The sequence below is a fragment of the Collinsella sp. AF23-4AC genome, from assembly GCF_003462685.1.
Taxonomy (GTDB): domain Bacteria; phylum Actinomycetota; class Coriobacteriia; order Coriobacteriales; family Coriobacteriaceae; genus Collinsella.
In genome coordinates this window covers 7,213-63,834 of the sequence record NZ_QRVE01000006.1, presented here as the reverse complement: position 1 = coordinate 63,834, position 56,622 = coordinate 7,213, and the positions used below count along the sequence as shown (strand labels likewise).

Genomic DNA, 56,622 nt, shown 5'->3' with positions numbered 1-56,622 from the left:
CTAACAGGTTGATTATGATCTGTCGGATATGGGTGGGACTGCCGATCATGTATGGCCCCGTGGCGTACGGCAGACTATTGTCCTGCATTGTGATGCCGTTATCGGATGCGCGGAGCTTGCACAGCACCAGCGTATCGTCACAGAGCTCTTTGAGGTTAAAAGGCGCATGTTCCAGAGTTAGCTTGCGGTCTTCGATTTTGCCCATCTCGAGGATGTCGTTGATCAGCGAGAGTAGGTGATTGGCGGCAACACGCGCCTTGGCGCGGCTTTCGCGGGCGGCCTGCATGTCGCCGTCTTTCAATTCCTCAATTTCGATAAGACCCAGGATGCCGTTGAGTGGCGTACGGATGTCGTGGCTCATGCGCGTGAGGAATGCCGTCTTAGCGGCGTTGGCGGCATCGGCTTTTTTGCGCTCGGTTCGAGCGCGCACGAGCGCCCAGATGAGCAGGACGATGCCGACCGACAACATACCGATGAGGGTAGCTGCAATGGCGGTGCGGTTGCGATAAAGGAATTGAAGCGTGTTGGATTCCTGGGCCGTGTACGACGTGGAGGAGAAATTGCTTGCGGAGAGCGATTCTCCGGCATTGATGATGCCCTTGTTGATGATTCCCAGCAGCTCGGGCTTTCCGCGCGAAATCCAGCACGAGAGCTCACAGGTGTCAGGGAGCTCGACCGTCTCGCAGTCCTCGAGATCGTAACGGTCACCGATGGTTTTTACGCGTGAACTGGGAGCGACGATGCAGTGCGCCGTTCCCTTCCTGAGGGCGTCGAACGCTTCATCGTCGGATTGGTATTCGGTTACGGTCGCTGTGGGGAACAGGCTTTCAGGTGCATTTTTGTTGACAAACGATGATTTGGTACAGGCGATGTTCTGAAGGTCTTTGTTCAGGTTGCTGCCGGTGTAGATGGCGGTGAGGGATATGGTCCCCAACGATATCGACTGCACAACGCCTGTTTGCTCGGCAAACCAGTAATCTCGGTATACCGGCAGCGCAACGTCTATGCTTCCCTTTGACAGGGCCTTTGACGTCATCTTGTAGCTATCAAAGGCGACGGTTTTGACCGTAATGCCAAATTTATCGTGCAACGTTGTCGCAAGCGATGCGAGCGAGCCTTCCATTTTGCCGTCTTCGTCTTCGTTGCAGTAGGGGAGTTTGCCCGTAATGTAGCCGAGTGTGATGGTGTTGTCATTTGCTTTGAGCCAGGAACGTTCGGGGCCGTTGAGCGATGATGAACCGCTGTTTTGGGTCGAGTAGTTAGATTTGGCTTCGTCGTTATAGCGTGGGTTGACGCGGGCGATTGCCGTCATGGCAGCATTGATGTCGTTCATCAGGTCGGGGCGGCTTTTGGGAACGGCAAAATAGTAGTCGCTCGAGCCGATGTAGAACATGGGGGAGGCACTGGGCGACGAGGTCGTGTCGTTCATGATGACGGCATCGACTTCGTCGTTTGCGAGCGCGTCAAAGAGATCGGATCCTCCGTCATACTCCCTGTATGTGCAGGTGATTCCTTCGTTGGCGAGCCACTGCTGGCCAACGAAGGTTTGCATAACACCGGAGTTGCAACCGATGGTAAGGCCCTGGAGCGCTTGGGGGTCACCCTTGGCCAGGTCGTCGCGATCGGGCTTGGCGTAGATGTAGTAGCGCTCGGTGCCCTCGGGGTTCGAGGAAAAGAGCAGCTTTTGGGTGCGTTCCTCGGAGTAGGAGATGTTGGGCATGAGGTCGATTTCGCCTGCCTCGAGCATGTCCATAAGCTCGGTGAAGGTGCCGGAGACGTATTCGTACCGCCAGCCGGGCGTGTAGTACGACAGGGTCTGGAGGTACTCGTAACCCCATCCCGATAGACGCTCGCCGGGGGTGCCGTCCTGGAAGCCCTCGTTGTTGACGAGCCAACCAACGCGGACCGTTTTGACCTGTTGATCGGAGCCGGCGGCAAAGGCGGGGGCGGGCATGATGGTGCTCAGTACGGCGAGCGCGGCAAGCGCGACGGCCAGGGTGCGATATATAACTGAACGAAGGACAGCGGAAGCTCTCACATGCAATCCTAACGAATCGAGACGTTACCGCACAAGGATACCAGCTCAGCCTGCCTAACCGGCAGTTGCGCCGCTAAACGGTTCCTCCCAGCACTTGGGGACAGTCCCTTTCTGCCGGCACAAAAGGAACGTCCTCAAGTGCCGGATGTGGGACAATACCGAGCGAATGTGATTGGGCATCTGAGAAAAGGGGTCGCGATGAACAAGTTGAGGACGCTTGCCGACGTGTTGCGCCAGGCTGGCTTTGCGCGCATCACGGGCCTGTTTCTTATCTTCTATCTGCTGTGCTCGACGGCTGTCTGGCTGTCCGAGCCCACGACCCTCACGTTTGGCGATGGTCTCTGGTTTAGCTTTGAGACGGTCTCGACCATCGGCTTTGGCGATATCCCGGCCGAAACGCCGGTCGCTCGCGCTATTACCGTCGTCCTGAGCGTTATCAGCATCTTCTACATCGCCATGCTCACGGGTGTGGCGGTGAACTACTGCAATATGCTCATCAAGCTGCGCCAAAAGGACACCATGGCGCGCTTTATGGACGATCTGGAGCATTTGGAAGAGCTCGATCGTGACGAGCTCGCCGACCTGTCGCGCCGTGTGCGCGAATATCGCCGACGCCAACGCTAGAACGGGCGCCGCGCGTCACGACGAGGGGGACTGAATATGAATATCACGGTATACCTGGGCGCCAGCGTCGGCAATGACCCGGCGTTTCTGCCTGCGGTGCAAGAGCTGGGCAACTGGATTGGCTCCAACGGGCACGCGCTGGTATACGGCGGGTCCAAATCGGGCCTGATGGGCGCGCTCGCCGATAGCGTACTCGAGGCAGGTGGACACGTGACGGGCGTTGAGCCGAGCTTTTTTATCGAGGCGGAGTTCCAGCACGAGGGCATCGACGACCTTATCGTTACAAGTGACATGGCCGAGCGCAAAGCCAAGATGATCGAGCTCGGTGATGCGTTCATCGCCTTTCCCGGTGGGACGGGCACGCTCGAGGAGATTGCCGAGGTTATGTCCGCGGTATCGTTGGGGCACCTGAGTGCTCCGTGCATTCTGTACAACCTGGGTGGGTACTACAACGACCTCAAAGCCCTGCTCGGGCACATGATCGAAAAGGCATTGTCGAGTCCGCAGCGCCAACAAGGCATCTACTTTGCCGACGATTTGCGCGAGATTGCCTCGATTATTAACGGACAAGTCTTGAGCCTGTTCCGCTATGACTCCCAATGGTGCCGTTTGCAGCGCGGATGGTTGGCTTGTCTGGGCAACGCTCGCTCTACAATAAAACGTATCTATGTCGACTTTGACCGCGGGAGGACCCGATGGATAGCCTTGCCAAACCCAAAAACCGCGCGCTGTTTTTAATGAGCGTTGCCGTGACCGGTGCGTTCGCAGGTGCCGCGGTCTGGCTGTTCTTTTTTGCGATGGAGCACGGTATCGACTATCTGTGGACCGAGATCCCCCACATGCTGGGCGCGGCGTCGCCCGAACTCGCCAGCGGCCCGTTCGGTTTTCTGCCGTATCCGTTTTTCGTCTGCCTGCTGGGCGGCCTGCTGATCGGCCTGTACGAAAAGCTTACGGGCACCAAGACCGACGACCTCAACCAGGTGATGGCTAAGGTTAAGCAAGACGGGCGCTACCCGTACGACAACCTGGGCAAGCTTTCGCTCGCGGCATTGCTGCCGCTGCTGTTTGGCGGAAGTATTGGACCGGAGGCCGGCCTGACCGGCGTTATCGCGGGTCTGTGCAGCTGGGTCGGCGACCGCATGCGCCGCTTTGGCGCCGAGTTCAGGGAGCTCACGCTGTTGGGCACCCAGGCCGCGCTGACGGCGCTCTTTACCGCGCCCGTCTTTGGCTTTGTGGCGCCGCTCGCCGGTAGCGCCGACGGCCAGGGCGAAGACGCCGGCGATGGGTCCGCGTCCGGCGAGATCACCATCAAACTGCCCAAGGCACAGAAGACTGTGGTCTACGGTATTGCGATTGCCGGCGGCCTGGGCACCTATCTGCTGCTCGGCCAGGTTATGGGCGGCGGCATGGGCATGCCCAGGTTCGAGGCCGCCGAGGTGGGCAACCTGGAGCTTGCCTGGCTCATCCCGCTGGCGTTGGTTGGCACCGTTTGCGGCTGGCTGTACTTTGTCTCGGAGCACGCGAGCGAGGCGCTGTCCCATGCAATAGGGGAGCGTCCTGTCGTCAGGGCCATGCTGGCCGGTCTGGCGCTCGCCATCTGCGGCACGGTCTTGCCCTACACCATGTTTGCCGGCGAGACCCAGGCCGATGTACTTATGGAGACCTACCTCACCATTCCCGCCGGCGTGCTTATCGCGACCGGTCTTGTTAAGGCCATGCTGACGCCCGCCCTCATCAACCTTGGTTGGCGCGGCGGCCACTTCTTCCCCGTTATCTTCTCGGGCGTAAGCCTGGGCTATGGCCTTGCCATCCTCACCGGCGCAGATCCGGTCTTTTGCGTCGCCGTCTGCACGGCATCGACGATGGGTGCGGTCATGCGCCAGCCTGTCATGGTTGTGGGCCTGCTGCTTATGTGCTTCCCGCTCAAGGGCATCGTCTGCATGATCATCGCCGCCGTTATCGCCGCTGGCATTCCGCTGCCCAAGCCGCTGCGTAAGTAGCACGGTGACGCACGCCGGGGACATGCCGTTTGTCACGGATTTGCGGATGGGCGATTGCGACCGATAGTGGCCTGCATAGGTCGAGTTTCGCGTGCCTACAGATCGCGTACTTGATAAACCTTGGTGCTGACGGTACAGCTGACTGCACATAGCGCGAGGGCCAGTACGGCAATTCCTGCGCACAGGCAGCCAAGAACGGCAGGATCGGGATTCGCTCCGGCAATCGACATGAGCCAGTTGCTGATGGGGTTGGAGGAGCTCAGCGTGGCCATGGTGCCGCAACCAAGCAGGGCAAACAGGCCAACGGATAGGCGCAGCGCCTCCATGTGACCAAATCGAAAGAACAGCGGCTGCGCCAAAAACACCATCATGAGGGAGATGAGCATCGATGCTGCCGAGGCGATTGCGATTTCAAAGACCGTCTGTCCCGTCGAAGGAATGCCCGCGCTGTTGAAGAGCGGGATGGAGGCGATGCTCAAAAGCGTAGCTGCACATGCCATGACGGCGGAGAAGACAATAACGCTCAGGTAGCGTGCGCGGATGATGTCTTTGCGCGAGAAGGGCAGCGTTGCCCGGTAGCGCTCCCAACCGTTTTGATTGTCGAAACCGGCCAGTGAGTTCATGACTATGATGGGCGACATGGCACTGACGGCGCAGGCGCCGGCGCTCATACCGGAATCGCCATCCGACGCGTTGACGAGCGTCAGCACAACGAAGATGAACAAGCCGACGCCCGCAATGCTCGGGATGAGCGTGCGAACGATGGCGAGTTCGGACATAAAGGCGCGTTTCATTTCGAAGCCCCTTTCAGTATGAGGCGCAGATAGTCATCAATGGTTGCCCGATCGCAGGGAATCTCGGGAAAGGCCTCGAGCGTTTCGCGACGGTTGGGTACGAGTACGTCCACGCTGTAGGCGTGACGGGCGGCACGGGCGCCTTCGACGCAAGCCATAAGCTCGGCAGCCTGCGATTGGGTGCAGTGGGCGATGCCGGCGCGGTCGGTAATGTCCTCGCGCGGCAGGTCAAAAATAATCGAGCCATTATCGATGCAGATGACGCGATCAGCGGTGCGATCGAGGTCGGACGTAATGTGGCTCGAGAGCAGCACACTGTGCTGGCCGTCGGCGACAAAGGCAAGCAGCTCATCAAGCAGTTCCTCGCGTGCCATGGGATCGAGGCCCGCGGTGGCTTCGTCCAAAACGAGCAGCTTGGCCTTGTGACTGAGCGCACAGGCAAGCTGCAGTTTCATGCCCATGCCGCGGGAGAGGTCCTTGACCTTTGTCTTGGGATCGAGGCCAAATCGGTTGATGAATCCGGCGAACGTTTCGCGGTCCCACGTGGGGTACGCTGGGCCTACGAGCGACTCGATCTGGCCCACCTTGAGCGTGGAGGGGAAGGGGCACGTGTCCAGGACAAGACCGACGCGGGAGCGTAGATGGCGTTGCGACTCATCGGGCGCGTCGGCGCCACAGCGCTGCCCAAACAGGTGCACTTCGCCGGCATCGAGCTTTATAAGCCCGAGAGCAGCTCGAATCGTCGTTGTTTTGCCAGCACCGTTGGCACCAACAAAGCCGATGATCTGGCCAGGCTCCACGGCAAGCGTGACGTCGCGCAGCGAAAAGCGGTCGCTTACAGCGTGTGAGATGCCTTTGAGTTCAAGCAAGTTTTGCATGGTATAGCCTTTCTTGCAGATGGCTACTGCATGGTTTCGGGGGCTACCAGGTCGAGCATCTCGTGCAGTTTGTCGCGCGTGACGCCCAGGGTTTCGGCTTGGCTCGCCGCTTTCGCAAGTAGCTCTTCGATATGGCAGAGCTGGTTTTCGCGCAAAAGCTCCTGGTTGCCCTCGGCGACAAAACAGCCCTTGCCCTGCACGGTGCAGATAAAGCCAAGCTGCTCCAAGTCGGCGTAGGCACGCTTGGTGGTGATTACGCTCACGCCCAGGTCGCTCGCGAGTGCACGGATGCTGGGGAGTTTGGCTCCCGCAGCGAGCGTGCCCGATAAGATCTGAGCTTTGACCTGCGAGGTTATCTGCTCGTAGATGGGCTTATCGCTCGAATTGGATAGGATGATGTCCACAGCGGCTCCTTAGCTGTTGGGCTACACGTGTATATAACCGGTAAGCACAGTATATATACACTATGCACAGTTATGCAAGAGCTAAATGTGGAATAGACCATCGGCGCCGCGCTTGCTCCAAAACAATCTCAATCTGTAACATCTGGGTCCGTTTTTGGTCGCCAGCTGTTACAGATTGAGATGTTATTTTCCCGCCTGCCTATTTGTCTCAATCTGTAACAGTAAGAGTCGATTTGCGCGGCTAGATGTTACAGAACGAGACATTGGCTGCCTGCCTTTCCGTTTATCTCGATTTGTAACAGCTAGACCCAATTTGGGCGGCCAGGTGTTACAGATTGAGATTGTGCCGGCGGACAAGTTCGTTTGTCTCAATCTGTAACAGATAGGGGGGGGCAAATAAGCTCTGCTGTTACAGATTGAGACAGTCTGCTGCAGAATACTTTCGATAACTAGCCGTTCACGTTCTGACTGATGAATTTGTCCTGATAGGCGCCCTAGAGCGAGATTTCGCGGCTACAATAATACGGTTACAACGACGTAATGCACTCAATGCAAGAAAGGATCCGCATGGCAAGCCTGTCGGATGAAATCTCGTCGCGCCGCACATTCGCGATCATCAGCCACCCGGACGCCGGTAAGACCACGCTTACCGAGAAGCTGCTGCTCTATACCGGCAGCATCCAGACCGCCGGCTCGGTCAAGGGCAAGAGCTCGGCCAAGCATGCCGTTTCGGACTGGATGGACATCGAGAAGGAGCGCGGCATTTCCGTTACCTCCTCGGTGCTGCAGTTCACCTACAACGGCGCCTGCGTCAACATCCTCGATACCCCCGGCCACCAGGACTTCTCGGAGGATACCTACCGTACCCTTATGGCCGCCGACGCCGCAGTCATGGTCATCGACGGCGCCAAGGGCGTCGAGGCCCAGACCAAAAAGCTCTTTAAGGTCTGTACGCTGCGCCACATTCCCATCTTCACCTTTGTGAACAAGCTCGACCACGAGGCTCGCGATCCGTTTGAGCTCATGGAAGAGATCGAGAACGTCCTGGGTATCAATACGTATCCCATGAACTGGCCGATCGGCAGCGGCCGCAACTTCCGCGGTGTGTTCGATCGTCAGACCCGTCGCGTCATTGCCTTTGAGGGCGACGGTCACGCCAACGCCACCAAGAAGGTCGCCGAGGTCGAGGCCGAGCTGGGCGATCCTTCCATGGACGAGCTTATCGGCGAGGAGAACCATAAGAACCTGATGGACGACATCGAGCTGCTCGATGGTGCCGGCGACGAGCTCGACTTGGACGCCGTGGCCTGCGGCAAGCTGAGCCCGGCGTTCTTTGGCTCGGCGCTTACCAACTTTGGCGTGGAGCCCTTCCTCAAGGAGTTCCTGCGTCTGGCCCCGACGCCGCGCGCCTATACCGATACGCTCACCAGCGAACCGGTCGATCCCTGCCGCGACGACTTTAGCGGCTTTGTGTTTAAGATCCAGGCCAACATGGACAAGAACCACCGCGACCGCATCGCCTTTGTGCGCATTTGCTCGGGCAAGTTCGAGCGCGGCATGGATGCCTTCCACGTGCAGGGCAACCGCAAGCTCAAGCTTGCCACGGGCACGTCGATGATGGCCGATGACCGCGCCATCGTGGACGAGGCGTACGCGGGCGATATCGTGGGCCTGTTCGATCCGGGCATCTTTAGCATCGGCGACACCGTGTGCTCTGGCAAGCGCCACGTGCAGTATCCGCAGATCCCGACGTTTGCCCCCGAGATGTTCGCTCGTATTACGCAGGTCGACACGCTCAAGCGCAAGCAGTTCGTCAAGGGCATGGAGGAGCTTGCCCAGGAGGGCGCCATCCAGATCTTCCGCGAGTTGGGTGCCGGCATGGAGAGCGTCATCGTGGGCGTGGTCGGTGTGCTGCAGTTTGAGGTGCTCGAGCGCCGCCTCAAGGCCGAGTACCGTGTTGAGGTTCGTCGCCAGCCGCTGCCCTATACGGACATCCGCTGGATCCAGAACGACCCCGATACCATCGATATCCCGGCCCTTTCGCTCACGCGCGACACGCTTCGTGTCGAGGATATGCGCGGCGGTAAGCTGCTGCTGTTCACGAGCCCGTGGAACGTGGACTGGGCAACCGACCACAACCCCGACCTTATCCTGTCGGAGTTTGGCAACGTAGCGTTTTAACGCATCGGCGCGGTGGCCCTGCGGGGCTGCCGCGCCGTTTGCTTGCCTGATGCCGTGTGAGCGGCTATCATACCACCGTCGTCTCAAGACCGGGGCGTCCGAGCAGTTCGGGTCCGATATCCTGCTCGTTAAACCTAAAACCAAAGGAGTACATAATGATCAAGAAGGTCATGGAGGACTACAAGGTCCTGTTGCGGAGCATTCCCGCGGCAACGGTTTCGCTGTTTTTCGTGAGTGTCATCATGATGAACCTGCTGGCCAACAAAGAGCTCATCAGCCTGCCGTATCTGGCACTCGATTGCGGCTTTGTGGTGAGCTGGGTTTCGTTTTTGTGCCAGGACATGATCTGCAAACGCTTTGGCGCCAAGGCATCCATCAAAATCTCTATCCTCGCGCTGCTGGTCAACCTGGCCGTGAGCCTGTGCTTTTGGGCATGCTCGCTCACGCCCGGTATGTGGGGCGCCTACTACGACACGGGCATGATCGAGGTTAACACTGCCCTTAACGCTACCATCGGTGGCACCTGGTACGTGGTGCTGGGCTCTTCGCTGGCAATGCTCGTCTCTGCCGTGGTTAACTCCACGCTCAACCAGTCGCTCGGCCGCATGCTCAAAAAGAATAATTTTGCGAGCTTCGCCTTCCGCTCCTATGTGTCCACGGGTGTTGGCCAGTTTATCGACAACCTGGTCTTTGCCATTGTGGTGAGCCACACGTTCTTTGGTTGGACCTGGGTGCAGGTCCTTATGTGCTCACTGACCGGCGCTGTCGCCGAGCTGCTGTGCGAGGTCTTCCTGAGCCCCGTGGGCTACAAGGTCGTGCGCGGCTGGGAGCGCGAGAATGTGGGTTCCGAGTACCTCGAGCGCCACGCAACCGCCTAAGGAGCAAGTATGCGGGTTTTGATCACGGGCGCTTCGGGCGGTATCGGAGCCGCGTGCGTGCAGCGCTTTTTGGACGAGGGCCACGAGGTCGTGGGCTTTGATCTGCTGCCGGCGGCGATCGAACACGAGCGCTACCGCCATCTGATCGTTGATGTACGCGAGCCGGACTCGTTTCCAGGCGACCTTGAACCCCAGGTAATCGTGAACGTTGCCGGTACGCAGGATTCGGCCGACGATATCGCTGCCAACCTGCGTGGCACCATCAACGTGACCGAGCACTACGCCTTTGTGGGGGAGGGGCTTGCCGCCAAGCCTGCGCCGGCTATCAAATCCGTGGTCAATGTGGGGTCGGCGAGCGGGCATACGGGATCGGAGTTTCCCGCCTATGCCGCCAGCAAGGGTGGCGTTATCGCCTACACCAAGAACCTTGCAAACCGTCTGGCGCCGCAGGCCATCGCCAACAGTGTGGACCCGGGTGGCGTTATCACGCCGCTCAACCGTTGTGTGATGGAAGACGAGCACCTGTGGAACCAGATTATGGAGCTCACGCCGCTTAAGCGCTGGGCCACTGCCCAAGAGATCGCCGAGTGGATCTACTTTGTGGGCGTGACCAACCGGTTTATGACCGGGCAGAGCCTGCTGATCGATGGCGGCGAGGCCGGCCGCACACAATTTATTTGGCCTGAATAGGAAACGCGCCCGATGGAAAGCCGTCGGGCGCGTTTTTGATGTATCGATTTTTAGCCGAGGCAAGTCCAGTTGACGGGGGTCGAGCCGTGCTGCTCGAGTAGCCGATTGGCTGCCGAGAAGGGGCGCGATCCCATAAAAGCGGGGAGTTCTGCCGTGGCACGGTTGGCCGAAAGCGGCGAGGGGTGCGTGGAGGCCAGGCAGAACTTGCCGGTTGCCTTGCCCGCGCCGGTCGCGGCGAGCTTGCCTTCGACCATCTGCTGGGCAAAGCGGCCCCATGCCAAAAAGACGACCGGCTGGGGCAGCTGGCAGCAGCGTTCGATAACGTAGTCGGTGAGCGCGCTCCAGCCCAGCTTGGCGTGCGAGTTCGCGGCATGCTCGCGCACGGTGAGCGTAGTGTTGAGGAGCAGGACGCCCTGCAGTGCCCATGGCGTTAGATCTCCCGTGGCGGGGATGGGGCAGCCCAGATCGGCTTTGAGCTCCTTATAGATGTTGCGCAGGCTCGGCGGCAACTTGGTTTGCGTCGCCGGGACCGAGAACGACAGTCCCATGGCCTGGTTGGGTCCGTGATAGGGGTCTTGACCCAAGATGACAACCTTGACCTGGTCGGCCGGCGTGTAGGCGAGGGCATTGAGGATGTCGTCTTGTGCCGGGTAGATGGTTTGCTCGGCACGCAAAAGGGCGATGCGCTCGAGCAGCTGGTTCGTAGTGTCACGTACCGGCTGCGGCGCATCGCCCAACCAAGTTGCTATGTTGCGGTCGCGGGTCGCGGCGTCCATGGGGCTCCTTTACGTCAGATGCTCTGTTGACATCTATTGTAAAGGCGCACCGGTTGCCTTTATGCCACGGCTGTATGAGGAGTGGGGTCTACGAGACGTGCTCGGGCGCTCCTGCCACGCGAGCCTGTCCATGTGCGCGAAGGTGCGGAAGTTCGACGGTTGCCACCATGACGCCGGTGAGGATGAGGGCGGCGCCAAAGAAGGCGATGGGGCTGAGGACCTCGCCGACCAGGAAGAACGAGAAGACGGCGGAGCATACCGGCTCGAGCGAGAAGGCGAAGCCGGTGGTCTCGGCAGGCACGTGGGGCTGCACGAGCGTTTGGGTGATAAAGCCATAGGCAGAGCAGATGAGTGCGAGCGCGACGACAACGACAATCTCGCTAGGCGTGCCGGGAAGCGTGAAACCGCCAAAGGTGAATGCGGCGATACCCGAGAATAAGCCGCCGAAGCCCAGCTGCCAAACGCCCAGAGCAAGCGGATCGACTTCCTCGACAAAGCGCTTGGCCACGATAATGTGGCTGGCATAGATAAAAGCCGAGAGCAGCATGATGATTGCGCCGGGATTCAGGCTGGTAAAGTCGGCGCCCGAGAGCAGCAGCATGCCGCAGGTGACGATGGCGGTGCCGACGAGCACCTTGCGCTCGGGGGCGCGACGCAGCAGGGCTGCGTTGGCAAACGGCACGATTACGACTGTCAGGCTCTGCAAAAAGCCGGCGGTGGAGGCGGAGGTGAGGCTGGAGCCCAGGCACATGCACGTGAGCTCGGATGCCATGATGGCACCGATGATGGCGGCGCGAACCATAAGGTCGCGGTTGATGCGCAACGCGTGCTTGTGGAAGAGCAGCAGACAGGCCGCAAAGGCGATGATGCAGCGCAGCGCAACGATGCTCGTGGCGTTCATGCTGTCCATGCCGATCTTCATGAGGGGATACGAAAAGCCCCATGCGACGGGAACGGAAAATGAGAGCGCGATTGCTTTTTTGCGATCCATGGGACTCCTTTTGTTACAGAACGGTTTCGCACAAAGGATTCTGCTCTCAGATGTGGATGTAGTAAAGCGAATGTATCTTCAGTATGATTAAGAAATGCTAATGTTGGCAGAAAAAGCCCTGGCAAAACGTTTTACGCCTACATCGATGTGGAGGCACGATGGCATCGCGGTATCAGATTGTTTGTATGGTGGTCGATCGCGGAAGTCTTAAGGGCGCGGCCGATGAGCTGGGCTACACACAAAGCGCGGTGAGCCAGGCCGTCAAGGCGCTCGAGCGCGAGCTGGGTACCACGCTTATCGAGCGCGGCAAGCAGGGCGTGTCGCTTACGCGCGACGGCAAGCAGTATCTGCCGTACCTGCGCCAAATCGTAACTGCCGAGGCCGAGCTTGAGGGCAAGCGCCAGGAGCTGCTGGGGCTTTCGTCGACCGATATTCGCATCGCGACGTTTACCAACGTGAGCCGAACCGTGCTGCCGCGTGTGATCCGCGACTTTGGGGCGCTGCACCCGGGCGTACGCTTTACCCTCAAGCAGGGCGATTACACGCGCAACGCTCAATGGGTGCACGATGGCGTGGTTGACTTTTGCTTTACGGCGCGCGGGTTTACCGCAGGCCTCGAGAAGCGCGTGGTCTATCACGACGAGTTGGTGGCGCTGCTGCCGGCTGCGCATCCGCTGGCGGCAAAGGAAAAGGTGATGCTTGCCGACCTAGCGTCCGAGCCCTTTGTGCTGCTGGATGAGGGCGAACAGAGCCTGGTGCTCGATGCATTTGCGACACATGGGCTGTCGCCGCACGTGACGAGTGAGGTGACTGACGACTACACCATCATGGCGATGGTGGAGGAGGGCCTAGGCGTGAGCATGCTCTACCGTCGTACTGTGGAGGGCATGCGAGCCGATATTTGTGTGCGGCCCATCGTGCACGCACCCTCGCGCGACGTAGTGGCAGCCTGGCGCAGCTGGGATACCATGCCTATCGCCACGAGGCGCTTTATCGACTATATGAGCTCGCATATTGTCAATTAATGACTGGCGTGGCGTTGAGTGCGGTGTTTAGCGGGCTGTCGCTTTGGCTTTGGTGGCGCGATAGGTGCGTGCCGGGTGGCAGAGCAATACCGCCACGACCATAAAGAATGCCGTGGTGCCCAGGCTGATGGGGTAGACCATCATGATGTTCGCAAAGGTGCGGAAGTGCGGGAACACGCAGAACACCCAATAGAAGCGGATGCCGCAGACACAGATCATGGTGATAAGGGCGGGCATGAGCGAGATGCCAAAGCCGCGCAGGTAGCCGGACATGTTTTCGTAGAACATACTAAAGGCGTACGCCGGGAAGATCGAGCACACGCGGATATAGCCGATCGAGACGATGTTGGGATCGCTGTTAAAGAGCGACAGGATCTCGCGCCCCAGGCCGACAATAACGATGATCGTGGTGAGCGCAACGATACCGCCTTCGACCAGGCAGACCTTGAGCGTTTTGGTGCAGCGGTCGATCTGGCGGGCACCGTGGTTTTGTCCCACAAAGGTGGTGCAAGCCTGGCTAAAGCTGTTGAGCAGGTTGTAGCATACGTACTCCAGACTCATGGCGGCGCTCGATGCCGCCATGACCTCGGTGCCCAGGCTGTTGATGGCAGACTGGATGATGATGTTGGCGACGGCAAAGACGGCGCTTTGGATGCCGGCAGGCAGGCCGATCTTGACGATGCGCTTGAGGGCGACGGGGTCGATAGCCAGGTCGCGCGGGGTGACGCGGACGACGGAGTCGGTCTTGAGCAGGCGGATAAAGAGCGTAGCGGCGCTGACGGTGTAGGCGATGGCGGTGGCGATGGCGACGCCCGCGACGCCCCAGTGGAGTATGGGGACAAAGATGAGGTCCAGGCCAATGTTGAGGACGGTGGACACGGCAAGCGCCTGCAGCGGCATGCGGGTGATGCCGACGGAGCGGAAGATCGCGGCCTCAAAGTTGTAAAGCAAGATCGAGGGCATGCTGAGCAAAAAGACGCGTAGGTAGAGCGAAGCGAGCGGCATGGTTTCGGCGGGAACGTTGAGCGCGGCGAGCATGGGCTCGGCAAAGATCTCGCCCAGTGCGATGACGACAAAGCCCACAAGTGCCATAAGAATCGAGGTATGGACGGCGCGTTTGACCATGTTCTGATCGTTGCGGCCGATAGCGTTGGCGATGACCACGTTGGAGCCAAGCGACATGCCAATAAACAGGTTGAGCATAAGACTGGTAAGCGGAACATTGGAGCCGACCGCCGCCATGGCGAGGGTTCCCTGGTCGCCCGAGAAGTTACCGATGATGACCGTGGCGATGAGGTTCGACAGTTGCTCCAAGATGCTCGTGGCGGCCACAGGGAAGGCGAACAGGGGAACATTGCGCCACAGCGATCCGGTGGTCATGTCAATGTGCTTAGATACGGTGTCAGCCATACGCTCTCAATCTCTAACATGCTCTTTTGTGCTTATTTGCGCAGACGATGATACTCCTAATCGCCTAGTCATTGGGGACGTTCTAAAACGATTACTCATTCAAGAACGTCCCCAATGACTAGGCGGGGAAGGCGTGCGACAATGGTGGGCGTTGTGTTGTTCGCGCTAAGGAGTTGCCATGTTGTTGTGTCCCGTTTGCCATGAGCCGCTGGTGGATGACGAACGCGGTGCTGCATGCGCGGGTGGGCACCGGTTTGACCGTGCGCGCGAGGGCTATCTATATCTCCTGCGCTCGTCCAAGAGCGGCGACTCCATGGGCGATCCCAAGTCGCAGGCACGCAGCCGTCGCGACTTTCTGAACCGCGGTTACTATGCGCCGTTGCGCGATGCGATGGTCGAGCTGGTGCGCGAGCGGGTGTCTGGACGTGCCGCGTCTACGAACTGCCCCATGACGTTGCTCGATATTTGCTGTGGCGAGGGCTACTACACCAGCGCCATGGGGGCGGTGCCGGGCGTGGATGCTTACGGCTTTGACCTGGGCAAAGAGATGGTGCGCCTTGCCGCCAAGCGCGGCGATGCGACCTACTTCGTGGCCAACATGAAGGACATCCCCGTGGCCGATGGCACCTTCGATATGGTGACCGAGCTCTTCGCTCCCTTTAACGAGCGCGAATTTGCCCGCGTGCTGGCTCCAGAGGGCTCACTCTATACCGTGGTGCCGGGTGCCCGTCATCTCTTTGGGCTCAAGGAGGTGCTCTACGATACGCCGTACCTTAACGATGAGAAGCTGCCGAAGACCACCGAGCTCGAGTTGGTCGGAACGCAGCGGGTGTCTGCGAACATTACGCTCCAGACCCAGGCAGACATCGAGGCGGTGTTCCAGATGACGCCGTACTACTACCGCACGCGCCCTGCCGACAAAGAGCGCCTGGCAAACTTGGACACGCTCCAGACCGATATTGACTTCATCATCGCCGAGTACCGCCACTGCTAACCTACCAAAAAGGGACAGGTTTATTTTGGCAGGTTTTATCTGGGCAAACGCAAAGGGCCGACCGCGGAGATGCGCGATCGGCCCTTTTTAGTTGCTTGGCTGCAGAGGTTATGAGAAGCGAGCGCTTACAGGCGGTCCTTGTTCTCGGCCTTAACGGCGTGTGCCTGCTGAACAAAGAACAGGTCGTACACCACGATGACAAAGGCGACGATATTGACGGCGCTGCCGCCGAGCGCGGGAAGCGTGAGCGCGGCCTGCGCAATCGTGGCGATTGCGGCAACGATGCCGAGCTTAAACGCAGCATCCACCTGCGAAGGCTTGTTGGCGCCCTTGATGCCCGCAACACCTGCGGCGAGATCGATGAGGCCCTTGGCGACCAGCACGACCGCGGCGAGCATGGCGTTCGACCCGTACGTGGAATCGAGGTTGCCGGTCGCGATGCCGGCGATTCCAATGACGAGACTGGCGATGCCCAGAACAAAATAAATCAGGGCAAGGATTTTGAGTGTCTTGCGAGCGGCGCTCATAGCTGGTCCTTTCGATGCGGGCGCGGAGAATCTGTCGCACCCAGGTTGCGGCACATATCGTGAAGCACATTGTAGTTCAACGGGGCGATGCATGCGTTTGAAAGCGTCTCTTGCCTGTACGGTCCAACCTTTCAAAAAGGAAAGCTGGACGTAAGCCAAATCGATGGCAGCCCATGTGCGGCGCTGCGATGATGAGGCCGTAACAAGGAGCTGGTCTCAAGGAGGAGTCATGATGTACGGAGCAGGGCAAGTGCGTGAGCCGCAGTCGTTGGGAAGGCGCATGGGTGATTCTGTGATCGCTGCCGTGTGCACGGGATTGATGGCGGTGCTTTGCATTGCGATGCTGTGGGCCATGTCGCATGTGGGACAATAGCGGACGGTTGGGTGCTGGCATAAACGGCACTCGCGTATTCGTTTTGCTTGCTAAGGAGTGCCCATGGGCGTCATCGATCCCTTTTCTGTTGCTCGGGCCGCGGGGCTTGAGCTGATCGGGAAGTCCGAGGGCCTCACGCTCACCGACGGCACGATGGAGCTGCGTGCCGATTTTGACCGCATGCTTCCGCGGCTCAAGCAGGGCCGTCTGCAGCAAGAGCTGTTGGTAAAGGCTGCGCGCGCAAAAGGCATCGAGTGCCCATGGGCGATTGATGCCACGGCAGGCTTTGGCGAGGATTCGCTGCTGTTGGCGGCCGCGGGCTTTACCGTCGATCTGTATGAGCAGGATTGCGTGATCGCGGCGCTGCTTCAGGATGCCCTGGATCGCGCGGCAGATGATCCGGCGCTTGCGGCTGCCGTGTCACGCATGCGCTTACATGCGGGCGAGGACAGTATTGCCGGCCTTCGCCATGCAGCTGAGTTGATCGGGCAGGGCGAGCTCGCGGCTCCCGACGTGGTGTATCTGGACCCCATGTTTCCCGAGCGCACCAAGAGCGCGGCGGTGAAAAAGAAGTTCCAACTCTTGCACCATCTGGAGCAGCCGTGTGCCGATGAGGAGGCGCTGGTCGAAGCCGCGCTTGCGGTGCGGCCGCGCAAGGTCGTTATCAAACGGCCGGTGAAGGGGCCACTGCTTGCCGGCGTTAAGCCGAGCTATCAGCTTGCGGGCAAGGCCGTTCGCTACGATGTTTTGGTGCCGCCGCGCCCGTAGCTTGCGTACGATGGTTGACGCTCCATCGGTGCCGTGTCGATGCGGGGCCTATTTCCAAGGGTGCGACGTCAGGTGCCAGCCGCCGCAGTATTCGCATTTGTAGCAGGCCAGCCCGCGGCGTCCGCGGTTTTCGCAGTCGGCCATAACGGCCTCGGCCTCGGCACGCGTGTCGTAACGGTTTTTGCGCTCGCACGACTTGTAGCGCCAAGCTTCATCGCGCTCGGCGTCCAGGGCGTCGCGGCGCTCGTCCTCGCGTGCAAACAGGTCGCTCATATCGCCGCCGGTGGCAGCGCCTAAAAACTCGCTTTTGGCCTTTGACCAGGCGGCTCGCTTTTTGCTTCCCATCTGCTTCGCGCCCTTCTCAAAACGTTGGTATCATTGCTCAATCAAAGTGATACCAATAAACGTGAGGTCGCCGCGTGATGATCAGAAAAACCCTCGATACCGACACTCCCGCCGTCATGGCTATCTATGACGTGGCCCGCGCCTTTATGCGCGCGCATGGCAACGCCACGCAGTGGCCCGAGGGCACGCCTTCGGCCGAGCAACTGGCTGCCGATATTGCCGCTGGTGGCAGTTATGTGTGCGAAGTCGACGGTCGCGTGGTGGCGACGTTTGCCTTTTTACCGGGTCCGGACGAGTGCTATGACGTCATTGAGGACGGTCAATGGCGCAGCGACACTCCGTACGCCGTGCTGCACCGTGTGGCGTCCGATGGCACCGCGCACGGCATCGCGGCTGCGATGTTTGCCTTTGCCAAGGAGCGCGCCAACCACCTGCGTATCGACACGCATCAGGATAACCTGCCCATGCAAGGCGCGAGTATTAAGGCGGGGTTTAAGCGCGCCGGTATCGTATATGTGTCGGACGGTACGCCGCGCGTCGCGTTTGATTGGCTGCGCGAGGCATAAGAGCAAGGGCGCGTATCAACAATTCGCGCGAACGAAAATGACCCCGAGCGGGGCCATTTTTGGTTGATCGCGATGAGTGAGGTGTTCAGCGTTCTCGGGCGAGTGCCATATCTCGGCCGCTACTCCTTGGGCAGCTCGCTTCCGCAGTGGCAACACTTGGTCGCGCCTTCGTGCACCTCTTCCAGGCAATACGGGCAGACGGGTGCCGGTGCGTCTTCCTCGGCGGTGGCGCCGGCGAGCTTGTCTCCAATTTCCTGCGCCTTGTTGAAGGCCTTGACGATGGCAAAGACGATCGCCGCCACAATCAAAAAGTTGATGCATGCGCCGATAAACGCACCAAAGTCGATATTGGTGCCCGGCACTACCAGCCCCGAGATCTCAGTGGCGCTGCCGCCGGCAATCACGGAGATAAGCGGGTTGATGATGCTATCGGTAAGCGAGGTCACGATAGAGGTAAATGCGCCGCCGATAATCACGCCGACGGCCATGTCTATCACGTTGCCGCGGTTGATGAATTCCTTGAACTCGTTGAGCAATGCCTTCATGGTGGCTCCTCGCTGTTGTGAGGCTCGCGTTGTTACTGCCCTAGATGGGCCCGGGCAGACAGGGGGGGGGTGCCGGCTTTCGCAAGGCGCGAACCTACGAAAATCGCCGCGCGGCAACGCAGGGCGATGAGCTCGGTCGGGGGATAGGGCCCGCTTCGCCCGCCGGCTCGTAAATTGTATCATCCAGTGTGGAGCGTGAACGCCCGTTGCCGCGTGCGATGGGCTTGTAATAAGAGGAGAGCCATGTCGAAGCAAGCGGTCGTTGGAATCTTGGCGCATGTCGATGCCGGCAAGACCACGCTGGCCGAGGCCATGCTGTTCAACGCGGGTCGCATTCGCAAGCGCGGCCGCGTGGACGATGGCGATTCGCATCTGGATACGAACGCGATCGAGCGCGAACGCGGCATTACGATCTTCTCGTCGCAGGCCGTGCTCGACCACGGCGATACCCACGTCATGCTCGTGGATGCACCAGGGCATGTCGATTTTTCTGCCGAGGCAGAGCGCACACTGCGCGCGCTCGACTATGCGATTTTGGTTGTGGGCGCCAACGATGGCGTGCAGGGGCACACCGAAACCCTGTGGCGCCTGCTTGCGCGCTATGACATCCCGACGTTCATCTTTATCAACAAGATCGATTTGGAGAATCCCGGTCACGATGTTTTGCTGGCACAGCTGGGGCAACGTCTTTCCGAAGGCTGCCTGGATGCCAACGAGCTGCTGACGGGCGGTGCCGTTCAGGAGGATGCTGCTGCGTTGGACGAGGCGGCACTCGAGGAGTTTCTTGAAGCGGGTGAGCTTTCTGTCGCAACGCTGTCGCGCATGGTTGCCGAGCGCAAGCTCTTTCCCTGCTTTGCCGGCTCGGCGCTCAAGGACCAAGGCGTTGACGAGCTGCTGGATGGAATATGCGCGCTGATGCGTGAGCAGGCGTGGCTCCCGGAGTTTGCCGCGCGCGTCTATCGTGTCAGCCGCGGGGATCGCGGCGAGCGTTTGGCTTGGGTTAAAGTGACCGGCGGCACGCTGCACGCCAAGCAGATGATTGACGGACGTTCCGGTGCCGAGGCATGGGAGCAGAAGGTCGATCAAGTACGCATCTATAACGGCGAGAAGTATGAGCTTGCCCAAGAAGTTGCTGCTGGCGGTATTTGTGCCGTGACGGGTCTTGTGCACGTTCGCCCGGGGGACGCCTTGGGCGCGGAGCCCGCAGGCGATGCGCCCGTCATTGCGCCGGTCCTCACCTATACGGTGCTTCCGGGCGAACACGATGTCCACGCGGTGTTCAAAGCACTGACTGAGCTGGCGGACGAAGATCCCATGCTCGGCGTAAGCTGGAATACGCATCTTGAGCAGATTCATTTGCAGCTGATGGGCGCCGTGCAACTCGAGGTCGTGCAGCGGGTGTTGGCTGATCGCTTTGATCTTACGGTTGGGTTTGAGCCCGGCGGCATTCTCTATAAGGAGACGATCTCGCAGCCGGTCGAGGGCGTGGGCCACTTTGAGCCGCTGCGCCACTATGCCGAGGTACATCTGCGCCTGGAGCCGTTGCCAGCAGGTTCGGGCGTGCAGTTTGGCACCGTGACCTCGACCGACGAGCTCGATCTTAACTGGCAGCGTTTGGCACTCACCAACGCCATGGAGCGCGATCACCTGGGCGTGCTGACCGGCTCGCCCATCACCGATGTGCGCATTACGCTCACGGGCGGCCGTGCGCATGCCAAACACACCGAGGGCGGTGATTTTCGTCAGGCCACGTACCGTGCGATTCGCCAAGGACTCATGCAGGCGCGTAAGGCCGGCGCAGCCGTGCTGCTGGAGCCGTGGTACCACTTTGAGCTCGAGGTGCCGGGGGAGTGCGTGGGCCGGGCGCTCTCGGATGCCACGCGCATGGGTGCCGAGTACGAGCCGCCGACGATGGCGGGAGACCGGGCGAAGCTTGTGGGTCGCGTGCCGGCATCCGAGGTGCAGGATTATGCGCTGGAGGTGGCTGCCTACACGAGCGGTCGCGGACATCTGTACCTAGAGTTCGCCGGCTATGCGGCATGCCACGATGCCGAGCGCGTCATCGAGGCGGTCGCCTATGAGCCCGAGGCCGATCTGCCCAACACGCCCGACTCGGTCTTTTGCTCTCACGGCGCCGGCTACACGGTCAAATGGTACGACGTACCCGCCGCGGCGCACGTAAAGATCGATCCCACCACCTTCCGCCCCTATCGTCCTGCCGATTCCGACTTCTTCTGCCATTGGGGGACGGGGTAGAAATGGTAGATTTTCAGGTCCTCTAGTTCTTGACGGAGTTGACTATGGGGCTATGTGACAAAGGGACAGCCCCTTTGTCACATCGATATTTGAGAGGCTGAATTATGGTGATTCATACCGAGCGCTTGACGCTTCGCCCGTGGCGCGAGACGGATGCGGAGAGCCTGTTTGCATATGCGAGCGACCCGGACGTGGGGCCGGCTGCGGGCTGGCCGCCCCATCGAAGCGTTGAGGAGAGCAGGGAGATCATTCGAACGGTCTTTACGGCGCCCCATACCTTTGCCGTTTGCCTGACTGCGACAGACGAGCCCGTGGGCAGCATCGGGCTCATGCCTCCTCGCTGCGAGTCGAACAGCCAAAGCGCTGGGCTCGAACTCGAGGTGGGGTATTGGGTCGCTAAGCCGTTCTGGGGTCGAGGCTTTGCCCCCGAAGCGGTGCGAGCCATGCAGCGTTATGCGTTCGAAACGCTTGGCTGCAAGGCACTTTGGTGCGGATACTACGAGGGCAATAGCAAGTCATTACGCGTTCAGCAAAAGTGTGGATTTGCGCCGCATCACGTTGAGCGCGACGTGCCCTGCGAGCTTATGGGCGATGTGCGTACTGAGTGCTTTACGTATTTGACCTGCGAAGACTGGCGCAGGCAGGCGGAAGGGGAACGATGACGGTGTCGCAACAACCAAGTGCTATCGAGGTGCGTGGCGCGCGTGTCCATAACCTTAAGGACATCGATATTGATATCCCGCTGGGAAAGCTCGTGGGTATTGCCGGCGTGTCGGGTTCGGGCAAGAGTTCGCTGGCACTGGGGGTTCTTTATGCCGAGGGCTCGCGTCGCTACTTGGAAGCACTCAGCACCTATACTCGACGTCGCCTGACGCAGGCCGAGCACGCCCAGGTGGACGAGGTATTGCACGTACCGGCGGCCCTCGCATTGCATCAGCGCCCCAGCGTGCCGGGCGTGCGCTCGACCTTTGGTACCATGACCGAGCTCAACAACAGCCTGCGTCTGCTCTTTAGCCGTTGCGCCCATCACGTGTGCCCGCACTGCGGGGCGCGCGTGGAGCCGAGCCTTAACGTGGCTGCGGGCCTGTCGCTCACGTGCCCTGCATGCGGTCGCGAGTTCTACGCGCCGAGTGCCGAGGACCTTGCCTTTAACAGCGGCGGTGCGTGTCCCACCTGTGGTGGCACCGGTGTCATGCGCGAGGTGGACGAGGCGAGCCTGGTGCCCGATGAGTCAAAGACCATCAACGAGGGTGCGGTCCTTCCCTGGGGCACGCTCATGTGGGATCTGATGAAGCAGGTGGCAGGCGAGATGGGCGTGCGTACCGACGTGCCGTTTAACCAGCTCACGCCTCAAGAGCGCGACATCGTGTTCCACGGCCCGGCGGTTAAAAAACACATTCTCTACGTGCCCAAAAACGGCGAGGGCGCCACGCCGCTCGACTTTACCTATTACAACGCCGTCTATACCGTTGAGAATGCGCTCGCCAAGGTCAAGGACGATAAGGGCTTAAAACGCGTTGCTCGCTTTTTGCGCGAGGGAGCATGCCGCGATTGCGGTGGCACGCGTCTCTCCGAGGCTGCGCGCCAGCCCCAGGTGCGCGGTATCAATCTGGCGCAGGCGGCGGCCATGACGCTGGGCGAGGCGATTGAGTGGGTGCGCGGGGTGCCCGCATCCTTGCCGCCCGAGATGCGGCCCATGGCGACGGATATCTGCGATTCGTTTTTGAGCGCGGCCCGTCGCCTGGTCGACTTGGGCCTCGATTACCTTTCGCTCGATCGTGCTGGCGCCACGCTCTCCACGGGTGAGCGCCAGCGCGTGCAACTTGCTCGCGTGGTGCGCAACCGATCGACAGGCGTGCTTTATGTGCTGGACGAGCCTTCGATCGGCTTGCATCCTGCCAATGTCGACGGCTTGGTAGGCGTGATGCGCGATCTGGTGGATGACGGCAACACCGTGGTTGTTGTCGACCACGACACGCGCGTGCTGGCGGAGGCTGATTATCTGGTCGAGATGGGCCCCGTTGCCGGAGCAGGCGGCGGCAACGTGATCGCTGCTGGTACGGTAGACGAGATCGAACAATCGCAGGGCAGTCGCATCGCGCCGTTTTTGCGCTCAGAGTCCAAGCGCTTGCGTCCGCAGGTGACTGACGACGAAATGTTCGACCAGGGCCATATCCGTATGGCGACCGATACCATCCATACCGTCAAGCCGCTCGAAGTCGATATCCCGCGCGGCCGCCTTGTCGCGGTAACGGGCGTTTCGGGTTCGGGTAAGACGACGCTCGTGCTCGAGACGCTCATCCCGGCGCTTAAGGCACAGGCAGCTGGCGAGCGCTTGCCACGCCATGTGCGCTGGATCGATGCCGAGGGCATCGCCCGTGCCAACCTGATTGACGCCACGCCCATCGGCGCCAACGTGCGCTCGACGGTGGCGACTTATGCCGACATCCATGATGAGTTGCGCCGCGCCTTCGCCCGTACGCCCGAGGCCAAGGCGGCCGGCTACAAGGCGGGTGCCTTTAGCTACAACACCGGCGCCTTGCGCTGCCCTACGTGCGACGGCACGGGCTCGATATCGCTCGACGTGCAGTTTTTGCCCGACGTCGAGATCGTCTGCCCGGCATGCCGTGGTTCGCGCTACGCCGAGGCCGCCTCGCATATCCATCGCGAGGGCAAGGACGAGAGCCTGCTTACGTTGCCGCAGCTCATGGACATGAGTGTGGACGAGGCCCTCGACGCCACGGTGGGGCTCAAAAAGGTGCAGGCGCGCTTGCAGACCTTGCACGACCTGGGCCTGGGTTATCTCACGCTTGGCGAGCCCACACCGGCGCTTTCGGGCGGCGAGGCACAACGTCTTAAGCTCGCGAGCGAGATGGGCCGCGTGCAGGATGATGCCGTATTCGTATTTGATGAGCCCACGATTGGCCTGCATCCGCTCGATGTTCAGGTGTTGCTGAGCGTGTTTGACGGCCTTGTTGCCAAGGGCGCCACGGTTGTCGTGATCGAGCACGACCTCGATCTTATCCGTAACGCCGATTACGTGATCGACATGGGCCCGGGCGGTGGCGATGCGGGCGGGCAAATCGTCTGCGCCGGCACGCCGGCGGATATCGCGGTCTGCTCCAAGAGCATTACCGGACGCTACCTATAGACAACAAGGCAAAGGGACAGCCCCTTTGCCTCATTGACTTCTATTTCACGCATTGAGCCGTGAGATAGTCGCGGAAGAATGGCAATTCAAATGCGACGAGCCCTCGTCCTCGTTCTCCGATGATGCCGGCATCTATCATGCGGCGTCGGTAGCGGGAGACCTGCTGTGGCGAACGCTTAAGGCGCTCGACAAGGTCAGCGGTGGTGGACTCTTCCTCGTCATCGAGCATGGCGATGAGGAATCGCTTGTCCTCTGCAGTGAGTTCCCGATAGGTTGCCGCGAGGATTCGGTCGTCCATCTCGTCGCGCGCGATTTTGATTCCCAGGTCAAAGTCGCGTGACGAGATTTCCTTCGAATCGCTTGTGAGATCCCAGGCACGGTAGCCTACGAGTTGCAATAGGAAGGGAAAACCAGAGATCGAGCGAACGGCTCTATCGATTCCCTCGACATCTGCCAGGCGATCGTTTTCCTGGATCGTGCGAATCAAGGCCTCGCGTACGTCATAGTCGGCAATGCGACCCAGATGATATTGTTGGGCGCGGCGAAGGAACGAGACCGTCTTGTGGTTCAGCAACGTCGAGACGTTGTTGGGAAGCCCCGCCATGAGCAGCGCGACGCGTTTCCCATCGGTCACAAAGTGCTGATACGTCGCTGCGAGCTGAATCATCTCGTCGAGTGTCGGGTCTACCTCGTCAACCGTGACGAGCAGACCGGTGCCCGCCTCGTTGAGCTGGTCGATGATGTCGCTCATGCGATAACGCCAGGTTGAGGCATCGTGAACGCGATTGACCTCGATGCTGCCGAGCGGTGCAATTCCGAGACCGGTGACTTCGAAGTGGCTGGACGAGTCGATGAGATGGGCTGCGGCGCGTTTCGCCCCGAACTCGATTTCCTCAAGCATTCCCGGGAGCGCGGTCGTCTTTACGGCTATCCAGCCGTGGGATTCCGCCCTTGTCGCGAGCGACGACATGAGAGCGGTTTTACCGGTTCCACGCGCGCCTGAGAAGATCGAGGTCAATTCTGGGCGCCTGCGCTGGCTCAAGAAGGCGCGGTCCAAATCCCGAATAATCTGTTGTCTGCCAGCGAGATGGGCAGGAACCTCGCCAAAACTGGGGGTAAACGGGTTCTCGAGATATTTCACAAGGCTCTCCTTTCACACCGCCGTTTAATTTCATTTTACTTTAGTTAATTCTGATTAAAAGTGACGGCTCGTTATCTAGAGCATCAATTAGGTGTGTGCCGTCGGCGTGGCGCTTGAATGTGACAAAGGGACAGCCCCTTTGTCACATTCCCGGAAAGCCTGTTTGGCGCAGCGCCTCGTAGAGGACGATGGCGGCGCTGTTGGAGAGGTTGAGTGCGCTGATACGATAGTCGTTCGGATTGACGAAGTTGCCGCAGATGTCCTGTTGAAGGATGGCCTCGTGGCTGTCCTCGGTATGCCCCAGCGATTCCTCGTGGGTTTCCCAGGCCTCGGCGTTGTCAAGCGAATCGCAATCGCGCAGCATCGGGATGCGCTCGCAGCACGTGGGCGCTGCAGCGAGTAGCTCCTCGGGAATGCCCGAGCTCTCGCTGCCAAAGACCAAGTAGTCGCCATCGCGGTAGGTACTCTGCGCATAGGTGCGGCGTGCCTTTTTGGTCAGCAGATGCAGGCGTTCGTCGGCAGGGGAGAGGTCATTGCGCGCAAGGAAGTCCTCCCAGCCGGCATAGGTCGTCACGTCCAAGTTTTGCCAGTAGCCCAGGCCGGCGCGACGTACCGTCTTGTCGTCGAGCGAAAACCCCAGCGGCTCCACCAGATGCAGGCGGGTGCCGGTAACCACGCAGGTGCGGCCGATATTGCCCGTATTGGCCGGAATCTCGGGCGCATACAGCACAATGTTGAACATGAATCTCCTTGGCTCAGAACGAAAAACCACCACGAAGGGCACCTTCGTGGTGGTTTGGCAGTTACATAGGCGGAAAAATGCCCGCTTGGATAAACCTAGGCGCGGTGCCAGTCGGTCAGGCAGGCATCGAGGGAGGCGATGAGCGCGTCCTTGTCCATGTGACGGCCGATGATGCACAGGCTCGTCATGCGGTCGCCCGTCTCGTCGTCCCAAATTTGCATGATCTCGGGGTTCTCGTCGATGATCTTCTGCTTCTCGCCCTCGGGCGCGGAGTCAACGAACAGGCCGTTCTCCATCAGGCGCATCTGGTGGCCGGCCTGCTCAAACATGTAGCACATGTCCGGATCACCGGTCTGCCACAGCGGACCCTTGACGCGGATGACCTCGTCGGGCCACTCCTGCTCAACAAAATCAGTGAACTTCTGCAGGTCAAACGGCTTGCGGCGCGAGTACACAAAGGTCTCGATGTCGTACTCGAGCACTTCGGGGTCGTCGTGCTCCTCGGGATGCTCCATGGCCTCGATCCAGGCGGCGGAGTTGTAGGCGCGCATAAAGTCGAAGCGGTCGGTATCGAGCAGCTCCTCCATGGGGACCTCGCCGTTTTGGGCCTCGACGATCACGGCGTCCTTCTGCAGGCTGCGCACGATGGCCTTGAGCTCGGCGATCTGCTCGGGCGTCACGGTATCGGTCTTGTTAAGGATCAGCGTGGAGCAGAACTCGATTTGCTGGATGAGCAGGCTTTCGATGTCGTCCTCGTCGATATCCTCAGCCAGCAGGTCGCGACCGCCGTTGAACTCGTCGTACATGCGGGCGCAGTCGACCACGGCCACGATGTTGTCGAGCGCGAGCTTGGGCTCGCCGCCCACCTTGGCCTCGTCGCAGAAGCTCGAGATGGTGTAGGCGATGGGGATAGGCTCGCAAATACCCGATGCCTCGATGATGATGTAGTCGAACTTGCCCGAATCGGCAATGCCCTGCAGCTGGTTAGCCAGGTCGTCCGAAAGCGTGCAGCAGATGCAGCCGTTGGTGAGCGGGATGAGGTCGTCGGTCTCGGAAAGGCCGCCGTCGGCGATAAGACTGGCGTCGACATTGATCTCGCCGATATCGTTGACGATCACGGCGGCGCGGATGCCGCCGTCGTTAGCGAGGATGTGGTTGAGCAGCGTGGTCTTGCCGGCACCGAGGTATCCGGTAAGCATGATGATCTTCACGGGTTTGTTGGGCATGTGCCCTCCTTTGTTAGACATGGCTTACAGTTGAATCTTATGCCAAACGCCTGCTCTTATACCCACGCGCCGGCAAATAACACAGGCTACTCCCAGGCTCCCCATACATCGGGGCAATAACCGACGGTGGCCTTTTTGCCGTTGCGCACGATGGGTTCGGCTAGAACCTGCTGGTTTTCGAGCAGTTTGTCGAAGCGCTGGCTAGGGGTAAGGTGCTGGATGAGCGCGAGCGTCTCCTCGTCCTTGGCCTTGGGGTTGAGCAGCTTGTCGATGCCGCCGACCGCCTGCATCACGCTCGTGAGCTCGCCCTTGCTCATCTCCTTTTCCCTAAGGTCAATAAACTGCACCTTAATGCGGCGCTCCTTAAAATAGCGCTGGGCCTTCTTGGTATCGAAAGACTTTTTGGTTCCAAAAATCTGGATATTCATGCTCCGCCGCTCTATCGAATGAAGTTGGTCGTTGCTCGATCTGCCTCGGGTGCGTTGATACCGGCGGCCTGTCCTGCCTCGATACAGCGCAGGAGCCAGGCCATGTTTTTGCCGATGTTTCGCATGGTGGCCAGGCCCTCGGCGTCCTGGGTGGCCTCGCCCGGCATGGCACCAAAGACGTTGTTCCAGTACGTGGAGGCCACCACGGGCATCTGGTTGATAGTGAAGTACTTGTTGAGTACATCGAAGGTGGTCGACGTGCCGCCACGGCGGGCGACGGCGACCGCGGCACCCGGCTTGTGCGCAAAGGCCTTGCTGCCAGCATAGAATGCGCGGTCGAGAGCCGAGAGGATGCGTCCGCTGGGATGCGCATAGTAGACGGGGGAGCCAAAGACAAAGCCATCTGCCTGCTCGGCGGCAGCGATCAGCTCGTTCACCACGTCGTCGTCAAAGGTGCAGCGGCAATCGAGCTTGCCGCACTGGCCACAGCCAATGCAGTCGCGAATGGGCTTGGCGCCCAGCTGGAACACCTCGGTATCGATACCCTCGGCGTTGAGTTGCTCGGCGACTTCGGCGAGTGCGCGGGCGGTGTTGCCGTTTGCCTTGGGACTGCCATTGACCAAAAGAACCTTCATCACAAACTCCCTCTGCTGTTGGTGACTTCTGCAGAGGATTATCGCACGATGGGGGAGGCGGTGCGGGCGCGGTGCTAATCCAGTTTGGTACCTGGAACCTGCACGGCTTTACCGAGCAACGCTTTGAGCTCGTTCAAAATGGAAACGGGCTGTCGGTCAACGCTGTTCAGATGGAGCGTGGCCACGCGAATGGGCGGCTGATATTCAAGCGAGCCGATGAGCACGGGAGAACCCAGGAATCGTTCGATTTCGTTTGCGAGCTCGTCGATTGCCTCGGGGCCGAGCTCATCGAAAAGCGCCACGAACATTGGTCCCGTCGAGCGGAACAGGCGACCCTTGCCGCGCGAACAATCCATGAGGCAGGCGGCACTTTCGGCGAGCACGCGGTCGCCTGCATCGAATCCAAAGCGGGCATTGACTTCGGCGATATCGTCGACCTTAATGGCAATAAAGCCTGCCTCGCGCGCCACGCGGCGCATCTCTCCAATAGCGTTGACCAGCGCGTGGACATCGCCCAGGCCCGTTACCGAGTCGGTCGTATCTGCCAAGCTTCGGTTGATGATAGTGCCCACATACATGCTGGGCTCGGTATCGGTGCCGTCCAAGCGGTAACCTGTGCAGTCGCAAAGCACGTATTTTCCGGTGGCATCCATTACGCGATACTGCATGTAGTGGAAGTGCCACGTGCCGTTTATCACCATGTCGAGCTCGGCGCGTACGTTGTCGCGGTCCTCGGGATGAACGCGGGCGAGCCACATGTCGAGTGAGTTAAAAGGGTGCTGGGAGGGCAGGTCAAAATCGCGCACGGCGTTAACCGACCATTGCGATTCTCCCGTATCGAGGTTAAGGATGAACGGATAGCGCGTCTCGGAGCTCATGGAGATCGCTTGGAACACCCGGTCGTTGCAGGGAAGCTGATCGACGATTGGGCGTTGCGGCGCGTCATTGTCTTTCGGTTGCTGCACACGATGCATAAGCTTATAGCGATACATCTTGCGATCGGCATCCATCGTCATCTGGCGACGCGTGTCGCCGGCAAGTGGATCGACGCGCGAGCAGCCAAAGCTAAAGCTGGCGATCATGGGCGCCTTGCCACTTGAGCTCGCCTCGATCAGCCCGGCACGTACCCGCTCCAAGCGCTGCTCGAGTTCGGTCTCGTTTGCGGAGAGCGAGATGAGCACAAACTCGTCTCCACCGATGCGGAACAGCATCTCATCGTGCTCCATGGTTTCGGAGAGCGTGCGGCAGATGCTCAGAATATAGCGATTGCCTTCGGCGTGGCCAAACCTATCATTGCAATGTTTGAGATGGTCGATGTCAATATAGGCGCAGGTGAAGGGGTCACCTTTGTGCCAGAGTTGCTCGACGTGACGGTCGAGTCCGCCGCGGTTGCCCAAGTTGGTGAGCGGGTCGATATAGGCGTTGCTCTCAAGCAGCCGGCGCTCTTGTTGCAGGATGGCATGCGTCTTTTGCAGTTGCTCGCCAACGGCGCGCAGCTCAGCAGGCAGCGCGGCAACATCGAGCTCGGCGGTCGAGACCCCGTTCGCAAGTCGCTGAAGATAGGCAATGATCGATTGCTCGCCCAGGCGATACGACTCGTTCATGATGGATAACCTCCTTGGGCACAACAGTGGTTTGCATCATATCCCCAATTCGGTTTGGATTGGGGGCATAAGTTAGCCAATGGGGACAAGCGCCCCTTCGGCGGTATCGTTTTGCGCGCGAGCGTATCAGTTTTTGTTACCGCCATCGAGCAATGCCTCAAAATCCTTTGCCTGCATGGGGCGGTAGTAGAGGAAGCCCTGAGCGTAGTGGGCACCCATTTGGAGCAGCATGTTCGCCTGCTCGTTTGTCTCGACGCCTTCGATTACAACGGGCAGATGGAGCGATTGCGCCATCTCGAGCATTGATGAAACGATTTGCGCGCTACGGCTTTGATCGCGGTCGGTGGGCACAAACGTGCGATCAAGCTTGATGACGTCGACGTTGACGTTCTTGAGCATCGCGAGCGTAGACTGGCCGGTGCCAAAATCGTCCATGTAGGTCGAGAAACCGCGAGTGTGTAGGTCGGCCGTCAGCTTATCCACGGCCTCGGACTCTCCCGTATAAGCCGTCTCGGTGATCTCAATGCGCATGAGCTCGGGCGGTAGGTTGTATTGGGCGGCAAGCGCCCCCATATGCTCGGCGACGTCGCAGGCAAGGATATCCACGCGCGACACATTGAGCGAGATCGGAACTACGCGCAGCCCTCGATCGATGCACTCACGCAGCCACGAGGCGACGCCCTGCCAAACATATTTGTCGAGCGTCACCACAAAACCGCTTTCCTCGAGAGCGGGGATAAAGGTGGTAGGTGAAATGAGGGAGCCATCCTTGTCAATCCAGCGTGTGAGCGCCTCGGCGCCAACGATCTCGCCGGTTTCCATGTCGACCTGGGGCTGCAAGTAGTAGGTAATGCGGCCGTTTGAGAGCGCATACTGGAATTCGGTCAGCGTGCGGTGGAACGCGATTTCGTGTTCGTATTCCTCGGGGCGGAAAATGGCAATGCGCTCCTTAAAGTCGTTTTTTGCGCGCCGATTGGTAAACATGGCCTTGGCCTGCGCATCGATGGTGATTTCCTCGTTGGAGTCGATGGGGTAGACGCCCATGGACGGCCAGAAGCCCACGCCGTCATCATGCTTGGCCACGGCCTGGCGAATGCGGCTATAGATCTGATGGACGGTGTCGTGCTTAAAGGGGATGAGTACGCAAAAATCGTCTTGGCCCCAGTACCCTGCGACGCCCATGTTGGCATTCTCGATGTCCTTGAGGACCGTGCCCACATCGGCGAGCATGCGGTCGCCCTCGGCCTGTCCGTGCCATTCGTTGAACAGTCGCATGTGTCCCATATCGACGGTGGCGATACACCAGGCGCCGTTGCGCCTTGTCTCGAGAAATTCGTTGGCGCGGCGCATAAACTCGCTGGGTCGATAGAGACCCGTGAGCGGATCGATGCGTTCGGCGATGGCGCTTTTGCGCTCCACCTCGGGTATGGGGAGGCTGTCGTTGGGAACAAGCCCGCCGGCCGTGCGAATGCGACGGTCGAGTTCGCCTAAAACGGCGGCCGTTTGATTGGTCAGGTGCTCGTAAAAGGCCGGAACGACAAGACAGACGGGGGTAATGGTGTCGTCCGCGATTCGAACGGGAGCGAAAACGGCCTCTTTGAGATGTTGGATCAGTTGCTCGAATGCTTCGTGATCCAAATTGTTGCTAAGCACGACGAACTGGGCGTTGCGTGAGCGGAAGACGCGACTCCTGCCGCGAGTAATCGACAGCATGCGGCCTGCGTATTCGGCGAGCATGTTGTCGACGGCCTCGGCCCCGTAGAGCTCGTTGAGCTTTGCCGTGCCGCGAACGCGCACTGCTATAAGCCCCGTCTCGCAACGGTCGCGACGGCAGGCATCGATAGCGTTGATCAGCGTGCGCTGCGTTCCGAGACCCGTGGCGGCGTCGACGGTCTCGGCAAGCGAGTGGTTGACGAGCTCGCCGACATAGAGCGAGGGGACATTTCCGTCGCCGTCGATACGAAACCCGCGAGCACGGCCGAGGATGTAGTCGCCGGCGGCATTGCGCACGCGGTACTGCATGACGTGACGGTGTTTGGAGCCGCTATAGATCTGATCGATGTCGTTGGTGTAAGCCTCAAGGTCATCGGGATGGACGCGCGTTTTCCAGTAATCGTGGCAGTTGTCTATATGCTCCGAAGGAAGACCAAGATCGCGCAAGGCGCCTTGTGACCAAAGGGTTCGATGTTTGTCCAAGTTCTCGATAAAGAAATATCGGCCTTCGTTGAGCATCGAAAGGGCGTCGAAAATGCGATCGCTTATTTCGAAGTCGTCGGTGTGGGCTTGTGCGATATTGCGTCGATCAAGGTGCACGGCATGACGTAGCTTGTAGTCGTACATGCGATGGTCGGCATCGTTCGTCAAGCGATTGGGGGCTTCGCCCAGGGCGGGGTCGGCGTGTGCCACTCCGTAGCTAAACGAGTGAGGCATCTTGGAAGCGTTGTTTTCGAGCAGTACCGTTCGGCAGTGTTCCAGACGTTCGGCGAGGTCGTCCTCGGTTGCAATCGTAGATAGGATGGCAAACTCGTCGCCGCCTATGCGAAATGCCCCTTCGTCCACCTCCATATACAGCTTGAGATAGAGGCTTACCTGCAAAATATAGCGGTTGCCCTCGTCATGGCCAAAGACGTCGTTGCAGTGCTTGAGATTGTCGATATCGATGTACGCCATGGTAACGGGGGTGTCCTGCTCCCAGAGCTCCTCGAGGGAACGGGCAAAGCCGCCGCGGTTGCCAAGCCCGGTAAGCTGGTCGGTAAAGGCGGTCCTGACCAGATCCTCCTGACGCTTGAGAAGGTCGCGGACGGTCTTTTCGAGCGTTTCAGTGTAATTGCTGGGGGTATCCATGCTGTAGGCGGCTTTCTGGGGTCGGGGCGGATTGCGTCGGGCGAGCTCGTTGTGCACACGCGTTGTCGCTCAACGCTTTGCGTGTATCCATGCTCCCGCCTTGTTGCGCCGCTGGGTCAATTTGTCGGCTCGTGTTCGCTGCTGATAATTACTGAGTAATGTAAACAACAGCACAAAATTATATAGGGGTGCACATGCTGTGGGCGGCTATTATTCGACAAACGGTAGCGCGACGATGCGATGTTCGATGAAAATGCGACTGGGGCGGTATATGTTGACGGGTATACTTGTTCCGTTTAAATTTGCGGGGATGGAGATGGTCGCATGGCACAGCCAGATACGACGCCCACGGCGGGGCTTGCGCTCGAGGGAGGCGGCTACCGCGGTATGTATACGGCGGGCGTGCTCGACGTATGGATGGAGTGCGGCCTGACCTGTGACCATATGGTGGGCGTCTCGGCGGGCGCGGCGTTTGGCTACAACTTTAAATCGCGCCAGATTGGTCGTGCCATTCGCTACAACAAGGCCTATTGCGCCGATAAGCGCTATGCGGGTGTAGCAAGCTGGCTGCGAACCGGCGATATGTTCAATGCAGATTTTGCCTATCACGAGGTGCCCATCGAGCGCGATCCCATCGACCTGGAGACATATCGTGCCTGCCCCATGCGGTTTACGTGCGTGTGTACCGATATCGAGACGGGCAAGGCCGTCTATCACGATCTGCCGTATGGCGACGAGCGCGATATCGAGTGGATTCGGGCGTCGTCTGCTATTCCCGTGGCAACGCGTCCTGTCGCCATTGAGGGGCATAAATATCTGGATGGCGGCGTGGCCGATTCCATTCCCAGTGCTTGGCTGTTTGCGCAGGGGTATGACCGCAATATTGTGGTACTCACGCAGCCGGCGGGCTTTGTGAAGCAGCCCAACAGCGTGATGCCCATGCTGCGGCGCGTGTTCCGTCACTACCCGGAGTTTGTGGCGGCGCTTGAGCATCGGCATGAGGCCTACAATGCCACGCTTGATGACCTGGCACGTCGCGAGGCTGCCGGCGAGGTCTTTGTGGTGCGGCCGAGCGAATCGGTAAAGGTGCCGTCGCTGTGCCGCGAGCCCGATGAGCTTGAGCGTATCTATCAGATTGGCCGCCACGATGCAGAGGCGACTTTGCCGGCGTTGGAAGCGTATCTGGCGGGGTAAGGGTCGCATACGGAAAGCGCATCCCGGAATGGAGGCCCAAACTGGGATGCGCTTTTCATTGCTGAAGATATGAGGCTGCGAATCAGCTGTTCGGCCTATGCCTATGCCTGCTGCCAGGTGTCGACAAGCTCCTTGGCTGCGGCATGGGGGTCGTCGGCGCTGCAGACGGCGCTTACCACAAAGAAGCCGTCGACGCCGGTGGCCTTAAGCTGCGGCAAGTCGGCCGTCTTAACGCCGCCGCCCACCACGATGGGCACGGGGCTTGCCGCGTGGAGTGCGGCAAGGTCCTCAAAGCTCTTGGTGATGATAGAGCCGTCGGCCGCGCGTCCGCAGTCGCGCTTGGTCTCGGTCTCGTGGAGCGGGCCGATGCCCAGGTAGTCGACCAGGCTCATGTCGGCGGTCTTGACGTACTCGAGCATCTCCTCGCAACGGGCCGAAAGGCCCACAATGGCATCGGGGCCCAGCAGCTTGCGGCAGACCTCGACGGGAATGTCGCTCTGGCCTACGTGCACGCCATCGACGGCAATGCCCTGCTCGCGCGCGGCAAGCACACAGTCCAGACGGTCATCGATTAACAGGGCGACCTGACCGGTCTTGCCGGCCTGTGCGATTGCCTGCGCGGCGTCGTCGGTCAGCGCAATGATCTCGCGGGCGCTTGCCACCTTGGAGCGCACCTGGATGCAGGTAAAGCCGGCGTCGAGTGCCTGGGCCACCACATCGCCCACGGGGCGTCCGAGGGTGTTTTCGGGGCCGAGTACCAGATAGGCCGAGATATCAAGGTTGTCGCGGATGCTCATTGTGCTTCCTCCTGCTTTTTGATCTGTGCTTCCATGCGCTTGAGTTTGCCGGTCATGGTGTCGGTAAATCCGGGTCGAATATCGGCTTTGAGCACGACTTCGGTGCGGATGCCCTTGCTCGCCAACACAAAGGTCGCGTCGCGCACGACCTGCATGACCTCGTCCCAGTCGCCCTCGATCTCGGTGAACATCGAGGTGGTGCGGTTGGGAAGGCCGCTCTCGCGAATGACGCGCACGACCTCGGCGACCTCGGCGGACAGCTCGTCGCCGGTGCCGCATGGGGCGATGGCCACGGCGACGAGCGTGTTCATGCCGGCATTGGTTGCGGGTTCGGACATGGCTTATGCCTCCTCGAGCTCGAGTCGGTTGTCGGCAATATCCTGGGCGGTTGCGCGGTAGAGCTCGTCGATAAAGGCGACCTTAAAGCTTGCCGGGGCATCGGCGACGGCGGCGGCACGCGTGCCGGCAACGTTGTAGACGGCGGTGCCGCAGACTGCTGCCGTAAACGGATCGGTAGCACAGGCGTACACGGCCAGCACGCCGCCCTGCGAGCAACCGCAGCCGGTGATCTTGGACATGAGCGGGCTGCCGCCGTGGGATTTGGCCACGGCCGTGCCGTCGGTAATCAGGTCGACTTCGCCCGAGACCACAACGGCGCCGCCGGTGTAGCGAGCGAGCGCCACGGCGGCATCGCGGGCGGCGTCGACCGTGTCGGTGGTATCGACACCACGTACGCGGCTCAGATCGGCCGACTCGCCCTCAAGACCCCACAGGCCGGAGAGTGCGATGATCTCGGAGGCGTTGCCGCGTACGATGGCGGGCTTGTACTGCTTGAGCTCGTTTACCAGCTGGGTGCGCAGGCTACCGATGCCCAGACCCACCGGATCGAGCACCCAGGGCTTGCCGGCGTCGTGTGCCGCCTTGGCCGCGCGGGGAATCGTCTGCTCGTAGATAGGGAAGAGCGTGCCCATGTTGAGATAGATGGCGCCGCCGCCGGCAACGAGCGCCTCGCCCTCGTCGGGCAGATAGACCATGGCGGCCGAACCGCCCACGGCGAGCTGCGCGTTGGCGACAAAGTCGATCGTCACCGTGTTGGTGATGGAGCCGGCCATCGGATTGGTGGCTCGAATCTCCTCTACGGCCTTGACCATATGTTGCTTAAGCTGTTCCGAATCAATCACTGCACATGCCTCCTTGGCATAGAAAAGGGGCGCTGTGCATAGACAGCGCCCCTGTAAAGGCGGCATGCTCCCTACGCCAGCATTAACTGACAGGTTCAAAGGATTGGGCCCTATGCCCTCTCAGCCTTGTGGTTTGCACCGCCGGCACTCCCGCATCGAATCTGTTGTTCCCTATACTAGCGCACCTGCCAATATGGGACAGGTTTATTTTGGCAGGTGGCAACAGGGGCGCTGCATTTTCCCAGATAAAACCTGCCAAGATAAACCTGTCCCTTATTGGCAGGTCGTTACAATAGACGGGATAAAGAATGACCGAGGGGACCTTATGATCAAACTTGTGCTGACCGATATGGACGATACGCTGATTCCTGCTGGACACGATGGCGCCAGCGACTGCGCCATCGAGGGCATTCATGCCATGCAGGCGGCGGGCCTGCATTTTGGCCCGGTTTCGGGTCGCCAGCCGTCCGCGATGAGCTGGATGTTCCGCAATCGCTCCGAGTGCTTCTCGACCGGTGCGTTTTGCAACGGCCAGGTGATGTTTGTCGATGGCGAGGCGGTTGCCTCGCGCGCAACTGATAACGATGCCCTTATGCGCCTGGCCGACTACCTGGAGCAAGAGACCGACGATACCTATTTGAAGGTCTACCGTCTGGGTGATGACTTTTGGGACAACGACGCCTATTGCGTGACAAGCGATCCCGAGCGTGTGCGTCACGCCATGGAGTCAGGCGGCAACGCGTGGCTCAAGGGCGAAGAGGCTCCCTGTCGCCCTGTCGTTGACGATGCCCCGGTATACAAGGCGAATATCTGGAGTGCCCGTTCGCGCGAGGAGCTCGCCGAGCTGCGCGAGCGTGTTGCCGCCGAGGTGCCGGAGCTCTCGCTCGTGTTTCCCAACAACCGCGTGCGCCTGTTCGACGTTCTTCCGACCGGCTGGGACAAGGGCTGTGCTGCGCTGGAGCTGGCGCGTGCTTTGGGCCTGACGCCCGACGAGGTGGCCGTATTCGGCGATTCCGATAACGATTTGCCCATGATCGATGCCGTTCCCAATTCCGTTGCAGTCGCCAATGCCAACGAGGCCGTCACGGCTGCCGCGCGCTGGCATATCGGCGCTGCGGCAGATGATGCGGTTGCCGGGGCTCTGCATCAGATTGCCGCCTGCGCCGCGACGGGGGAGATGCCGTCGTTTATGCGTCAGATGGACGCGACGGGTTTCGACGTCACGAACGTCTAGGGAGAAAGCCATGAAGCTCCAGCAGCTCAGATATGTCGTCAAAGTTGCCGAATGCGGCAGCATCACCGAGGCCTCGCGCCGGCTCTTTGTGTCGCAGCCTTCGATAACCGCGTCAATTCGCGATCTCGAAAACGAGATGGGTGTACACATCTTTGAGCGCACCAACAAGGGCGTCATTGTGTCCGAGGAAGGCGAGACCTTCTTGGGCTACGCGCGCCAGGTGCTCGACCAGGCCGACCTGCTCGAGGGCAAGTACAAAGGCACGTCCGAGCAGGTGCCGCACTTTAGTGTGAGCTGCCAGCATTATTCCTTTGCCGTTAATGCATTTGTCGATGTGATCCGCGAGTTCGATGCCGCGCGCTACGACTTTACCCTGCGCGAGGAGCAGACCCACGAGATTATCGAGGACGTCGCGCATATGAAAAGCGAGCTCGGCATCCTGTATCTGTCGGAGCACAATCGCGAGGTCATCGAGCGCATGCTGGCGGCCAACGAGCTCGTATTCGAAGGACTCTTCTGCGCTACGCCGCATGTCTTTGTGTGCTCCGACCATCCGCTGGCGGACCACGCCAGCGTGACGCTCGAAGATCTCGAGGACTACCCGTTCCTGTCCTATGAGCAGGGCAGCTATAACTCGTTTTATTATTCCGAGGAACTGACCTCGACCTTTGAGCGTCGCAAGAATATCCGCGTGCGCGACCGTGCGACGTTGTTCAATCTGGCCATGGGCCTTAACGGTTACACGGTTTGTTCGGGCGTGATCAGCCATGAACTTAACGGCCCCGGCATTATCTCCATTCCGCTCGATGTAGACGAGTACATGGAGATCGGCATCATCACGCGCAAGAACACGACACTTACGCGCTACGGGCAGGCCTATATCGAAGCGATTCGTCAGCACATCTAGATTGCTGCGTTCTGCACGGGTCAAATCTCTTTATGGCAGTCCAAACTGATATAGGAAGCATCTATATCAAACTGTTATAAACATATATTTTACGATGTCCATATGAGCGCTCATACTCTGTCCCAGTAAAGCAACCAATGCAAAGGGAGATATCTATGAGCACTTCGATTCAACCGAACGCGCCGTTTCGTGCCGATATCGTCGGCAGTTTTCTTCGTCCGCAGGCTGTAAAGGACGCCCGTGCCGCCTATGTCGCGGGTAAACTCGACGCTTCCGGCCTTAAGGCCGTCGAGGACGAGGCCATCCGCGACTTAGTGGCCAAGCAGAAGGCTGCCGGCCTGCAGGTGATTACCGATGGCGAGTTCCGCCGCAGCTACTGGCACCTCGATTTTATGTGGGGCCTCAACGGCATTGAGCGCCGCGCCTCGCGCACGGGCTATATGTTCCACGATGAGGAGACTACCGCCGACACCGCCGTGGTAACCGGTCCCATTAGCGGCGAGAATCATCCGTTCGTCGAGCACTTCAAATTTATCAAGTCGCTCGAGGGAGAGGGCCAGGTCGCGCGCCAGACCATTCCGGCGCCGATCCAGACGTTCTCCGAAGTCACACTCGACCGCTGCGATGGCCAGCAGGAGAGTCTGCACGCCGTCTACAAGACCGACGAAGAGCTCGTCGATGCCATTGCCGCAGCATACCGCACCGTGATTGCTGACCTGTATGCCGCGGGCTGCCGCAACATCCAGTTTGATGACTGCACCTGGGGCATCTACTGCGATACCGATTTTGTTGCCAAAACCGGCATGAGCCCGGTCGACCTGCAAAAGGTAAGCGAGCTGGGCGTGGCGCTCAACAATGTCGCCATCGAGGGCAAGCCCGACGATCTGGTTATCAACACGCATGTATGCCGCGGCAACTACCACTCCACCTACGCTTTTGAGGGCGGCTACGACCCCATCGCGCCGTACCTGTTTGCGCATGAGGACGTTGACGCGTTCTATCTGGAGTTCGACACGCCCCGCGCCGGTGGTTTTGAGCCGCTCAAGTACGTTGCTCCCGGCAAGAAGGTCGTGCTGGGCTTGGTGACCACCAAGGCGGCAGAGCTCGAGAACGAGGATGCTATCGTCGAGCGCATCCGCGAGGCGGCAAAGTACGTGCCGCTCGAGAACCTGTATCTGTCTCCGCAGTGTGGCTTTGCCAGCTGCGAGATTGGCAATAAGCTGACCGAGGACGAGCAGTGGGCAAAGATTGCGCTGGTCAGGCGTATTGCCGAGCGCGTTTGGAAATAGCGCTAGCGTTTGCAGGTGGCGGCGCGTGCGAGGTACTGCATATCGCGTACAATGGTTCGGATCGTATCGTTCGGGCAGGTTATCCGATATGCCTGATCGCCCTTCCATTCGAAAGGACTTCCATGTCCCAGTCTTCGACGCCCGCCGTCACCGATGCCATCTACGATGCATCGTCGCTCGGCCGCCCGCGCATGTTTGTGTTGGGTTTGCAACACATGTTTGCGATGTTCGGAGCCACGGTGCTCGTGCCCGTGCTCACCGGCCTTTCCGTTTCGGCGACGCTTCTGTTCGCCGGCATCGGCACGCTGCTGTTTCATTTTCTATCGCGCGGTAAGGTGCCCGCGTTCCTGGGCTCGTCGTTTGCCTTTATCGCGGGTTATGTCGCCATTGCACCCAACGGCGAGGCCGAGCTTTTGCCCTACGCTTGTCTGGGCGTTGCCTGCGCCGGCCTGCTCTATCCGGTGCTGGCAACGCTGTTCCGCGCCTTTGGCGCCAAGCGCGTCATGCGCTTCTTCCCGCCGGTGGTGACCGGTCCCATCGTCATTTCCATCGGCCTGATCTTGGCAAGCTCTGCTATCGCCAACTGCCAGACCAATTGGCTTGTTGCCGTTGTCGCTGTGGCCGTGATCGTCATCTGCAATATTTGGGGGCGCGGCATGGTCAAGATCGTGCCGATTTTGCTGGGCGTTGTGGTGAGCTATGCCGTTGCGGCCGCGCTGGGCGAGGTCGACTTCTCTGGCGTCGCAGCCGCCCCCTGGGTTGGCTTGCCCGTCGTGTGGGACAACACCGTGTTTGCGCTCTTTGGACCGCAGTTCGATAGCGGTCTTGCCACGACGGCCATCATCACCATCATGCCGCTGGCCTTTGCAACTATGATCGAGCATATCGGCGATATCTCCGCCATTGGCTCTACCTGCGAACGCAATTACATTGCCGATCCCGGTCTGCACCGTACCCTGCTCGGCGATGGCCTGGCGACCATCTTGGCATCGCTCTTTGGCGCCCCCGCCAATACGACGTATGGCGAGAATACCGGCGTGCTTGCCTTGACGCGTGTGTTCGACCCACGTGTGATTCGCATTGCCGCCTGCTGCGCCATTGTGCTTTCGTTCTGCCCCAAGTTTGCTGCGGTGATTGCCGCCATGCCGGCATGCGTTATCGGCGGTGTGTCGCTCGTGCTCTACGGCATGATCAGCGCCGTTGGTGTACGTAACCTCATCGAGAACCAGGTTGATTTCCAGAACAACCGCAACGTGCTGGTGGCGGCTCTGGTGCTCGTGCTTTCGCTCGGCATTGCCTACAGTACCGCCGGTGCCATCGTGCTGGAGCTGGGCGGCGTGACGATTTCGCTTTCGGGCCTTGCCGTGGGCTCGCTGGTGGGCATTGTGCTCAACGCCATCCTGCCCGGTAACGACTTTGAGTTCGATACTTCCGAGCTTGAGGAGACTGCTGAATAGCAGCTGCGTTCAGCCAAATCAAAAATGGCGTCCATGCGTATGTACGCGTGGATGCCATTTTTAATGCGTCAGTATCCAGTGGATGCCGCGTGCCATGCGCAGGTCAGTTTGGGTAAAGTGATTGCCGGGGTTGAGCTCCAGCGTTGTTGGAATGTCACGCTCGATAAACAGCTCTTCCATCGCGCGCGTATCGTCGAGTACGTGCCGCATCATGCGGTTGGGCGTCTTGGTTTCCTTTTTGCCGAGTGACAGATAGACGGCGTCGGGCGTAGCTGTCATCGTGCGCTCGCGCGCGTAGTCGATAAAGCCGGGGAACCACAGCGACCCCGATGCACTCGCCGCGCGCTCAAAGACATCTGTTTGCCAAAGTGCCCACAGTGCAAAAAGACCCGCCAACGAGTAGCCGGCAACGCCGCGCCAGGTGGGCGGTTGCGGGAGCGATGATTCGGCCTCTGGGATTATCTGCTTCAACAACTCGTCAAGAAAACCAGCGGCCTGTCCACCAAAGGGCTCGGCATCGCGCACGGTACCGTCGCATACCCAGGGGCTCAGCTCGCGATTCCAGTTGAGGCTGCCAATGCCGACAAGCGTGAAGGGCGGGCAGTTGAGCTCTCGGCAGCGTTCATAAACCTCCGTGCCGTCGCCCATGACCACGGGAAGATAGATGACTGGTGCGCTTTCGGCATGCTGTGCATGAACGGTTATCTGCTTTTGATGCGCTTCCATGACGGGCTTCTCTCGGCGTTGTGATATCGACGGCCCCCATTGTCGCACGCCGGCTCATGCAGGTTGGGCTAGACCAAAGACAATCTCGTGCATACCCTGCGGACGCATATGGAAAACGCCACCGCCGGAGGGGAGCTCGGCGGTGGCGTTGTTAAACGGTGCTGGGACTCGGGGCCTTCGCGGGAGCTGCCATGTGCGCAGAGGCGTCTAAGAGCGCTTGCGGCTCGCCATGGTGCCTGCGGCGATAGCGGCTGTTCCCGCAAGGACGGTTGCCACGATGGCCGCACCCGAGGTGTCGCCGGTTGCCGCGAGCACGCCGGTAGTCTTGGCTTTCGTGATTGAAGCCGCAACGGCCTTGGTCGGCTTTGAGCACTCAGGCTTGGGGTTCTGCTTGGACTCCGCGGGCTTGCTTTCTGCGGGCTTGGTCTCGTCGGGCTTGGGGTCTTCCGGCTTGGCTACCTCGGGAGGTGCGATGACCATGCTCTTGGCGACAGCTTCGTTATAGGGGGAGTCGATCACAGCGTCGCCCGTGCCGATGGCTTGGCCTGCCTCGTAGATGCCGTCACGGAGCTTGCGATAGTCAATGACCTTGCCGCCTTCGGGCGTCTGGATGGCGGCGTTCTCAATCTTGATGGTGCCGATTGTCTTGCCGTCAGCGCTCATGGCACGGGCAAAGATTGCCGCTGTATCTCCTTCGGCCGTTACCTTGCTGCGGATGATCGAGATGACTGCGGGCGTGACGCCCTCGCTGGTCTGGGCGATGATGCCGATGTTCTCGCCTTGGGGCTCGGGGCTCGTCTCACCATCTTGGTTTTCGCTGTAGGGGATGGGGCCGTCGCCGTTCTCGACATAGCGGGCTATGGCCTTGACAACGGAGTCGCTGATGTAGATGTGGCCACCCTCCTCGTTGGGTCGATCGTTTCTGGTGGAGAATGCAGCCGAAACCTCGCCTTCCGCAAACGCGTCCACGGTGGAGCCGTTCTTGACGACGATATCGTCTTGGTAGGTGAAGAGGGCAATGGCGTCACCGTATCTGCCTTTACTTGCGCGGACTGTCACGTTTGCATGATCGAGTGTGATGCCCTTGTGGGCATAGACGCCATATTCAACACCGTTTGCGTTGAGGGAGGCGTTTGTGGCTGCGAGGCTGCCCTTGGCCTCGACGGCGGCGTCTTTCTCGGAGCTCGCCTTGACCTGGCTGCCGTCCGAGATATTGATGTTGCCGCCGCTCCAAATGGCCTCACCATCGGCTGAGCTTGCCTCGACTGTGCCGCCACCCTTGATGGTGAGGTTCTTGTCGGTTCCGATACCCTTGTCCTTGGTAGCCCTGGCGGTGACGGCCCCGCTGTCGTCAATCGTGATATTGCCGTTTGCCCTGATGCCATCCGATACGCCCGTGGCGTTGACGTTGCCCGAACCTTTGATAGCGAGATCGCCCTCGGCGTCGATGGCATCAAACCCAGCGCTCGTGGCGTTGACGGATCCGGCTCCGTCGATGTTGATATTACCCGTGGAGAGGATAGCGTCCTCAGTAGATGTCACGCTGAGCGTGCTGCCCGCGTCGCCTTGGATATTGAGCTCGGCGTTCTCATTCTTGCCATGAGAAGCCTTGATGCCTTCGATCCAGTCGGCAGTGACGATGTTGTTTCCCGAGTAATTCACGTTGAGCTTGCCTGCGGCCTGGATCTCGCCGCCGTTATAGTTGTTGAGCTTCAAGTCGTCGGCGCCGTCCCACGACCAGGTGCCGGTCTCGTCGCCCGCCGCAGTGCCGGCGTTGTATTTGGTTTCGCCGACCTTGACCCATTCCGCCGCGAGCGAGACGCTCGGCATGAGCAGCGAGCTCACCGTGAGCGCGCACACGGCGCCTACGACGATGCGGCGCGTCACGCGGCGCCAGCTGCCGTGCGCGAGTCCTATGCGACGGCGAACGTCGGGTTCGGCAACATGGGTTCCGGCGGTAGTGTCATTGCGTTTGGGGGTCGTGAACAAGGCTGCCATGGTTGCTCCCGTTCTCATAGGGCCTATACGGCTAGGTTCAGCGTATCTGCTGGATGTTGCCGGCGGTAGTGCCGTTTGGAGGGCAAAATGGCCAAAATGGGGGAGAAATAGGCCGCACGCCGGCGCAGGGACCAACGCTAAAAGAAAAGCGCGGGGCCGCATGGCGACTCCGCGCTTTATTGTTCAGCTTTTGCAGCCTTGCCCTTACGCTACGAAGAAGTAGACGGGGAAGGCAAGGGCTGCGATCCACCCGTCCTGTGCGAAAAAGTGTTTACGAGCGTTTGCGACTCGCCAGGGCGCCTGCGGCGATGGCGGCTGTTCCCGCAAGGGCGGCTGCCACGATGGCTGCGTTCGAGGTGTCGCCGGTTGCCGCGAGCTTGCCGACGGTCTTGGCTCCCTTGGCTGCAACTGCAACGGTCTTGGTTGTCTTCGTGCCCTCGGACTTGGAACCCTCGGGCTTGGTCTTGCCGTGCTTTTCCTCGGGCTTGGTCTCCTCGGGAGGCACGATGACCGTGCTCTTGGCGACAGCGGCGTCATAGGGGGAGTCAATCGTGGCATCGCCCGTGCCGATGGTCTGCCCCGCCTCGTAGACGATGCCGTCGCTGAGCTCTTCCTTGTTGCGATAGTCAATGACTTTGCCGCCTGCAGGCGTCTGGATGGTGGCGTCCTTGATTTCGATGGTGCCGATCGCCTTGCCGTCCGCGCTCATGGCAAGGGCGAAGATAGCCGCCGTGTCTCCCTCGGCCGTGACCTTGCTGCGGACGATCGAGATGGTCGCGGGCGTGATGCCCTTCTCGGTCTGCGCGAAGATGCCGATGTTCAGGCCCTCGGACTCAGGGATGATTTCGTCGTTTTGGTCTCCACTGTAGTGGTCGGGGCCGTCGCCGCCGGTCTCGGCATAGCGGGCTATGGCCTTGACAACGGAGTCGCTGATGTAGATATGGCCACCCGCTTCGTCGGAGTAGAAATTACTGGTGGAGATTGCAACCGAGAACCTGCCTTCTGCGAGCGCATCCACAGTCGAGCCGTTCTTGATGACGATGTCGTCCTCATCGGTGAAGAGTGCGCTGGCTTCCCCGCCATCTGAGCTTGCGCGGACCGTCACGGTCGCGCCATCGAGCGTGATGCCCTTGTAGACATAGATGCCATACCCAACGCCACTTGCGTTGAGGGAAGCGTTCGTGACCGTGAGGCTGTTTTTACCGTCGATGGCGGCGTCTTCCTCGGAGCTTGCCTTGACCTGGCTGCCACCCGAGATCTCGATGTTGCCGTCGGCCCAAATCGCATTGTCTTTGATAGAGCTTGCCTCTACCTTGCCGCCGCCCTTTATGATGAGGTTCTCGTTAGCATCGATACCCTGATCCTCGGTGGCCTTGGCGGTGACGGTTCCGCTGTTGTCGATCGTGATGTTGCCGTCGGCCCTGATGCCATCCGAATCGCCCGTGGCGTTAACGTTTCCCGAGCCCTTGATGGTGACATCGCCCCCGGCATCGATGGCATCGTGCTCGGTGCTCGTGGCGTTGACAGTGCCAGCGCCGTCGATGTTGATGTTGCCGACGGAAGTGATGGCGTCACGAGAAGATGTCACGTTGAGCGTGCTGGACGCGTCGCCCTGAATATTAAGCTCGGCGTTCTCGTTCGCGCCATCCTTAACCTTGATGCCGCGGCCGTTGTCGTTAGTGACGGTGTTGTTGCCCTCGTAGCTCACGTTGAGCTTGCCCGCTGCCTCGATCGCGTCGCCGTTATAGCCGTTGAGCTTCATGTCGTCGGCGCCGTCCCAGCTCCAGGTGCCGGCGGCGTCGCCCGCCGCGGTGCCGGCGTTGTATTGGGTGCCGCCGACGTCCACCCACTCGGCCGCGAGCGAGACGCTCGGCATGAGCAGCGAACTTACCGTGAGCGCGCATACGGCGCCTACAACGATGCGGCGTGTCACGCGGCGCCAGCTGCCGTGTGCGAGCAGCGTGCGACGGCGCACGTCGGGCTCGACAAAATGGGCTCCAGAGGTTTTGTCATTGCGCTTGGGGGACGTGAACAAGGCGGCCATGGTTACTCCCATCCTCATAGGGCCTATGCGATTACGCCCAGCATATCTGCAGGATGTAGCCGGCGGTAGTGCCGTTTGGAGGGCAAAATGTCCAAAACTTGGGAAGCAATACATCGCGCATCCGTGCGTTGCCTGGGCTTAAAAGAAAAGCGCGGAGCCGCTCGATGCGACTCCGCGCTTTGGTGTTCTGCTTTGGCAGCTTTGCCGTTACGCTACGAAGAAGTAGACGAGGAAGGCAAGGGCTGCGATCCACATGAGCGGCTTGATCTTGGAGGCCTCGCCCTTAAAGAGCGCGACGATCACGTAGGCGATAAAGCCCAGGCCAATGCCGGCGGAGATGGAGTAGGTGAAGGGCACGCCGGCGACAATCATGAACGCCGGGAAGCCCTGCGACACGTCGGACCAGTCGATCTCGGAGGCCTCGCTCATCATGAGGTAGCCGACGTAGACCAGAGCACCGCAGGTGGCGGCACTGGAAACGATGGTGACGATGGGGGAGAAGAACGCGGCGAGAATGAACAGCACGCCGGTGGTGACGGAGGTGAGGCCCGTGCGACCACCGTCGGCAGCGCCAGAGGTGGACTCGACGAAGGTAGTGATGGAGGAGACGCCCATAAAGCCACCGGCAGCAGCGGCCACGGAGTCGACGACCAGGATGGGACGGATGTCCTCGACATTGCCGTCCTCGGTCAAGAACTCGCCCTGCTTGGCGACGGCCATCGCGGTGCCCATGGTGTCGAAGAAGTCGCTCATGAGCAGCGAGAAGGCAACGACGAGCAGCATCGGGTCGGTCAGGACCTTCACGATGGCAAGGTTGCCGTCGGCAGTGCTGGCAAACGGGGCGCCGAAGGTCGAGAAGTCGAGCGGTGCGATGAGGCCCTCGGGCGCATGGGTGACGCCCAGCGGGATTCCGGCGATAACGGCGACGATGATGCCGATGAGCAGCGAGCCCGGCACGTTGCGGGAAGCCAGGGCAACCGTCACGACGATGGAGATGATGCCGACGATAAAGGTGGGGGAGGCGATGTCGCCCAGGCCGACGAGCGTACCGGCGCCAGCGGTGATGATGCCGGCGTCGCACAGGCCGATCATGGCGATAAACAGGCCCAGACCCACCGAGATGGCGTGGCGCAGGACCACGGGGATGGCGTCCATGATGGCCTCGCGCAGGCCGCAAAGGACGAGCAGCAAGATGACGACGCCCTCGAGGAAGATAACGCTCATGGCCACGTGCCAGTCGCCGCCGCACATGGTGGTGGCGATGCCCGCAATCATGGCGTTGATGCCCAGACCCGACGCACAGGCGAGCGGGCGGTTGGCGAAGATGCCCATGCAGATGGTCATGATGCCGGCGCCCAGGCAGGTGGCGCAGGCGAGCGCTCCCGCATCGATGCCAGCGCCCGAGAGCACTGCGGGGTTGACGGCGATGATGTAGGCCATCGCCAGGAATGTTGTCAGTCCAGCGCGAAGTTCGGTCCCGATTGTGGACTTGCGCTCACTGACGTGAAAAAGTTCGTCCATGCATACCCTTTCCTTGTTCGGCCCCGAGTTTAGGCCGATTGACACGAACTCACTTACTATATCGTCTTTACAACCTTGCTGTTCCTCGCATGTTGATGTTCGGCGCTTTGTAACAGACGGACGGTATTTATCGCATGAAAATGTGTGGGTACCGTATACTTAAGCGGTTACAACGACCCCTATGGAGGAACGTATGATTAAAGAGCTTTGCCACGACGAGGCTATCCTGTCCCAGCGTTGCGAGGTTGCGACCGTCGAGGACGAGTCGGTTGCTCAGGACCTGATCGATACCATCAAGTCGCTCGACGATGCCGGCTGCCTTGCCGCTAACCAGATTGGCGTTACCAAGAAGGTCTGCGTCTACCTGGACGACGCCGGCGAGCCCCACGTGCTCTACAACCCCCGTCTGGTGTTTGGCCTGGGCGCCAGCAAGATGGAGGAGAGCTGCCTGACGCACGAGGAGGTCACCAAGTCCACGCGCTATATCAAGTGCAAGGTTGCCTTTGACCAGATCGTCGATGGCAAGATGCGCGAGCGCAAGCAGGACTTTGTCGGCTTTGAGGCGCAGATGGTCCAGCATATGATCGACCACTGTCTTGGAAAGTTGGTCTAAGGGGACCAAAGCACCGCACTTCGTCTCTTTTGGTCCGGGCGTGACATTGTTGTCATGTCCGGGCTTTTGTGTTTAGCGCCTTTTTGTTTGGTGACAATAACCTTAGCAGGACCGTAAAGCTAGGAGGCGCTATGTGCACGAGCATTCGATTTACCGATAATTCTGGCCACATGTATCTGGGCCGCAACCTCGACTGGAGCTTTGACTACGGCCAACAGGTTCGCGTGATGCCGCGCGGGTTCCACATTCCGTATTCGTTTATCGACGATGCGTCGGCGGCACACGCGGTAATCGGCATGTGCATCGATTACAAGAACTATCCCATGTTTTTCGACTGTGGTAACGATGCGGGTCTGGCTGTGGCGGGGCTCAACTTTCCCGGCTATGCCGAGTATGCCGAGGGCCCTGTCGACGGCAAGAACAATATCGCGGCCTATGAGTTTCCCCTGTGGGTGGCAGCGACGTTCTCGACGGTCGATGAGGTCGAGGCCGCGCTGCGCGACACGGTGATTGTCGCCAAATCTGCCGGAGAGGGGCTGGGCGTGTCGCTGCTCCATTGGATTATCGGCGACAGCCAGCGCAGCATCGTGGTCGAGATGATGGCTGACGGCCTGCATGTATACGACGATCCGGTCGACACCCTTGCCAACCAGCCGACCTTCCCGTGGCACATGGAAAACCTGCGCACCTATATCACCGCCACAAGCGATTTTCCGCAGACGGCGACATGGCGTGGCGCCGAGCTTAAGCCCTATGGAGCCGGTGCCGGCATGCGCGGCATTCCGGGCGATTGCTATTCGCCGAGCCGTTTTGTAAAGGCGGCGTACCTCAATGCCAATTACCCGCAAAAGGAGAGCGAGACCGAAAACGTCGTTCGCATGTTCCGCTCGCTCGAGGGCGTGGTGATGATTGAGGGGGCGTCCAGGATGGGCGATGGCAAGTTCGAGAAGACTATCTATACCGGATGCTTTAGCGCGCGCACGGGCAATTATTACTACGCGATGTATGGGGATCCGTCGATTCGCTACGTGAGCCTGATGGATGCCGAGGGCGCGAGCCCCGATAGGCTCGTGGTTCCCGAGCCGCGTCGTTCGTAGCTCACTGGTCCGTTGCGACATAAAACGGCCTCGCACCTCTTATGAGATGCGAGGCCGTTGTCGTCAATGGCTGGTGGCGTGTTAGAAGTTGGCGTCGTTGAACTGGGTGCTCTCGAGTCCGTCGAGTTGCTGTTCGGGCGTATCGGCGACGCTCTCGAGCAACTCGGTGGGATCGACGTTCATATTCTTACCGGCCTCGTTGCCGTTGACCAGGTCGTCCGAGAAGATGTCGACTTCCATTTCCTCGGCCTCTTCGATCTGAACCTCGAGCGGCACCTGGGTGCGCACGAGCTTAACGGCCGGGCGCATGCGGGCAAACAGCGGCACGTACTCGATGATGATGGCCGAGTTCTCTAGACCGTACCAGCGTGCCGGGCTTCCGCAGGCGCGGCGGACGGCGTACTTGATGGCCATGACGCGGTGGTCATTGCGGTTGATGTCCGTTTCGGGGGCGAGCATCTTGCGCAGCATGCAAAAACGGAAGTCGCCCACGTTGCCGCGGGTCTCGTAGATGGAGTAGGTGTGATGCTGCGGCGGCAGCTCACCCGATGTCATCAAGTCGCCAACGATCTGGCGCAGGTAGGCATTAACGCGCTGATTGACCTTAAAGCCCAGGTCCAGACGCACACGGAACAAAAAGTCCGTGCCAAAGGTCTCGACGGAGTACTCGTGCGTATAGGGTTCATCGGTAACGTGCACGTTGATGAACCAGTATGCCTTGGCGCGCTTGGGATGCTTGTCTAGGATGGAATAGAGCACGTCGCGGTCGAGCGTGAGCGGATCGGGGCTGTTGGTGAGGAACACCAGATTGTCGGCGAGTACGGGGTAGGTCTCGTCGCTGCGCAGACGGTTGAGCTGATCGATGTACTTGGAGACGGGCAGCAGGATCGTTTGCGTGCGCTCGATGGCGGTGCCGCGGCGCCACACATACATAAGGCCAAACAGCAGCGAGGCCAAGAAGATCATGACGTAGCCGCCGTCAAAGAACATGGTGAGGCACGAGGCGAAAAAGCACAGCTCAATGGCGCCGAAGAGCAGGGCGAAGACGCAGGCGCCCAGCTTGTGCTTGAGAATGCCGGCGATATAGCTCGTCAAAAGCGTGGTGGTCATAAGCATGGTCACGGTAATGGCGAGGCCATAGGCGCTCTCCATGCGCTCGGAGTTTTGGAACAGCAGCACGATGAAGATGCAGCCGACCCACATGATGTTATTGACGAGCGGAATATAGAGCTGGCCCTTGGTGTCGCTGGGGTAGTGGATGCGCAGGTGCGGCATAAGGTTGAGGCGCGTTGCCTCGGATACCAGCGAGAACGAGCCGGTGATGAGCGCCTGTGAGGCGATGATGGCCGCCACGGCCGAAAGCACGATGGCAAAGGGGCGTAGGGGCTCGGGGAGCATCATATAGAACGGGTTGACGATATCCATCGCGAGCATCTGGGGGTTGGAGTTATTGGCGAGTAGCCAAGCTCCCTGACCCAGATAGTTGAGGATAAGGGCCGCCTTAACAAATGGCCAGGATGCATAGATGTTTGCCTTGCCCACGTGGCCCATGTCCGAGTAGAGTGCCTCGGCACCGGTTGTCGACAGGAAGACAAAGCCGAGCACCATAATGCCCGGATGGTTGATGGGCGAGAACAGGAACATAATGCCGCGGATGGGGTTGAGCGCGCGCAAGATGGACAGGTTGCCGAGCATGTTGAACAGACCGGCGCCTGCCAGGAACAGGAACCACAGCGTCATGAGCGGGCCGAACAGCTTGCCGATCGACGAGGTGCCGGCGCGCTGCATGGCAAATAGGCCGCAGATAATGATGATGGTAATAATGATGACGTTGGTTTGCCCGTCACCCAAAAGCGCGTGACCCCACTCGATGGTGCGCAAGCCCTCGATGGCCGTGGTGACCGTGACGGCGGGGGTGAGGATGCCGTCGGCGAGCAGCGCCGCGCCGCCGATCATGGCGGGAAGAATCAGCCACGGTGCCACCTTGCGTACGAGGCTGAACAGGGCGAAGATGCCGCCCTCGTTGTGGTTGTCGGCCTTCATGGCGATTACCACGTACTTGACCGTGGTCACGAGCGTCATGGTCCAGATGACGAGCGAAAGCGCGCCCAGGATCATGTCCTCGCTGACGGTACCGATGCCGCCGTTGTTGGCGACGATTGATTTCATGGTATACATGGGGCTCGTGCCGATGTCGCCATAGACGACGCCGAGCGTTACGAGCAGCATGCCAGCGGAGAGGGGAATGGCGCCATGCCCGCCTTGACTACGCTGGTCTTGGGGGTTTGCCTCCAGTTTGTTGTGTGCCACGTGGACTCCCTTGGACATCTGGTTATCTGTCTAGGGCAGATAATCTTTATGCCATCTTTATACATACAAGAGCAGTTTGGCACATCGGGGTGTTTTAGACAATAATCCCCAGCTGGGGATTATTTTTGTACGCAGGTAGCATTTCAAAGCAGGGGCATATCCGCTGAATGGCTTGCTGCAATGTGATAGCCGCGGACGCGCCCCTGCTTCGAAACTGAAGAGGGGGTTTTAAGCACGTGCCGCCTGGGCGATGCCGGCCTTGGCGCTTGCGCGTTTGCCTGCGAGTTCGCAAAAAATCGCGCCGCCGATGATAAGCGCGGCGCCCATCAGGCGGACCGGTGTTATGGCTTCGCCTAAAAGGACGGCGGAGAACACGACGGCTGAAAGCGGCTCGAGGTAGCCGACGACCGCGACGGTCTGGACGGGCAGCTTGGCGACAGCACTAAAGTAGAGCAGGCAACCGATGCCGGTGTTGACGACGCCGAGCATGACGACGGCGTGCCAATCAATACTGGCGGCGACGCCGGCGGATAGGAATGAGGGAGCGCCCTGCGTGATGAGCGTGAGGACCAGCGCGGTCACAAAGGCGGCGCTCACCTGGAGTGTGGAGTTCTCGAGGCCTTCGATGTGTGGCGCACCCTTGCTAGCGATGACCATCAGCGCATAGCAAAATGCCGAGGCGATGCCGCAGGCGATACCCGCAATGGGCATATTGCCGCCTAGACCTTGCGCTGCAATGAGAAAAGCACCGCAAGCAACGGCGATGAAGCCGGCGATTTTGCCGCCGGTCAGCTTTTCGCCAAAGATGAGTGGGGACAGCGCCATGACAATGATGGGGCCGCAGTAGTACAGCAGCGAGGATACGCCGACGCCGATCGTCTGGTAGGCGCGGAACAGAAAAATCCAGCTGGCGCCCAGCGCGGCTCCCGAGAGAAGGAGTGCTGCGGCTTCGCGGGGGCGAGATGGCGCCTGCAGTTTATGGCGTTGGGTAATGGCGAGGATAGTGACAAGTGAGAGGGCTCCCAAAAACGTGCGTAGTAGCACGATATCGGAGCTTGGCAGCGCGATGGCAGCGGCGATGATGCCGTTGGAACCAAACAATAGCAATGCTGCTAAGTACGTAAACAGCCCGTTGTTCATGCGCTGACATCCCCTCTATATCTGAGCATGTTCACTATGGGTGAACTGGCAATAGAAGAAAAGCGAATATAATGCATGGCAAACATGACAAAAACTCATGCAAAGGTGGGAACGTGCCGTGGAAACGAATATTCAAAAGATGCAGGTGCTGCTGGAGACCGTGCGCGCCGGAAGCTTTACGCGTGCTGCCGAGCGCCTGAGCTATTCACAATCGGGCGTGAGCCGCATGGTGGCCGATCTCGAGGCCGACTGGGGCTTTAAAGTGCTCGATAGAAGCCGCGAGGGCGTAGTGCTTTCTGCCGATGGGCGGCAAGTTATGCCGGCGGTCGAGGCGTTATGCGAGGAATTTGTTCGTTTGCAGCGACGGGTGGATGAGATGCGTGGGCTCATGCGCGGCAAAATCTGCATCGGTACGTTTTCGAGTGTGGCGACCCACGTGCTGCCGCCGGTGATCGCGCGCTTTCGCGCCGATCACCCGGACGTCGATTATGAGTTGCTGATGGGCGATTACTCAGAGATTGAACAATGGGTGGCAGAGGGCCGCTGCGATCTGGGCTTCATCCCGCGTGAGCCACGCGGCGCCGGCATGGCGTCGCGGCCGTTGGTGCAAGACGAGCTGATGGCCGTGGTGCCAGCGGACTCCTCGCTTGCCATCGCGGAGGTCGTTTCCCTTGCCGATTTGGCCAACGAGCAGTTTATTCTGCTGGAACGCGGTAGCGACGACGAGATTACGCCGCTGTTTCGCCACGCGGGCCTGGCGGTGCGCTCTAAGCTGTCGACCTGGGATGACTATGCGATTATGGCCATGGTCGAGGACGGCCTGGGCGTGAGCATTCTTCCGGCGCTCATCTTGCGGCGTTGCCAGTTCGATGTTGCCGTGCGCCCGCTCGAAGGGCATCCCCATCGGCAGATCAACGCCATATATCGAACGGCTGACGTTTCGCTTGCGGCGGCTCGTTTCCTCGAATACCTCTAAACGTGTACACGTTATTGTCCGCTTTGGGCAAATCTCAGAGTCTGGTACATTTTCTTATGAAATTGAACTTTCGAATGAGGTGCCGCGTTATACTGCTGCCTAAATTGAACTTAGGTTCAATTCGTGTTCTATAAATTGAACTTTGCCAGCAAGGAGGTTCTAGTGGCCCAAGAGACGTTTAGCGATCGCCTACGACAGACTATGTCCGATCGCGACGTTCGACAGTCGGACGTGATTCGCGCATCGGAGATGCTCGGCAAAAAACTCGGCAAGAGCCAGATGAGCCAATATGTGAGCGGCAAGACGATTCCGCGGCGCGACGTGGCAGAGCTGCTCGCTCGTATTTTGGAGGTCGATGTTACCTGGCTGCTCGCCGGTGGCGCCGACCAAGGCGAGACATCATCGCCCCGCAACGTTTCCAAGCCTGAACCCCATCCCTCAGCTCAAATTCCAAGGAGCACCACCATGCGTACTTTTTCTAAATCCACCAAGCTCGATAACGTCCTGTATGACGTGCGCGGTCCCGTCGTCGACGAGGCTGCCCGTATGGAGGACGAAGGCGAGCGTATTCTCAAGCTCAACATCGGTAATCCGGCGCCCTTTGGTTTCCGCACGCCCGATGAGGTCATTAAGGATATGCGCCAGCAGCTGCCCGACTGCGAAGGCTATTCCAACTCGCGCGGCCTGTTCTCTGCACGCAAGGCGATTATGCAGTACTCGCAGATCAAGGGCCTGCCCAATGTTCAGATGGAGCACATCTACACGGGCAACGGCGTGTCCGAGCTCATTCAGCTTTCGATGAACGCGCTGCTCGACAATGGCGACGAGATTCTGATCCCCAGCCCCGACTATCCGCTCTGGACGGCGTGCGCAACCCTTGCCGGCGGTCATCCCGTTCACTATCTGTGTGATGAGCAAGCGGATTGGTATCCCGACCTGGAGGATATGGAGTCCAAGATCACGAGCGCGACCAAGGCCCTCGTCATCATCAACCCCAACAACCCCACGGGCTCGGTCTATCCGCGCGAGGTGCTCGAGGGTATCGTTGAGATCGCGCGCAGGCACCAGCTCATGATTTTTGCCGATGAGATTTACGACCGCCTGTGCATGGACGGCTACGAGCACGTCTCGATTGCCTCGCTCGCTCCCGACCTGCCCTGCGTCACCTTTAGCGGCCTTTCCAAGTCGCACATGATTGCGGGCTATCGTATTGGCTGGATGGTGCTTTCGGGCAACCAGCGCTGCATGAGCGACTTTATTATGGGCATCAACATGCTCTCGAACATGCGCCTGTGCTCCAACGTGCCGGCTCAGTCGATCGTCCAGACGGCGCTCGGCGGCCATCAGTCTGTTAACAACTATATCCGCCCGGGCGGTCGTGTCTACGAGCAGCGCAATTTTGTGTATGAGGCACTCAACAATATCGACGGCATCTCGGTGGTCAAGCCGCGTGCAGCGTTCTATATCTTCCCCAAGATGGATGTGAAGAAGTTCAACATCACCGATGACGAGCAGTTTGCCCTCGACCTGCTGCACGAGAAGAAGATTCTCATCACGCGCGGCGGCGGCTTTAACTGGGGCGAACCCGACCACTTCCGCATCGTGTACCTGCCGCGCATGGAAGTGCTCAAAGAGTCGCTTGAAGACCTCGCCGACTTCTTCGATCACTACCGCCAGAGCTAGTGGGATAGAAGTTCCGCACTATGAAAAGCTCCCTGCAGTTGTTTTGCTGCAGGGAGCTTTCTTGAATCGGCGGAACTAGATTACGATTCCTTGGCAGTGGTCGATTTCGTGTTGGATGATCTCGGCGGTGTAGCCCGAGAAGTTTTTGATGCGGTGAATGAAGCTCTCGTCCAAATACTCCACCTTAATGCGGCGATAGCGGGTACAGGGACGCTCGCCGATCAGCGAGAGGCATCCTTCGCTCGTCTGATAGGCATTGACCTGCTCAAGAATTTGAGGGTTGTACATCAGGAGCGCCCTGTTACCGTCCTTTACGCAGATGATGCGTTTGCGCACCCCGATCATGTTGGCGGCGAGGCCCACGCACTCGTGCTCATGCTCGTGGAGCGTATCCAGGAGGTCCTGCCCGGTCGCGGCATCGTCGGGCCCCGCGTCTTCGGAAGGCAGGCGCAAAAAGAACTCGGATTTCATGATGGGCTTAATCATGGCGGGCTCCTTAAGGTGGATACGTTTGGTTCAGGCCATGATACCGCGACATGTCGCATTAATGTGTGTACATAGATTCTGCAGCTAGATTGAATGGCGACACCATAAACTAATGGACGTTTTGCCGAGAGGCATGAATGTTTAAAGCGCAAAGAGTGCGCGACGGGCCCCGCGAATGGGGCGATGATGCCCGAGAGGGCCAAGAAGGAGTCTCATGTCCGAGAACGAAGAGATCATGAACGAGACCGAGAACGAGACCATGGCTGCCGAGGTCGAGGCAGTCGAGACCGTGGAGACCGAAGCTGCCGAGGCTGAGGCTGCTGACGAGGTTTCCGCCGAGGAGGAGGCCGAGGTTGTCGAGGCCGCCGTTGATTACGATGACGAAGAGCTGATGGACAAGATGCAGAAGGCCGCCCGCCTGCTGCGCAGCCGTCGCTTTGCTATTTCCAAGGAGGAGGAGGCCAAGGCCGAGCGCATGGCGAACATCGAGCGCGCCATCAAGCTTCTTGACCTCAAGCCCAAGATGGAGCAGAAGGAAATGTCCGACCTGCTGGGTATGCGCCTTCGTGAGCTCGATGGTCTGATGGCCGAGGCCGAGGCTGCCGACCTGGTCGGCCGCATCGACGACGCTGAGGGCGATATGCGCAAGATCGTCGTCTTTGCTGCCGAGGATGCCGCTGAGGGCCTGGTCGAGCTTGCCAACAAGAAGGAGAAGCTCCTGCCCGAGCTTTCTTACGAGGAGGCCACCGAGCTGATGGCTGCTCTCGATAAGGTCATCGCTCCGCTCGTCGCCATGGGCCTGGACGAGGACCGCGGTCCTCGCGGCGGCCGTGACGAGCGCGGTGGCCGTGGCGGCGACCGTGGCGGTCGCGGCGGCTTTGGCGATCGCGGTGGCCGTGGCGGTGACCGCGGCGGTCGCGGCGGCGATCGCGGCGGCCGTGGCGGCTTTGGCGACCGTGGCGGCGACCGCGGCGGTCGCGGCGGCTTTGGCGGCAACCGTGGTGGCTTTGGCGACCGTGGCGGCAACCGTGGCGGCTTCGGCGGCAACCGTGGCGGCGACCGCGGCGGTCGCGGTGGTGATCGCGGCGGCCGCAACGGTGGCGGCTTCCGCGGCAACCGCTTCTAATTGGGTTGC

51 protein-coding genes and 1 riboswitch (1 of these 52 only partly in view) are annotated in these 56,622 nt (G+C 59.9%); of the genes, 24 read left to right on the top strand and 27 right to left on the bottom strand.

The window, feature by feature from the left end; all coding sequences use genetic code 11:
• Positions 1-2,038, bottom strand: the 5' portion of a protein-coding gene (locus DWY05_RS05100; protein ID WP_117837218.1) for a transporter substrate-binding domain-containing protein. 767 nt of this gene lie to the left of the window's left edge; the window shows 2,038 of its 2,805 coding nt (coding positions 1-2,038); the start codon lies at positions 2,036-2,038; the stop codon falls past the left edge of the window.
• A gap of 198 nt (positions 2,039-2,236) precedes the next feature.
• Between DWY05_RS05100 and DWY05_RS05095 the strand changes: the two genes are divergently transcribed.
• The 3 genes from DWY05_RS05095 to DWY05_RS05085 are packed head-to-tail and all read left to right on the top strand — an operon-like array spanning position 2,237 to position 4,662.
• The gene (locus DWY05_RS05095; protein WP_117820851.1) at positions 2,237-2,662 is read left to right on the top strand and encodes a potassium channel family protein; all 426 of its coding nucleotides are present in this window, start codon (positions 2,237-2,239) and stop codon (positions 2,660-2,662) included.
• 36 nt (positions 2,663-2,698) lie between these two features.
• Entirely contained in the window at positions 2,699-3,400 is a 702-nt protein-coding gene (locus DWY05_RS05090; protein ID WP_233504003.1) for a TIGR00730 family Rossman fold protein, read from the top strand.
• Positions 3,358-4,662 carry a chloride channel protein gene (locus DWY05_RS05085; RefSeq protein ID WP_117837217.1) on the top strand — a complete coding sequence of 435 codons (1,305 nt, stop codon included), beginning with the start codon at positions 3,358-3,360 and terminating at the stop codon, positions 4,660-4,662. The genes DWY05_RS05090 and DWY05_RS05085 overlap by 43 nt, the downstream gene beginning before the upstream one ends.
• A 95-nt stretch (positions 4,663-4,757) precedes the next feature.
• Here DWY05_RS05085 and DWY05_RS05080 read toward each other — a convergent pair whose 3' ends face one another.
• The 3 genes from DWY05_RS05080 to DWY05_RS05070 are packed head-to-tail and all read right to left on the bottom strand — an operon-like array spanning position 4,758 to position 6,738.
• The gene (locus DWY05_RS05080; RefSeq protein WP_117820853.1) at positions 4,758-5,456 is read right to left on the bottom strand and encodes an ABC-2 transporter permease; all 699 of its coding nucleotides are present in this window, start codon (positions 5,454-5,456) and stop codon (positions 4,758-4,760) included.
• Positions 5,453-6,334: an ABC transporter ATP-binding protein gene (locus DWY05_RS05075; RefSeq protein WP_117820854.1), complete on the bottom strand. Its 882-nt coding sequence runs from the start codon at positions 6,332-6,334 to the stop codon at positions 5,453-5,455. The genes DWY05_RS05080 and DWY05_RS05075 overlap by 4 nt, the downstream gene beginning before the upstream one ends.
• Before the next feature lie 23 nt (positions 6,335-6,357).
• Positions 6,358-6,738 (bottom strand): GntR family transcriptional regulator, encoded by a 381-nt coding sequence (locus tag DWY05_RS05070; RefSeq protein ID WP_117820855.1) that lies wholly within the window; start codon positions 6,736-6,738, stop codon positions 6,358-6,360.
• Between the two features lie 567 nt (positions 6,739-7,305).
• Here DWY05_RS05070 and DWY05_RS05065 point away from each other — a divergent pair.
• The 3 genes from DWY05_RS05065 (at position 7,306) to DWY05_RS05055 (ending at position 10,487) form a co-directional block, all read left to right on the top strand.
• Entirely contained in the window at positions 7,306-8,919 is a 1,614-nt protein-coding gene (locus tag DWY05_RS05065) for a peptide chain release factor 3 (RefSeq protein WP_117820856.1), read from the top strand.
• Between the two features lie 155 nt (positions 8,920-9,074).
• Complete coding sequence (locus DWY05_RS05060) at positions 9,075-9,797, top strand: VUT family protein (protein WP_022093974.1); 723 nt, start codon at positions 9,075-9,077, stop codon at positions 9,795-9,797.
• Positions 9,798-9,806: 9 nt separating this feature from the next.
• A complete protein-coding gene (locus DWY05_RS05055) occupies positions 9,807-10,487 on the top strand; it encodes an SDR family NAD(P)-dependent oxidoreductase (RefSeq protein ID WP_117820857.1) in 681 nt (226 codons plus the stop codon).
• 50 nt (positions 10,488-10,537) lie between these two features.
• Here the strand turns inward: DWY05_RS05055 and DWY05_RS05050 are convergent, their stop codons facing one another.
• Both DWY05_RS05050 and DWY05_RS05045 read right to left on the bottom strand, forming a co-directional pair.
• Positions 10,538-11,263: a uracil-DNA glycosylase gene (locus DWY05_RS05050; protein ID WP_117820858.1), complete on the bottom strand. Its 726-nt coding sequence runs from the start codon at positions 11,261-11,263 to the stop codon at positions 10,538-10,540.
• Positions 11,264-11,351: 88 nt separating this feature from the next.
• Entirely contained in the window at positions 11,352-12,254 is a 903-nt protein-coding gene (locus DWY05_RS05045; protein ID WP_117820859.1) for a DMT family transporter, read from the bottom strand.
• Between the two features lie 158 nt (positions 12,255-12,412).
• Between DWY05_RS05045 and DWY05_RS05040 the strand changes: the two genes are divergently transcribed.
• On the top strand, positions 12,413-13,279 hold the full coding sequence (locus tag DWY05_RS05040) for a LysR family transcriptional regulator (protein ID WP_117820860.1): 867 nt from the start codon (positions 12,413-12,415) through the stop codon (positions 13,277-13,279).
• A gap of 27 nt (positions 13,280-13,306) precedes the next feature.
• On the opposite strand, the gene DWY05_RS05035 is transcribed toward DWY05_RS05040, so the two are convergent.
• A complete protein-coding gene (locus DWY05_RS05035) occupies positions 13,307-14,689 on the bottom strand; it encodes an MATE family efflux transporter (RefSeq protein ID WP_117820861.1) in 1,383 nt (460 codons plus the stop codon).
• Positions 14,690-14,867: 178 nt separating this feature from the next.
• Here DWY05_RS05035 and DWY05_RS05030 point away from each other — a divergent pair, with 178 nt between their 5' ends.
• Positions 14,868-15,683, top strand: coding sequence for a putative RNA methyltransferase (locus DWY05_RS05030; protein WP_117820862.1), 816 nt, complete (start codon positions 14,868-14,870; stop codon positions 15,681-15,683).
• Positions 15,684-15,808: 125 nt separating this feature from the next.
• Here DWY05_RS05030 and DWY05_RS05025 read toward each other — a convergent pair whose 3' ends face one another.
• A complete protein-coding gene (locus DWY05_RS05025; protein ID WP_117820863.1) occupies positions 15,809-16,210 on the bottom strand; it encodes a hypothetical protein in 402 nt (133 codons plus the stop codon).
• Between the two features lie 229 nt (positions 16,211-16,439).
• Between DWY05_RS05025 and DWY05_RS09935 the strand changes: the two genes are divergently transcribed.
• A complete protein-coding gene (locus DWY05_RS09935) occupies positions 16,440-16,583 on the top strand; it encodes a hypothetical protein (RefSeq protein ID WP_158558691.1) in 144 nt (47 codons plus the stop codon).
• Between the two features lie 63 nt (positions 16,584-16,646).
• Positions 16,647-17,351: a class I SAM-dependent methyltransferase gene (locus DWY05_RS05020; RefSeq protein ID WP_117820864.1), complete on the top strand. Its 705-nt coding sequence runs from the start codon at positions 16,647-16,649 to the stop codon at positions 17,349-17,351.
• 48 nt (positions 17,352-17,399) lie between these two features.
• On the opposite strand, the gene DWY05_RS05015 is transcribed toward DWY05_RS05020, so the two are convergent.
• Complete coding sequence (locus tag DWY05_RS05015; RefSeq protein WP_055310006.1) at positions 17,400-17,696, bottom strand: hypothetical protein; 297 nt, start codon at positions 17,694-17,696, stop codon at positions 17,400-17,402.
• Between the two features lie 77 nt (positions 17,697-17,773).
• On the opposite strand from DWY05_RS05015, the gene DWY05_RS05010 reads away from it, so the two are divergent.
• The gene (locus DWY05_RS05010; RefSeq protein ID WP_117820865.1) at positions 17,774-18,262 is read left to right on the top strand and encodes an N-acetyltransferase; all 489 of its coding nucleotides are present in this window, start codon (positions 17,774-17,776) and stop codon (positions 18,260-18,262) included.
• Between the two features lie 119 nt (positions 18,263-18,381).
• Here DWY05_RS05010 and mscL read toward each other — a convergent pair whose 3' ends face one another.
• A complete protein-coding gene (gene mscL / locus DWY05_RS05005; RefSeq protein ID WP_117820866.1) occupies positions 18,382-18,807 on the bottom strand; it encodes a large conductance mechanosensitive channel protein MscL in 426 nt (141 codons plus the stop codon).
• 243 nt (positions 18,808-19,050) lie between these two features.
• On the opposite strand from mscL, the gene DWY05_RS05000 reads away from it, so the two are divergent.
• The 3 genes from DWY05_RS05000 to DWY05_RS04990 all read left to right on the top strand — a co-directional run bounded on the left by DWY05_RS05000 (position 19,051) and on the right by DWY05_RS04990 (position 24,214).
• On the top strand, positions 19,051-21,063 hold the full coding sequence (locus tag DWY05_RS05000) for a translation factor GTPase family protein (protein ID WP_117820867.1): 2,013 nt from the start codon (positions 19,051-19,053) through the stop codon (positions 21,061-21,063).
• A 104-nt stretch (positions 21,064-21,167) separates the two neighbouring features.
• Positions 21,168-21,725 carry a GNAT family N-acetyltransferase gene (locus DWY05_RS04995; RefSeq protein ID WP_117820868.1) on the top strand — a complete coding sequence of 186 codons (558 nt, stop codon included), beginning with the start codon at positions 21,168-21,170 and terminating at the stop codon, positions 21,723-21,725.
• Complete coding sequence (locus DWY05_RS04990; RefSeq protein WP_117820869.1) at positions 21,722-24,214, top strand: excinuclease ABC subunit UvrA; 2,493 nt, start codon at positions 21,722-21,724, stop codon at positions 24,212-24,214. Before DWY05_RS04995 ends, DWY05_RS04990 begins: the two co-directional genes overlap by 4 nt.
• A 40-nt stretch (positions 24,215-24,254) precedes the next feature.
• On the opposite strand, the gene DWY05_RS04985 is transcribed toward DWY05_RS04990, so the two are convergent.
• The 7 genes from DWY05_RS04985 to DWY05_RS04955 form a co-directional block, all read right to left on the bottom strand.
• Entirely contained in the window at positions 24,255-25,355 is a 1,101-nt protein-coding gene (locus DWY05_RS04985; protein ID WP_117820870.1) for an AAA family ATPase, read from the bottom strand.
• Positions 25,356-25,497: 142 nt separating this feature from the next.
• Positions 25,498-26,097 carry a tRNA (cytidine(34)-2'-O)-methyltransferase gene (locus tag DWY05_RS04980; RefSeq protein WP_117820871.1) on the bottom strand — a complete coding sequence of 200 codons (600 nt, stop codon included), beginning with the start codon at positions 26,095-26,097 and terminating at the stop codon, positions 25,498-25,500.
• Between the two features lie 95 nt (positions 26,098-26,192).
• Positions 26,193-27,323, bottom strand: coding sequence for a GTP-binding protein (locus DWY05_RS04975; protein ID WP_117635529.1), 1,131 nt, complete (start codon positions 27,321-27,323; stop codon positions 26,193-26,195).
• Positions 27,324-27,409: 86 nt separating this feature from the next.
• The gene (locus DWY05_RS04970) at positions 27,410-27,751 is read right to left on the bottom strand and encodes an arsenate reductase family protein (RefSeq protein ID WP_117769844.1); all 342 of its coding nucleotides are present in this window, start codon (positions 27,749-27,751) and stop codon (positions 27,410-27,412) included.
• A gap of 11 nt (positions 27,752-27,762) precedes the next feature.
• Positions 27,763-28,386: a flavodoxin family protein gene (locus tag DWY05_RS04965; RefSeq protein ID WP_117820872.1), complete on the bottom strand. Its 624-nt coding sequence runs from the start codon at positions 28,384-28,386 to the stop codon at positions 27,763-27,765.
• Between the two features lie 74 nt (positions 28,387-28,460).
• Complete coding sequence (locus DWY05_RS04960) at positions 28,461-29,990, bottom strand: diguanylate cyclase domain-containing protein (RefSeq protein WP_117820873.1); 1,530 nt, start codon at positions 29,988-29,990, stop codon at positions 28,461-28,463.
• Positions 29,991-30,116: 126 nt separating this feature from the next.
• Entirely contained in the window at positions 30,117-32,834 is a 2,718-nt protein-coding gene (locus DWY05_RS04955; protein WP_117820874.1) for an EAL domain-containing protein, read from the bottom strand.
• Between the two features lie 324 nt (positions 32,835-33,158).
• Here DWY05_RS04955 and DWY05_RS04950 point away from each other — a divergent pair, with 324 nt between their 5' ends.
• Complete coding sequence (locus tag DWY05_RS04950; protein ID WP_117776041.1) at positions 33,159-34,028, top strand: patatin family protein; 870 nt, start codon at positions 33,159-33,161, stop codon at positions 34,026-34,028.
• A 101-nt stretch (positions 34,029-34,129) separates the two neighbouring features.
• Here the strand turns inward: DWY05_RS04950 and DWY05_RS04945 are convergent, their stop codons facing one another.
• Genes DWY05_RS04945 through thiM form a run of 3 tightly spaced genes read right to left on the bottom strand, consistent with a single transcriptional unit; the run spans position 34,130 to position 36,006 of the window.
• Positions 34,130-34,825 carry a thiamine phosphate synthase gene (locus DWY05_RS04945; protein WP_117803763.1) on the bottom strand — a complete coding sequence of 232 codons (696 nt, stop codon included), beginning with the start codon at positions 34,823-34,825 and terminating at the stop codon, positions 34,130-34,132.
• Positions 34,822-35,163, bottom strand: coding sequence for a thiamine-binding protein (locus DWY05_RS04940; RefSeq protein WP_229030451.1), 342 nt, complete (start codon positions 35,161-35,163; stop codon positions 34,822-34,824). The genes DWY05_RS04945 and DWY05_RS04940 overlap by 4 nt, the downstream gene beginning before the upstream one ends.
• 3 nt (positions 35,164-35,166) lie before the next feature.
• The gene (gene thiM / locus DWY05_RS04935; protein ID WP_233504004.1) at positions 35,167-36,006 is read right to left on the bottom strand and encodes a hydroxyethylthiazole kinase; all 840 of its coding nucleotides are present in this window, start codon (positions 36,004-36,006) and stop codon (positions 35,167-35,169) included.
• 51 nt (positions 36,007-36,057) lie between these two features.
• Positions 36,058-36,168: riboswitch (TPP riboswitch) on the bottom strand.
• A 163-nt stretch (positions 36,169-36,331) separates the two neighbouring features.
• Between thiM and DWY05_RS04930 the strand changes: the two genes are divergently transcribed.
• The 4 genes from DWY05_RS04930 to DWY05_RS04915 all read left to right on the top strand — a co-directional run bounded on the left by DWY05_RS04930 (position 36,332) and on the right by DWY05_RS04915 (position 40,893).
• Complete coding sequence (locus DWY05_RS04930; protein ID WP_158558692.1) at positions 36,332-37,240, top strand: HAD-IIB family hydrolase; 909 nt, start codon at positions 36,332-36,334, stop codon at positions 37,238-37,240.
• A gap of 10 nt (positions 37,241-37,250) precedes the next feature.
• Complete coding sequence (locus tag DWY05_RS04925; protein ID WP_117786855.1) at positions 37,251-38,147, top strand: LysR family transcriptional regulator; 897 nt, start codon at positions 37,251-37,253, stop codon at positions 38,145-38,147.
• Between the two features lie 155 nt (positions 38,148-38,302).
• A complete protein-coding gene (locus tag DWY05_RS04920) occupies positions 38,303-39,436 on the top strand; it encodes a 5-methyltetrahydropteroyltriglutamate--homocysteine S-methyltransferase (RefSeq protein ID WP_233504005.1) in 1,134 nt (377 codons plus the stop codon).
• A gap of 122 nt (positions 39,437-39,558) precedes the next feature.
• A complete protein-coding gene (locus DWY05_RS04915) occupies positions 39,559-40,893 on the top strand; it encodes a uracil-xanthine permease family protein (RefSeq protein ID WP_117776046.1) in 1,335 nt (444 codons plus the stop codon).
• A 60-nt stretch (positions 40,894-40,953) separates the two neighbouring features.
• Here DWY05_RS04915 and DWY05_RS04910 read toward each other — a convergent pair whose 3' ends face one another.
• The 4 genes from DWY05_RS04910 to DWY05_RS04895 all read right to left on the bottom strand — a co-directional run bounded on the left by DWY05_RS04910 (position 40,954) and on the right by DWY05_RS04895 (position 47,182).
• Positions 40,954-41,619 (bottom strand): alpha/beta hydrolase, encoded by a 666-nt coding sequence (locus DWY05_RS04910; protein ID WP_117776047.1) that lies wholly within the window; start codon positions 41,617-41,619, stop codon positions 40,954-40,956.
• A gap of 207 nt (positions 41,620-41,826) precedes the next feature.
• The gene (locus DWY05_RS04905; RefSeq protein WP_158558693.1) at positions 41,827-43,617 is read right to left on the bottom strand and encodes a carbohydrate-binding domain-containing protein; all 1,791 of its coding nucleotides are present in this window, start codon (positions 43,615-43,617) and stop codon (positions 41,827-41,829) included.
• Between the two features lie 271 nt (positions 43,618-43,888).
• On the bottom strand, positions 43,889-45,661 hold the full coding sequence (locus DWY05_RS04900; RefSeq protein WP_158558694.1) for an LPXTG cell wall anchor domain-containing protein: 1,773 nt from the start codon (positions 45,659-45,661) through the stop codon (positions 43,889-43,891).
• 207 nt (positions 45,662-45,868) lie between these two features.
• On the bottom strand, positions 45,869-47,182 hold the full coding sequence (locus tag DWY05_RS04895) for an NCS2 family permease (RefSeq protein WP_089573357.1): 1,314 nt from the start codon (positions 47,180-47,182) through the stop codon (positions 45,869-45,871).
• 193 nt (positions 47,183-47,375) lie between these two features.
• Between DWY05_RS04895 and DWY05_RS04890 the strand changes: the two genes are divergently transcribed.
• Positions 47,376-47,795: a peptide deformylase gene (locus DWY05_RS04890; RefSeq protein WP_117563534.1), complete on the top strand. Its 420-nt coding sequence runs from the start codon at positions 47,376-47,378 to the stop codon at positions 47,793-47,795.
• Positions 47,796-47,926: 131 nt separating this feature from the next.
• Complete coding sequence (bsh, locus tag DWY05_RS04885; protein ID WP_117629622.1) at positions 47,927-48,892, top strand: choloylglycine hydrolase; 966 nt, start codon at positions 47,927-47,929, stop codon at positions 48,890-48,892.
• 81 nt (positions 48,893-48,973) lie between these two features.
• On the opposite strand, the gene DWY05_RS04880 is transcribed toward bsh, so the two are convergent.
• The gene (locus DWY05_RS04880) at positions 48,974-51,220 is read right to left on the bottom strand and encodes a KUP/HAK/KT family potassium transporter (RefSeq protein WP_117820877.1); all 2,247 of its coding nucleotides are present in this window, start codon (positions 51,218-51,220) and stop codon (positions 48,974-48,976) included.
• 210 nt (positions 51,221-51,430) lie between these two features.
• Entirely contained in the window at positions 51,431-52,342 is a 912-nt protein-coding gene (locus DWY05_RS04875; protein WP_117820878.1) for a DMT family transporter, read from the bottom strand.
• A 118-nt stretch (positions 52,343-52,460) separates the two neighbouring features.
• Between DWY05_RS04875 and DWY05_RS04870 the strand changes: the two genes are divergently transcribed.
• Positions 52,461-53,318 (top strand): LysR family transcriptional regulator, encoded by an 858-nt coding sequence (locus DWY05_RS04870; protein WP_233504006.1) that lies wholly within the window; start codon positions 52,461-52,463, stop codon positions 53,316-53,318.
• Positions 53,319-53,519: 201 nt separating this feature from the next.
• Positions 53,520-55,001 carry an aminotransferase class I/II-fold pyridoxal phosphate-dependent enzyme gene (locus DWY05_RS04865; RefSeq protein ID WP_117820887.1) on the top strand — a complete coding sequence of 494 codons (1,482 nt, stop codon included), beginning with the start codon at positions 53,520-53,522 and terminating at the stop codon, positions 54,999-55,001.
• Positions 55,002-55,076: 75 nt separating this feature from the next.
• Here the strand turns inward: DWY05_RS04865 and DWY05_RS04860 are convergent, their stop codons facing one another.
• Positions 55,077-55,487 carry a peptide deformylase gene (locus DWY05_RS04860; RefSeq protein WP_117820880.1) on the bottom strand — a complete coding sequence of 137 codons (411 nt, stop codon included), beginning with the start codon at positions 55,485-55,487 and terminating at the stop codon, positions 55,077-55,079.
• Positions 55,488-55,701: 214 nt separating this feature from the next.
• On the opposite strand from DWY05_RS04860, the gene DWY05_RS04855 reads away from it, so the two are divergent.
• Positions 55,702-56,613 (top strand): hypothetical protein, encoded by a 912-nt coding sequence (locus tag DWY05_RS04855; protein WP_117837216.1) that lies wholly within the window; start codon positions 55,702-55,704, stop codon positions 56,611-56,613.
• Positions 56,614-56,622: the final 9 nt, after the last annotated feature.

Excerpts from the sequence above, each read along its gene's own strand:
- DWY05_RS05095 (WP_117820851.1), top strand. The coding sequence starts at position 2,237 with ATGAACAAGTTGAGGACGCTTGCCGACGTGTTGCGCCAGGCTGGCTTT.
- DWY05_RS05090 (WP_233504003.1), top strand. The coding sequence starts at position 2,699 with ATGAATATCACGGTATACCTGGGCGCCAGCGTCGGCAATGACCCGGCG.
- DWY05_RS05085 (WP_117837217.1), top strand. The coding sequence starts at position 3,358 with ATGGATAGCCTTGCCAAACCCAAAAACCGCGCGCTGTTTTTAATGAGC.
- DWY05_RS05080 (WP_117820853.1), bottom strand. The coding sequence starts at position 5,456 with ATGAAACGCGCCTTTATGTCCGAACTCGCCATCGTTCGCACGCTCATC.
- DWY05_RS05075 (WP_117820854.1), bottom strand. The coding sequence starts at position 6,334 with ATGCAAAACTTGCTTGAACTCAAAGGCATCTCACACGCTGTAAGCGAC.
- DWY05_RS05065 (WP_117820856.1), top strand. The coding sequence starts at position 7,306 with ATGGCAAGCCTGTCGGATGAAATCTCGTCGCGCCGCACATTCGCGATC.
- DWY05_RS05060 (WP_022093974.1), top strand. The coding sequence starts at position 9,075 with ATGATCAAGAAGGTCATGGAGGACTACAAGGTCCTGTTGCGGAGCATT.
- DWY05_RS05055 (WP_117820857.1), top strand. The coding sequence starts at position 9,807 with ATGCGGGTTTTGATCACGGGCGCTTCGGGCGGTATCGGAGCCGCGTGC.
- DWY05_RS05050 (WP_117820858.1), bottom strand. The coding sequence starts at position 11,263 with ATGGACGCCGCGACCCGCGACCGCAACATAGCAACTTGGTTGGGCGAT.
- DWY05_RS05045 (WP_117820859.1), bottom strand. The coding sequence starts at position 12,254 with ATGGATCGCAAAAAAGCAATCGCGCTCTCATTTTCCGTTCCCGTCGCA.
- DWY05_RS05040 (WP_117820860.1), top strand. The coding sequence starts at position 12,413 with ATGGCATCGCGGTATCAGATTGTTTGTATGGTGGTCGATCGCGGAAGT.
- DWY05_RS05035 (WP_117820861.1), bottom strand. The coding sequence starts at position 14,689 with ATGGCTGACACCGTATCTAAGCACATTGACATGACCACCGGATCGCTG.
- DWY05_RS05030 (WP_117820862.1), top strand. The coding sequence starts at position 14,868 with ATGTTGTTGTGTCCCGTTTGCCATGAGCCGCTGGTGGATGACGAACGC.
- DWY05_RS05025 (WP_117820863.1), bottom strand. The coding sequence starts at position 16,210 with ATGAGCGCCGCTCGCAAGACACTCAAAATCCTTGCCCTGATTTATTTT.
- DWY05_RS09935 (WP_158558691.1), top strand. The coding sequence starts at position 16,440 with ATGATGTACGGAGCAGGGCAAGTGCGTGAGCCGCAGTCGTTGGGAAGG.
- DWY05_RS05020 (WP_117820864.1), top strand. The coding sequence starts at position 16,647 with ATGGGCGTCATCGATCCCTTTTCTGTTGCTCGGGCCGCGGGGCTTGAG.
- DWY05_RS05015 (WP_055310006.1), bottom strand. The coding sequence starts at position 17,696 with ATGGGAAGCAAAAAGCGAGCCGCCTGGTCAAAGGCCAAAAGCGAGTTT.
- DWY05_RS05010 (WP_117820865.1), top strand. The coding sequence starts at position 17,774 with ATGATCAGAAAAACCCTCGATACCGACACTCCCGCCGTCATGGCTATC.
- mscL (WP_117820866.1), bottom strand. The coding sequence starts at position 18,807 with ATGAAGGCATTGCTCAACGAGTTCAAGGAATTCATCAACCGCGGCAAC.
- DWY05_RS05000 (WP_117820867.1), top strand. The coding sequence starts at position 19,051 with ATGTCGAAGCAAGCGGTCGTTGGAATCTTGGCGCATGTCGATGCCGGC.
- DWY05_RS04995 (WP_117820868.1), top strand. The coding sequence starts at position 21,168 with ATGGTGATTCATACCGAGCGCTTGACGCTTCGCCCGTGGCGCGAGACG.
- DWY05_RS04990 (WP_117820869.1), top strand. The coding sequence starts at position 21,722 with ATGACGGTGTCGCAACAACCAAGTGCTATCGAGGTGCGTGGCGCGCGT.
- DWY05_RS04980 (WP_117820871.1), bottom strand. The coding sequence starts at position 26,097 with ATGTTCAACATTGTGCTGTATGCGCCCGAGATTCCGGCCAATACGGGC.
- DWY05_RS04975 (WP_117635529.1), bottom strand. The coding sequence starts at position 27,323 with ATGCCCAACAAACCCGTGAAGATCATCATGCTTACCGGATACCTCGGT.
- DWY05_RS04970 (WP_117769844.1), bottom strand. The coding sequence starts at position 27,751 with ATGAATATCCAGATTTTTGGAACCAAAAAGTCTTTCGATACCAAGAAG.
- DWY05_RS04965 (WP_117820872.1), bottom strand. The coding sequence starts at position 28,386 with ATGAAGGTTCTTTTGGTCAATGGCAGTCCCAAGGCAAACGGCAACACC.
- DWY05_RS04960 (WP_117820873.1), bottom strand. The coding sequence starts at position 29,990 with ATGAACGAGTCGTATCGCCTGGGCGAGCAATCGATCATTGCCTATCTT.
- DWY05_RS04955 (WP_117820874.1), bottom strand. The coding sequence starts at position 32,834 with ATGGATACCCCCAGCAATTACACTGAAACGCTCGAAAAGACCGTCCGC.
- DWY05_RS04950 (WP_117776041.1), top strand. The coding sequence starts at position 33,159 with ATGGCACAGCCAGATACGACGCCCACGGCGGGGCTTGCGCTCGAGGGA.
- DWY05_RS04945 (WP_117803763.1), bottom strand. The coding sequence starts at position 34,825 with ATGAGCATCCGCGACAACCTTGATATCTCGGCCTATCTGGTACTCGGC.
- DWY05_RS04940 (WP_229030451.1), bottom strand. The coding sequence starts at position 35,163 with ATGTCCGAACCCGCAACCAATGCCGGCATGAACACGCTCGTCGCCGTG.
- DWY05_RS04930 (WP_158558692.1), top strand. The coding sequence starts at position 36,332 with ATGATCAAACTTGTGCTGACCGATATGGACGATACGCTGATTCCTGCT.
- DWY05_RS04925 (WP_117786855.1), top strand. The coding sequence starts at position 37,251 with ATGAAGCTCCAGCAGCTCAGATATGTCGTCAAAGTTGCCGAATGCGGC.
- DWY05_RS04920 (WP_233504005.1), top strand. The coding sequence starts at position 38,303 with ATGAGCACTTCGATTCAACCGAACGCGCCGTTTCGTGCCGATATCGTC.
- DWY05_RS04915 (WP_117776046.1), top strand. The coding sequence starts at position 39,559 with ATGTCCCAGTCTTCGACGCCCGCCGTCACCGATGCCATCTACGATGCA.
- DWY05_RS04910 (WP_117776047.1), bottom strand. The coding sequence starts at position 41,619 with ATGGAAGCGCATCAAAAGCAGATAACCGTTCATGCACAGCATGCCGAA.
- DWY05_RS04905 (WP_158558693.1), bottom strand. The coding sequence starts at position 43,617 with ATGGCAGCCTTGTTCACGACCCCCAAACGCAATGACACTACCGCCGGA.
- DWY05_RS04900 (WP_158558694.1), bottom strand. The coding sequence starts at position 45,661 with ATGGCCGCCTTGTTCACGTCCCCCAAGCGCAATGACAAAACCTCTGGA.
- DWY05_RS04895 (WP_089573357.1), bottom strand. The coding sequence starts at position 47,182 with ATGGACGAACTTTTTCACGTCAGTGAGCGCAAGTCCACAATCGGGACC.
- DWY05_RS04890 (WP_117563534.1), top strand. The coding sequence starts at position 47,376 with ATGATTAAAGAGCTTTGCCACGACGAGGCTATCCTGTCCCAGCGTTGC.
- bsh (WP_117629622.1), top strand. The coding sequence starts at position 47,927 with ATGTGCACGAGCATTCGATTTACCGATAATTCTGGCCACATGTATCTG.
- DWY05_RS04880 (WP_117820877.1), bottom strand. The coding sequence starts at position 51,220 with ATGTCCAAGGGAGTCCACGTGGCACACAACAAACTGGAGGCAAACCCC.
- DWY05_RS04875 (WP_117820878.1), bottom strand. The coding sequence starts at position 52,342 with ATGAACAACGGGCTGTTTACGTACTTAGCAGCATTGCTATTGTTTGGT.
- DWY05_RS04865 (WP_117820887.1), top strand. The coding sequence starts at position 53,520 with ATGTCCGATCGCGACGTTCGACAGTCGGACGTGATTCGCGCATCGGAG.
- DWY05_RS04860 (WP_117820880.1), bottom strand. The coding sequence starts at position 55,487 with ATGATTAAGCCCATCATGAAATCCGAGTTCTTTTTGCGCCTGCCTTCC.
- DWY05_RS04855 (WP_117837216.1), top strand. The coding sequence starts at position 55,702 with ATGTCCGAGAACGAAGAGATCATGAACGAGACCGAGAACGAGACCATG.